At 64.7% G+C, this 56150-nt stretch carries 51 protein-coding genes, 2 tRNA genes and 3 rRNA genes (2 of these 56 only partly in view); 29 read left to right on the forward strand and 27 right to left on the reverse strand.

Annotated elements, in window-relative coordinates:
• Positions 1 to 1469 carry the 5' portion of a glutamate-cysteine ligase family protein gene (locus NMP98_RS12980; protein WP_254858198.1) on the reverse strand. It extends 34 nt beyond the left edge of the window, so 1469 of the gene's 1503 nt are visible here — the first part of the coding sequence; the start codon lies at positions 1467 to 1469; its stop codon lies off the left edge, out of view.
• Positions 1470 to 1565: 96 nt separating this feature from the next.
• On the opposite strand from NMP98_RS12980, the gene NMP98_RS12985 reads away from it, so the two are divergent.
• From NMP98_RS12985 to NMP98_RS12995, 3 genes are read left to right on the forward strand one after another with little or no spacing between them, the layout of a single operon-like run.
• The gene (locus NMP98_RS12985) at positions 1566 to 2546 is read left to right on the forward strand and encodes a hypothetical protein (protein ID WP_254858199.1); all 981 of its coding nucleotides are present in this window, start codon (positions 1566 to 1568) and stop codon (positions 2544 to 2546) included.
• Complete coding sequence (locus NMP98_RS12990; protein WP_254858200.1) at positions 2543 to 3397, forward strand: mechanosensitive ion channel family protein; 855 nt, start codon at positions 2543 to 2545, stop codon at positions 3395 to 3397. Before NMP98_RS12985 ends, NMP98_RS12990 begins: the two co-directional genes overlap by 4 nt.
• A 44-nt stretch (positions 3398 to 3441) precedes the next feature.
• Complete coding sequence (locus NMP98_RS12995) at positions 3442 to 4785, forward strand: PQQ-dependent sugar dehydrogenase (RefSeq protein WP_254858202.1); 1344 nt, start codon at positions 3442 to 3444, stop codon at positions 4783 to 4785.
• 15 nt (positions 4786 to 4800) lie between these two features.
• Here NMP98_RS12995 and NMP98_RS13000 read toward each other — a convergent pair whose 3' ends face one another.
• Genes NMP98_RS13000 through NMP98_RS13010 form a run of 3 tightly spaced genes read right to left on the reverse strand, consistent with a single transcriptional unit; the run spans position 4801 to position 8031 of the window.
• A complete protein-coding gene (locus NMP98_RS13000; protein ID WP_254858204.1) occupies positions 4801 to 7227 on the reverse strand; it encodes a hypothetical protein in 2427 nt (808 codons plus the stop codon).
• Positions 7224 to 7853 carry a hypothetical protein gene (locus tag NMP98_RS13005; RefSeq protein WP_254858206.1) on the reverse strand — a complete coding sequence of 210 codons (630 nt, stop codon included), beginning with the start codon at positions 7851 to 7853 and terminating at the stop codon, positions 7224 to 7226. Before NMP98_RS13005 ends, NMP98_RS13000 begins: the two co-directional genes overlap by 4 nt.
• Positions 7854 to 7863: 10 nt before the next feature.
• Entirely contained in the window at positions 7864 to 8031 is a 168-nt protein-coding gene (locus NMP98_RS13010; protein ID WP_254858207.1) for a DUF7331 family protein, read from the reverse strand.
• A 342-nt stretch (positions 8032 to 8373) separates the two neighbouring features.
• Here NMP98_RS13010 and NMP98_RS13015 point away from each other — a divergent pair, with 342 nt between their 5' ends.
• Entirely contained in the window at positions 8374 to 9417 is a 1044-nt protein-coding gene (locus NMP98_RS13015) for a helix-turn-helix transcriptional regulator (RefSeq protein ID WP_254858209.1), read from the forward strand.
• A gap of 91 nt (positions 9418 to 9508) precedes the next feature.
• Entirely contained in the window at positions 9509 to 10447 is a 939-nt protein-coding gene (locus NMP98_RS13020; RefSeq protein ID WP_254858211.1) for a hypothetical protein, read from the forward strand.
• Between the two features lie 93 nt (positions 10448 to 10540).
• Here NMP98_RS13020 and NMP98_RS13025 read toward each other — a convergent pair.
• Positions 10541 to 10613: transfer RNA gene (locus NMP98_RS13025), tRNA-Gln, on the reverse strand.
• Positions 10614 to 10743: 130 nt separating this feature from the next.
• Between NMP98_RS13025 and NMP98_RS13030 the strand changes: the two genes are divergently transcribed.
• Positions 10744 to 11322 (forward strand): IMP cyclohydrolase, encoded by a 579-nt coding sequence (locus NMP98_RS13030; protein ID WP_254858213.1) that lies wholly within the window; start codon positions 10744 to 10746, stop codon positions 11320 to 11322.
• 12 nt (positions 11323 to 11334) lie between these two features.
• On the opposite strand, the gene NMP98_RS13035 is transcribed toward NMP98_RS13030, so the two are convergent.
• Positions 11335 to 12417, reverse strand: a complete 1083-nt coding sequence (locus NMP98_RS13035) for an ATP-binding protein (RefSeq protein ID WP_254858215.1) — start codon at positions 12415 to 12417, stop codon at positions 11335 to 11337.
• Between the two features lie 169 nt (positions 12418 to 12586).
• On the opposite strand from NMP98_RS13035, the gene NMP98_RS13040 reads away from it, so the two are divergent.
• Positions 12587 to 13246, forward strand: coding sequence for a metallophosphoesterase family protein (locus NMP98_RS13040; protein WP_254858217.1), 660 nt, complete (start codon positions 12587 to 12589; stop codon positions 13244 to 13246).
• Positions 13247 to 13259: 13 nt separating this feature from the next.
• Here NMP98_RS13040 and NMP98_RS13045 read toward each other — a convergent pair whose 3' ends face one another.
• Positions 13260 to 14444, reverse strand: coding sequence for an aspartate kinase (locus NMP98_RS13045; protein WP_254858219.1), 1185 nt, complete (start codon positions 14442 to 14444; stop codon positions 13260 to 13262).
• A gap of 184 nt (positions 14445 to 14628) precedes the next feature.
• Between NMP98_RS13045 and NMP98_RS13050 the strand changes: the two genes are divergently transcribed.
• The gene (locus NMP98_RS13050; protein WP_254858221.1) at positions 14629 to 15015 is read left to right on the forward strand and encodes a GNAT family N-acetyltransferase; all 387 of its coding nucleotides are present in this window, start codon (positions 14629 to 14631) and stop codon (positions 15013 to 15015) included.
• Here the strand turns inward: NMP98_RS13050 and NMP98_RS13055 are convergent.
• Positions 15012 to 15599 (reverse strand): DUF7474 family protein, encoded by a 588-nt coding sequence (locus tag NMP98_RS13055; protein ID WP_254858223.1) that lies wholly within the window; start codon positions 15597 to 15599, stop codon positions 15012 to 15014. The two genes, NMP98_RS13050 and NMP98_RS13055, sit on opposite strands and share 4 nt — an antisense overlap.
• A 571-nt stretch (positions 15600 to 16170) precedes the next feature.
• On the opposite strand from NMP98_RS13055, the gene priL reads away from it, so the two are divergent.
• A complete protein-coding gene (gene priL, locus NMP98_RS13060; protein ID WP_254858224.1) occupies positions 16171 to 17235 on the forward strand; it encodes a DNA primase regulatory subunit PriL in 1065 nt (354 codons plus the stop codon).
• Here the strand turns inward: priL and NMP98_RS13065 are convergent.
• Positions 17229 to 17531, reverse strand: coding sequence for a DUF7472 family protein (locus NMP98_RS13065; RefSeq protein ID WP_254858227.1), 303 nt, complete (start codon positions 17529 to 17531; stop codon positions 17229 to 17231). The genes priL and NMP98_RS13065 overlap by 7 nt on opposite strands.
• 112 nt (positions 17532 to 17643) lie before the next feature.
• Here NMP98_RS13065 and NMP98_RS13070 point away from each other — a divergent pair, with 112 nt between their 5' ends.
• Positions 17644 to 18291, forward strand: coding sequence for an SWIM zinc finger family protein (locus NMP98_RS13070; RefSeq protein WP_411911610.1), 648 nt, complete (start codon positions 17644 to 17646; stop codon positions 18289 to 18291).
• Between the two features lies 1 nt (position 18292).
• On the opposite strand, the gene NMP98_RS13075 is transcribed toward NMP98_RS13070, so the two are convergent.
• The 12 genes from NMP98_RS13075 to NMP98_RS13130 all read right to left on the reverse strand — a co-directional run bounded on the left by NMP98_RS13075 (position 18293) and on the right by NMP98_RS13130 (position 30054).
• Positions 18293 to 18460: a DUF7556 family protein gene (locus NMP98_RS13075; protein ID WP_178915548.1), complete on the reverse strand. Its 168-nt coding sequence runs from the start codon at positions 18458 to 18460 to the stop codon at positions 18293 to 18295.
• Between the two features lie 145 nt (positions 18461 to 18605).
• Entirely contained in the window at positions 18606 to 19121 is a 516-nt protein-coding gene (hjc, locus tag NMP98_RS13080; protein ID WP_254858231.1) for a Holliday junction resolvase Hjc, read from the reverse strand.
• 58 nt (positions 19122 to 19179) lie between these two features.
• The gene (locus NMP98_RS13085; protein ID WP_254858234.1) at positions 19180 to 20457 is read right to left on the reverse strand and encodes a D-arabinono-1,4-lactone oxidase; all 1278 of its coding nucleotides are present in this window, start codon (positions 20455 to 20457) and stop codon (positions 19180 to 19182) included.
• Positions 20445 to 21623 carry an alanine racemase gene (locus NMP98_RS13090; protein WP_254858236.1) on the reverse strand — a complete coding sequence of 393 codons (1179 nt, stop codon included), beginning with the start codon at positions 21621 to 21623 and terminating at the stop codon, positions 20445 to 20447. Before NMP98_RS13090 ends, NMP98_RS13085 begins: the two co-directional genes overlap by 13 nt.
• Before the next feature lie 292 nt (positions 21624 to 21915).
• A complete protein-coding gene (locus NMP98_RS13095; protein WP_254858237.1) occupies positions 21916 to 22149 on the reverse strand; it encodes a hypothetical protein in 234 nt (77 codons plus the stop codon).
• Position 22150: 1 nt separating this feature from the next.
• Complete coding sequence (locus tag NMP98_RS13100; protein ID WP_254858239.1) at positions 22151 to 23287, reverse strand: XdhC family protein; 1137 nt, start codon at positions 23285 to 23287, stop codon at positions 22151 to 22153.
• Positions 23284 to 24579 (reverse strand): VWA domain-containing protein, encoded by a 1296-nt coding sequence (locus NMP98_RS13105; RefSeq protein WP_254858241.1) that lies wholly within the window; start codon positions 24577 to 24579, stop codon positions 23284 to 23286. Before NMP98_RS13105 ends, NMP98_RS13100 begins: the two co-directional genes overlap by 4 nt.
• Entirely contained in the window at positions 24576 to 25496 is a 921-nt protein-coding gene (locus NMP98_RS13110; protein WP_254858242.1) for an AAA family ATPase, read from the reverse strand. Before NMP98_RS13110 ends, NMP98_RS13105 begins: the two co-directional genes overlap by 4 nt.
• 73 nt (positions 25497 to 25569) lie before the next feature.
• Positions 25570 to 26460: an FAD binding domain-containing protein gene (locus NMP98_RS13115; protein WP_254858244.1), complete on the reverse strand. Its 891-nt coding sequence runs from the start codon at positions 26458 to 26460 to the stop codon at positions 25570 to 25572.
• Positions 26460 to 28895, reverse strand: coding sequence for a xanthine dehydrogenase family protein molybdopterin-binding subunit (locus tag NMP98_RS13120; protein ID WP_254858246.1), 2436 nt, complete (start codon positions 28893 to 28895; stop codon positions 26460 to 26462). Before NMP98_RS13120 ends, NMP98_RS13115 begins: the two co-directional genes overlap by 1 nt.
• Positions 28892 to 29413, reverse strand: coding sequence for a (2Fe-2S)-binding protein (locus NMP98_RS13125; RefSeq protein WP_254858248.1), 522 nt, complete (start codon positions 29411 to 29413; stop codon positions 28892 to 28894). Before NMP98_RS13125 ends, NMP98_RS13120 begins: the two co-directional genes overlap by 4 nt.
• Positions 29410 to 30054: an SRPBCC family protein gene (locus tag NMP98_RS13130; RefSeq protein ID WP_254858250.1), complete on the reverse strand. Its 645-nt coding sequence runs from the start codon at positions 30052 to 30054 to the stop codon at positions 29410 to 29412. The genes NMP98_RS13125 and NMP98_RS13130 overlap by 4 nt, the downstream gene beginning before the upstream one ends.
• 189 nt (positions 30055 to 30243) lie before the next feature.
• Here NMP98_RS13130 and NMP98_RS13135 point away from each other — a divergent pair, with 189 nt between their 5' ends.
• The 4 genes from NMP98_RS13135 (at position 30244) to endA (ending at position 34032) form a co-directional block, all read left to right on the forward strand.
• Positions 30244 to 31437, forward strand: coding sequence for a molybdopterin molybdotransferase MoeA (locus tag NMP98_RS13135; RefSeq protein ID WP_254858252.1), 1194 nt, complete (start codon positions 30244 to 30246; stop codon positions 31435 to 31437).
• Entirely contained in the window at positions 31434 to 32066 is a 633-nt protein-coding gene (locus NMP98_RS13140; RefSeq protein ID WP_254858253.1) for a nucleotidyltransferase family protein, read from the forward strand. The genes NMP98_RS13135 and NMP98_RS13140 overlap by 4 nt, the downstream gene beginning before the upstream one ends.
• Positions 32067 to 32247: 181 nt before the next feature.
• The gene (locus NMP98_RS13145; RefSeq protein ID WP_254858255.1) at positions 32248 to 32964 is read left to right on the forward strand and encodes an endonuclease NucS domain-containing protein; all 717 of its coding nucleotides are present in this window, start codon (positions 32248 to 32250) and stop codon (positions 32962 to 32964) included.
• A gap of 60 nt (positions 32965 to 33024) precedes the next feature.
• Entirely contained in the window at positions 33025 to 34032 is a 1008-nt protein-coding gene (endA, locus tag NMP98_RS13150) for a tRNA-intron lyase (protein WP_254858257.1), read from the forward strand.
• 3 nt (positions 34033 to 34035) lie between these two features.
• Here the strand turns inward: endA and NMP98_RS13155 are convergent, their stop codons facing one another.
• Entirely contained in the window at positions 34036 to 34980 is a 945-nt protein-coding gene (locus tag NMP98_RS13155) for a methyltransferase domain-containing protein (RefSeq protein ID WP_367997272.1), read from the reverse strand.
• A gap of 124 nt (positions 34981 to 35104) precedes the next feature.
• Between NMP98_RS13155 and NMP98_RS13160 the strand changes: the two genes are divergently transcribed.
• Entirely contained in the window at positions 35105 to 35668 is a 564-nt protein-coding gene (locus tag NMP98_RS13160; protein ID WP_178915536.1) for a TATA-box-binding protein, read from the forward strand.
• 43 nt (positions 35669 to 35711) lie between these two features.
• On the forward strand, positions 35712 to 36062 hold the full coding sequence (locus NMP98_RS13165; protein ID WP_254858261.1) for a DUF7473 family protein: 351 nt from the start codon (positions 35712 to 35714) through the stop codon (positions 36060 to 36062).
• Between the two features lie 38 nt (positions 36063 to 36100).
• On the opposite strand, the gene NMP98_RS13170 is transcribed toward NMP98_RS13165, so the two are convergent.
• The 3 genes from NMP98_RS13170 to NMP98_RS13180 form a co-directional block, all read right to left on the reverse strand.
• Positions 36101 to 36964, reverse strand: a complete 864-nt coding sequence (locus tag NMP98_RS13170; protein WP_254858262.1) for a hypothetical protein — start codon at positions 36962 to 36964, stop codon at positions 36101 to 36103.
• Between the two features lie 70 nt (positions 36965 to 37034).
• The gene (gene hisG, locus NMP98_RS13175; RefSeq protein WP_254858264.1) at positions 37035 to 37880 is read right to left on the reverse strand and encodes an ATP phosphoribosyltransferase; all 846 of its coding nucleotides are present in this window, start codon (positions 37878 to 37880) and stop codon (positions 37035 to 37037) included.
• 30 nt (positions 37881 to 37910) lie between these two features.
• Positions 37911 to 38285 (reverse strand): hypothetical protein, encoded by a 375-nt coding sequence (locus NMP98_RS13180; RefSeq protein ID WP_254858267.1) that lies wholly within the window; start codon positions 38283 to 38285, stop codon positions 37911 to 37913.
• Positions 38286 to 38398: 113 nt separating this feature from the next.
• Here NMP98_RS13180 and NMP98_RS13185 point away from each other — a divergent pair, with 113 nt between their 5' ends.
• The 7 genes from NMP98_RS13185 to NMP98_RS13215 all read left to right on the forward strand — a co-directional run bounded on the left by NMP98_RS13185 (position 38399) and on the right by NMP98_RS13215 (position 47401).
• Positions 38399 to 39685, forward strand: coding sequence for an amidohydrolase (locus NMP98_RS13185; protein ID WP_254858269.1), 1287 nt, complete (start codon positions 38399 to 38401; stop codon positions 39683 to 39685).
• A 139-nt stretch (positions 39686 to 39824) separates the two neighbouring features.
• On the forward strand, positions 39825 to 40589 hold the full coding sequence (locus NMP98_RS13190) for a hypothetical protein (protein ID WP_254858271.1): 765 nt from the start codon (positions 39825 to 39827) through the stop codon (positions 40587 to 40589).
• A gap of 56 nt (positions 40590 to 40645) precedes the next feature.
• Entirely contained in the window at positions 40646 to 41926 is a 1281-nt protein-coding gene (locus NMP98_RS13195; protein ID WP_254858273.1) for an adenosylhomocysteinase, read from the forward strand.
• A gap of 56 nt (positions 41927 to 41982) precedes the next feature.
• Positions 41983 to 43029, forward strand: a complete 1047-nt coding sequence (locus tag NMP98_RS13200; RefSeq protein ID WP_254858274.1) for a DUF8054 domain-containing protein — start codon at positions 41983 to 41985, stop codon at positions 43027 to 43029.
• A 240-nt stretch (positions 43030 to 43269) separates the two neighbouring features.
• A complete protein-coding gene (gene pheS, locus NMP98_RS13205) occupies positions 43270 to 44790 on the forward strand; it encodes a phenylalanine--tRNA ligase subunit alpha (RefSeq protein WP_254858275.1) in 1521 nt (506 codons plus the stop codon).
• A complete protein-coding gene (locus NMP98_RS13210; RefSeq protein WP_254858277.1) occupies positions 44790 to 46604 on the forward strand; it encodes a tRNA ligase subunit PheS family protein in 1815 nt (604 codons plus the stop codon). Before pheS ends, NMP98_RS13210 begins: the two co-directional genes overlap by 1 nt.
• 44 nt (positions 46605 to 46648) lie before the next feature.
• On the forward strand, positions 46649 to 47401 hold the full coding sequence (locus NMP98_RS13215; RefSeq protein ID WP_254858279.1) for an SDR family NAD(P)-dependent oxidoreductase: 753 nt from the start codon (positions 46649 to 46651) through the stop codon (positions 47399 to 47401).
• A gap of 6 nt (positions 47402 to 47407) precedes the next feature.
• On the opposite strand, the gene NMP98_RS13220 is transcribed toward NMP98_RS13215, so the two are convergent.
• Together NMP98_RS13220 and NMP98_RS13225 are read right to left on the reverse strand one after the other, a co-directional pair.
• Positions 47408 to 48460 carry a quinone-dependent dihydroorotate dehydrogenase gene (locus tag NMP98_RS13220; protein WP_254858280.1) on the reverse strand — a complete coding sequence of 351 codons (1053 nt, stop codon included), beginning with the start codon at positions 48458 to 48460 and terminating at the stop codon, positions 47408 to 47410.
• Between the two features lie 63 nt (positions 48461 to 48523).
• Complete coding sequence (locus NMP98_RS13225; RefSeq protein WP_156707900.1) at positions 48524 to 48721, reverse strand: hypothetical protein; 198 nt, start codon at positions 48719 to 48721, stop codon at positions 48524 to 48526.
• Between the two features lie 235 nt (positions 48722 to 48956).
• Here NMP98_RS13225 and NMP98_RS13230 point away from each other — a divergent pair, with 235 nt between their 5' ends.
• The 6 genes from NMP98_RS13230 to NMP98_RS13255 form a co-directional block, all read left to right on the forward strand.
• A complete protein-coding gene (locus NMP98_RS13230) occupies positions 48957 to 49271 on the forward strand; it encodes a non-histone chromosomal MC1 family protein (RefSeq protein ID WP_156707899.1) in 315 nt (104 codons plus the stop codon).
• Positions 49272 to 50202: 931 nt separating this feature from the next.
• Positions 50203 to 51668: ribosomal RNA gene (locus tag NMP98_RS13235) — 16S ribosomal RNA — on the forward strand.
• 103 nt (positions 51669 to 51771) lie between these two features.
• Positions 51772 to 51843 (forward strand) — tRNA-Ala (locus NMP98_RS13240).
• A 205-nt stretch (positions 51844 to 52048) separates the two neighbouring features.
• Positions 52049 to 54968 (forward strand): 23S ribosomal RNA (locus tag NMP98_RS13245).
• 111 nt (positions 54969 to 55079) lie between these two features.
• A 5S ribosomal RNA gene (gene rrf, locus NMP98_RS13250) occupies positions 55080 to 55201 on the forward strand.
• Together the 16S, 23S and 5S rRNA genes with 1 tRNA gene alongside form the textbook arrangement of a ribosomal RNA operon.
• Positions 55202 to 55350: 149 nt before the next feature.
• Positions 55351 to 56150 carry the 5' portion of an acyl-CoA dehydrogenase family protein gene (locus NMP98_RS13255; protein WP_254858281.1) on the forward strand. It continues 394 nt past the right edge of the window, so 800 of the gene's 1194 nt are visible here — the first part of the coding sequence; its start codon is at positions 55351 to 55353; its stop codon lies beyond the right edge, outside the window.

The raw sequence follows: 56150 nt of genomic DNA on the forward strand, positions 1-56150 counted from the left end.
GTCTCGGTCTGTTTGTCGATGTATTCGGCCTGCATCCCCCAGACGGCTTGAGCGAACGGTTCGCCGCGACCGACGGCTTCGGCGACGCGTTCGTGTTTCCAACTGGCGGGCGTCACGCGGCGGTCGACGCGCTCTCTGAGCGGTTGGATGTAGCGGTTTGCCTCTTCTGCGTCCAACCCGCGCAGTTCGAGACCGTCGCGAGCGAGTTCGAACAGTTCGGCGTACAACTCTTCGGTGTCCGTCGTCTCGGTGCCGTCGGCGGTTATCCAGCGCAACTCGGCGTCAAGCCCGTCACGGACGGCGGCATAGAAGTTCTCGCGGGCGTCGGCCCACGGTTGGTTGTAAATCGGGTGTTCGCGGCGCGGGAGGCTCTCTAGTAGTCCGGCGAACACCGCCTGCAGCGCGATGGTGTCCCGAACCGTGGGCTGACACGGCAGCGGCCGGAATTCGATACGGGCGTTGGCGCTCTGTTTCGTCGGGCCGTCGAACACCGGTCGAACCCACCGCCAGAAACTGCCGTGTTTGTGTCGGAAGTGCTCGAAGCGGTCGTCGAAGCGGTCACCGCGGTCCAGAAGCGTCGGGACGACCGTCTCGTCGTCGGCGATACGCTGGAGGGCCTCGCCGATGCTGTCGATGTCCTCGGGAAACGTCACCTTCGGGTCGCCGTCGGGGTTGAGGACGGACTCGAACACCGGCACCCGGTTTTCCATCCAGCCCTCCGAGAGGATGGCTTCTGGGTCGGCGTCGTAGAGGTCCGGCGGGAAGAACGGCGAGTTGACGGCCATCGCGAGCAGCGGCCCGGTGACCCGCAGCGCATACCGGAAGTTCTCCGGGAGGTCGTGGGCGTGGGCCACCTGATAGTGGGGCTGAATCGAGGTGATGAGGCTCTCCGGCATCACCGTGTCGGCGTCGAGACTGACGTGTGGCGCATCGAGTTGTAACTCGGCGGCGTAGTCGGTGTTGGCCATCGCATGGTACCGAACCGACGCCGACATGTTCGTCGCCATCCGGATGCCGTCTTCCTCGATGCTGTCGGTGAGGTACTGCGTGGCCGTCTCGCCGACCGGCGGCACCGTCCAGAGGCCGTCGCTGACGAGGGCCATCCCCTCGCGGGTCACTTCGTTTTCGGCGGCGTCGAGTTTCGCTTGGACCTCCGCTTCCTGTGCGCGAAGCCCGTACTTCGACAGCGGCTGTGGCGCCGTCGACAACTCGGCGTTGTGTAACCCGAGTTCCTTCTCGAAGCCGATGTACTCGAGTAGACGCCGGGGCACGCGCATCAGCGCGTCCGTCTCGGCGTTGACCGCGTAGAACTCGTATTCGAGTCCCACGATGGCCTGTGGGTTGTCGAAGGTGCCGTCGTCGATTTCCGCACGGAGCGCCTCGACTTCCTCGTCGACTCGCGACGCGAACTCCTCGCCGTCGACTTCGAGTGCCTCCCTGACCTGCGCCGCGAGTTCTGAGGCGGACATGGGTGGCTCTGTGAGGGCAAACGGTTTGAAAGGTACGGCTCCCGCGATGCCCCGAGGTATAACTGCGATGGCTGTGAACGAGTATCAGAGAACTGGATGACGACGACCCAACTCGACGCTGGGAGTGTCGGCCTTTCGGTGCTGCTCGGTGACGACGAGGAGACCTTCGGCCGGGCCGTCGATGGCCCAACGACTGGCCCACTCGCGGTCATCGGCAGCCCCTTCGGCGGGCGAGAGACGGTGCTAGCGCGTGCCGCCGACCGCCTTGACGCCCGCCACGTCCGATTCGACGCCGACACCAACGCGGACGACGCCGTCGACGCCCTCGCCGGCGGACCGGTCGTCGTCGAGGGGTGTCACCACCTCTTCACCCGCACAGTCGGTGGCTTCCGACCGCTGTCGCGGTTCCTCGATGCGCTCGCCGAAACCGAGACGACGGCCGTCACCGGGTGGAACCGCTTCGCGTGGTCGTATCTCGACGCGGTTCGTGGCATCGAGACCGTCTTCCCGACTCACATCGAGGTCGGAACGCTCTCCGGCGAGGACATCACGGAAGTCGTCGAGGCGAACACGACCGAGCGGCCGACGTTCCTGCGGGACGAAACCGATGAGAGTCCGCTCACCGTTCGGCGGCGTGAGGTGACTGTGGCCAATCGCACGGTGTCGGTTCCCGTTCCGGCCCTCGACCGCAAAGCCATCGTGGCCCGCCGGACCGAGGACCTCGACCCCAAGACGGCGACGTTCGAGCGACTCGCGGCCGTCTCCGATGGAAACCCCGGCGCGGCGCTCGCCATCTGGGAGCGCTGTGTCGACGACGAAGTCCGCCCGACGGGCATCGAGGCACCGGACCTCGACGCGGACCTCGACCGGGAGGCAGCGTTCTGTCTCCGCATCGTCCTCTCGACGGAGCGGGTCGACCGGGGGACGCTGACCGACCGAATCGGCCCGCGGACCCCGCGACTTCTCGGGCAGTTCGCCCGGGCGGGCATCGTCACGAGCGAAGACGGGACGGTTCGGCTCCAACCGGCGGGCGTTCCGTCCGCCGTCGCCATGACCGAACGGAGGGGTGTACTGTGATTTCGCTCCAATCGGATGGTGTGGCCGCCGCGCCGGAGGAACTCGCCAACGCCATCGAACTTTCTGCCATCTCCGATGCGCTGTTGGTGTTCGTCGCCGCCTACGTCTTCGCGCGCGTGCTGACGTTCCTGCTGTCGGCGACCGCCGAACGCAGTCCGAGCCGACGTATCACCATCAAGATGTTCATCCCAGTGGTGAGACTCTTCGTCTACGCTGTCGCCGTCTACGTCGTCACCGTTCCCCTGTTGGAACTGAACTCGACGCAACTGGTCGCGGCGTCGGGGCTGTTCGGCGCCGCACTCGGGTTCGGTCTCCGTGACATCGTCGCGGGGCTGTTCGGCGGCCTGTTCATCGTCTTCGAGAAACCGTTTCAGGTCGGCGACAAGGTGTCTATCGGCGACGACTATGGCGAGGTGATTCGCATCGGCCTGCGGTCGACCACGCTGCGGACGCCCGACGACACCGCCGTCGTCGTCCCGAACGACCGGCTGTTCACCGCCAACGTCGGCAACGCCAACGCCGGCAGTCCACACATGATGGTCGTCACCGAACTGAGCGTCGCACCCAGCGCCGACATCGACCGGACGAAAGCCGTCGTCGAGGAGGCCATCGTCACCTCGGCGTACGTCCACGTCGACGACGACCACCCAGTCACCGTGTTGGTCGACGACGAGACCTACTATCGACGGATCCGCGGCAAAGCCTACGTCGACGACCTCAGAGACGAGTTCCCCTTCGCCTCCGACGTGACCGAACGGAGCCTCGAAGCATTCGCGGAGCAAGGCATCGAGACACCCGAGTTGCCGCCCCCGGACTACCGGCTGGAGACGACCACGACCACGAGCGGCTGACCCAGCGCCGAACGATTCATACCTCGGTGGCCGACACTGTGGGTATGACTCACGGCCCGACACGACGACGCTTCCTCGGCGCTGCAGCGACCGCCCTCGGCGTGAGCGTCGCCGGCTGTAATGTCTTCGACGGCAACGGAACGCCCCCCGACGGTCGCACGGACGCGCCAGGGTCGGACGCTGGAACGTCCGACGCCGCCCTCCCCGAGTCGGTCGCCCTCGAAACGCTCGTTTCGGGACTCGATGCCCCGCTCGATATCCGGTTTTCGCCCGATGCCGACCGCCGCTACGTCGCCGAACAGCAGGGGCTCGTCCACGTCCACGAGAGTGGGGGACTCCGAGCGGAACCGCTCCTCGACCTCCGGGAAACCGTCGACTTCGGCGGCGAAAAGGGATTGCTCGGCATCGAACTCCACCCCGACTTCGCCGAGACCCGCCGGTTGTTCGTCCGCTACAGTTCCCCGCGGCGGGAGGGAACGCCGTCGAACTACAGCCACACCTTCGTCCTCGCCGAGTTCGAGGTGCGCGAGGACGGCCGCCGCGTCCGTGCCGACTCCGAACGGACCGTCCTCGAAATCCCCCAACCGCAGGGCAACCACAACGCCGGCGACCTCGCATTCGGACCCGACGGCTACCTCTACGTCGCCGTCGGCGACGGCGGTGCCGGCGGCGACCAGGGGCGGGGCCACGTCGACGATTGGTACGACGGCGTCGCCGGCGGCAACGGACAGGACGTGACGGAGAACCTGCTCGGTAGCATCCTCCGACTCGACGTCGACGCCGGCGGACGCGGGGACTACGAGGTTCCCGACGACAACCCGCTCGTCGGCCGCGAGGGACTCGACGAACAGTTCGCGTGGGGATTGCGCAACCCCTATCGGATGTCCTTCGACGGTGCGGAGTTGTTCGTCGGCGACGTGGGGCAGAGTCGCTACGAGGAAATCAACCTCGTCACGGCGGGCGGCAACTACGGCTGGAACGTCCGCGAGGGCGCCCACTGCTATGAAGCCGACGAGTGCCCGACCGAGACGCCACCAGATGTTCGCGGTAGCGAGGCGCTCGTCGACCCCATCGTGGAGTATCCACACTCGGATGCCGCAGTCGGCGGTATCTCCGTCATCGGCGGGTACGTCTACCGCGGGTCGGCCGTCGAGGGACTCGGCGGCGCTTACGTCTTCGGCGACCTGCAGGCCAACGGTCGGCTGTTCGTCGCCACCCGTCCCGACGAGGGACGCACGTGGCCGACGCGAGCGGTTTCACTCGCCAGTGACGCGGATGAGCGACTCCAGCGAGTCCTCTCGTTCGGCCGGGACGGCGACGGCGAGGTGTACGTTCTCGGGCTGGGGTCGGAGGGTGGTGCGGTCCACCGGCTCGTGGCCGCGGAGTGAAAAAGAGTAAGTCCCTCAGCCAACCCGGTGTTCGACGCAGTCCTCGTCGGCTGGACGCTGTGGCGTCGATAGTTCGACGCAGTTCTGAGCGGTGTCGTCCTCGCCGGGCCAGGAGTCAGCGCCGGTGACTTCAACCGAAACACGGAGCACGGGGAGACAGTCGCCTGCTTCGAGTCCGACCGCGTCGTAACGGGCACGGAACCGACTGCCACCGGAAGCGGGGTCGACCGTCCAGCCGTCTCCCTCGGCGGCAGCGAACGTCATCCCATCGGGAAGTTCGTCGGTCAACTCGACGAACTCCTCATCGCAGCCGCCCTCGCCGACGTTGCACACCTCGAAGGCGTACGTTCCCGTTTCCCCGTACTCGAAGCGACTTGCAACCCGCTTTTCGACGGCGAGTTCACACTCCCCTTCGTGGCCGACGACCGGGTGTCGGACGCAGTCGTCGTCTATGGCCTCCCCATCGTGCTCCAGACGGACGCAGTTCTCGGCGACGTCACCATCGGGCCACTTCTCTGGGTCGGGGAGTTCGACGTCGAGGGTCAGAGCGGACAGACAGTCGCTTGGTGGGAGTCCGCCCGCGTTGTCGTGTCGGCAGACGACCGACCCGCCCTGCTGCTGACAGTCCCACCCGACCCCGGCGTCTCCAGCCAAGTTCATCCCCTCTGGGAGGTCGTCGGTCACCTCGATTGGCCCCTCACAGCGCCCCCCTCCGTCGTTGCACACCTCGATTCGATACTGACCCGTCTCCCCGAGATGGAACTCGCCCTCGGCTGTTTTCCTCACGGAGAGGTCGCACTCACCGGCCGGGTCGCCACCGTCGCCGGCACAGCAGTACCGAACCCTGAGGGTCGCGAAGTCGACGGCTGTGTCGTCTTGGACGTGGATGTCCAGCCGGCCGTGGTTGTTCAACACCGGTAGCAGGTCCGTCGTCGAGCCGTCGGCCTCCGGCAGTTCAGAGAGGTCAAGCGTGAGGCAACGCTCGCCGGTGTCGTCGGCGTCCCACTGGGTATCGAAGACGCCCGGCGAGCCGTCGTGGTTGCCAAGATAGCGGCTCCAGCGGCCCAACTCCGAGCCGTCGTCGTCCCAGACGCCGAGATTGATTCGGTCGTTGGTGTCGAGACTGCTTCCCTCCGGCCGGAGACAGAGTTCGAGTTCAGCGTCACAGATATCGCCGACCTCACGGGAGGGTCGAAGTTCGTCGAACGTGTGGCCGAAGTGGGTGTTGATACCCGATTCGTCGAACCCGTCGAACGGCCCGGGCCACCGCGCCTGAATGCCTTGACTCGGCGCGGCGGGTTCGGCGTTCCCCGTATCGAAGTCGTCGTCGACGCCGGCCTCGAAGGTGCGTTCGCCTTCGACGCAGGGACGCGTGCAGTCGCGGTCGTTGTGCGGTTCCGCCCCGCCAGTTAGCAACTCGGCGCAGTTCGAGACGCCGTTTTCGGCCGGGAAATCACCGAACGGGGCTACCGAAACGTCGATTCGGAGCGATGGCAGACACTCCCCGGGAGCGAGTCCGTTCGGGTTGGGGTGGGTCGCCTCGACGCGTCCTCCAGTAACACCGACGTTCCACCCCGGCCCGGACGCGGCCTGGAAGTCGACACCGGCAGGCAACTCGTCTTCGAGCTCGATGGCCTGCTCGCAGTCGCCGTCACCCGCGTTGCACACTTCGAGACGGTATGTACCCGTCTCGTCGAACTCGAAGGGCCCTTCGTGTGTCTTCTCGACGGTGAGGTCACACGACCCACGACAGCACTCGCCGTTGCTCGCTGTCACTGTCCCGATGAGGTTCAGCCCCGTTACGACGGCGGCGGTGTCCCGAACGACGACTGTCAGGAAGTTTTCACCGGACTGAAAGAACCGCCGGTATCGCTGGCCGTATCGTTCCTCGATAGGCGGTCCCGAGAAGCTCCCAGTACCGCTGAACGGCAGGGAGTTGCCGTTCAGTTGGATGTCCTCGACGGCGTCGTCGGCCCGCAGCCGCAACTCCAGCTCCGGCTCGCTGAACCCCTCGCTCAGACAGAAGCAGTAAGTGTACTCGAAGGTCTCGGTGTCATGGCTGAGACCACCACCGCCGCCGCAGGCGACTGAAACCCACTGACTGTCCGGAAATGGCCCGGCCCACGCTGGGTCGGGGTTGATGACATCTGCTGGGCGTGAAGTGGGGCCGTGGATGACATCCTCGTGGGTAATCTCCCAGTCGTCGTCGGCACTACACGGACCGATGGTCGAATCCGAGGACTGGTCGTAGCCCGTGTTGAGGACGTACTCGGCGTCCGGACAGGGCCGGTCGTCGCTGGGGGTCTCCGTCGGCGTCACCGTCGGCCTGTCGGTTGGCGTAGCGGTCGGGTCACCGCCGTTACAGCCGGCCAGTGCCGCCGCGCCACCGACACCGACGGCCTGTAGGATTCGCCGTCGCGACAACGTCGGTTCGTCGCTCATGGCCGCAGCCTCGCTGCGCTCTTGTCGTGTTTCTTCCCCTCGGTGGTGGCGCGTTGCGTGTGTTTATCCTTCTTTTTCGCCCGTTTCGTTGCGGCCGCATTGGCGTCGTCTCCGTCACCGTGCAGCATCTTCTCGCCCTGCTTCGCGCCACGGGTCATAGTGAGGTCGTCGAACTCCGGTCGGGCGGCACTCTCCCCCATCAGTTCGCCGTTGCCGTCGAAACGCAGGTTCAGCGCGCGGTCGTTGGGCTCGCCATCGCCGCCGTCGGCCGCGCCGTCGTCATCGTCCCACAAAACGATGGTAATGACGATGGTTCCGTTGGGATACACCGTTACATCGATGGACGGTCCCGCCATCGCCACCGTGTCGTTGCTCCCGTCGCCGCCGTTGACGTTCACGGTCCTCCGATTCGCTTTCGTTCGTTCGGCCTCGGAGTCGTCAGTCGCGTTCGCGGCCGTGTTCGGAGTGGTGTGTCGGTCGTCTTCGGTCGTCCCGTGTCGGTCGTCTTCGGTCGTCCCGTGTCGGTCGTCTTCGGTCGCTCCCACCGCGACGGGAGCGACAAGTAGGCCGCTGACGAGCAGTGCTGCGAGCAGTACCGCGAGTCGTCGGTTGTTGATGTGGCTCATCGTGGTCACCTCAGTCCATTTCCTCCAGTCGGACCGCCGCGTCGGACTGAATCCAGCGGTCGTCGTTCTCCCGGTCGTACACGAGCAGCCCGTCGTCATCGACGAGGCTGCCGTAGCGACCGAACATCGGTTCGTTGGCGCTGTGCGTCGAGTCGTCCACGTTTTCTGGTATGCTCATTGTTTGTCCTCCGTCGTGGGCGTCCCCCGGACCCCTCCCGCAACCGCCGAGGGGTCGGCGGGACATCGCTAGTCTCTGGATACCGTTCGTCGCATCGCAATCGCTCATACCTGCCATACTATCGTATAAAGGGGCGATTCTGTGGGTGGATTTGAGCCACTCCAACCGAATCCAGCCGAATTTATCGAGCCGCAGTACTGTGGTTCCCCGTAACGCTCCGATACCGGTCTGTTGAACGGTAGAAAAATTAATATACTAGTATTCTATCCGGAAGAGATGGTCTCGCGGTTTCGGCCGAAGGTTTACGGTACAGGCCGTAAATCGGTCGAATCGATGCACGGTATGTCGGGGGCCACCGTGTTGGTGGTCGCGGTCGTGGTTCTCGCTGTCGGGGGCGCCGCCGCTCCTGCGAGCGCCGCGTCGGGCGCGGACGCGTGGTCGTCACTGCAAAACGGGACGGACCTCGACCCCGACCGAGTCGTCACCGAGGTCGAGGTTCGACCCGACGGCTCGGCCCACTGGAGTGTAAACTACCGCGTTCGACTCGACAACGAGAGTGTGACCGACGCCTTCGAGGCGATTCGTGCGGATATCGCGGCCAACCGCCTCGAACGCGCGGGTCGGTTCAAACTCCGCACCGAATCGGTCCTTGCTGCTGCGGCCAACGAGACGGGCCGAGAGATGGAACTTCAGGAGGTGACCGTCCGGACGGACCGGCGACAACCGCCGGGTACCTCAGAGGAGTACGGCGTCGTCACCTACGAGTTCGTGTGGACGAACTTCGCGACGACGACGGACGACGGACTCACCGTCGGCGGCGCACTACCGGGGTTCTTCCTCACCGAGGACACGACGATGCTCCTCACGTGGCCCGAGGAATACCGACTGGTGGACGCTACGCCCGCCTCCGACGAGACCAGAGACGGCACGGTCGTCTGGAACGGTCCAAAGGAGTTCAGCACCGACGGTCCCCGCGTAGCCATCGAACCGACCGGCGGTTCGACGGGAATCCCCGGTCCGGGAATCCCGGTGGTGGTGGCGGCTATTGTAGTTCTGACGGTCGTTTTGGGCGTGGGTTGGTATCGACGCGAGGAGGAGACAGACAGCGACCCGGAGACGACGGCTGCCACGGAGCCAGTGGAAACGGCACCGTCGTCGGGTTCGGGGACGCCCTCTGAGGACCTGTTGAGCGACGAGGAGCAACTCCTTCGGCTGATTGAGGAACGCGGAGGGCGGATGAAACAACAGGACGCTGTCGAGGAACTGGAGTGGTCCGAGACCAAGACCAGTCAGGTCGTCACGGAACTGTACGAGGCCGAAAAAATCGAACGGTACCGACTCGGACGGGAGAACGTACTGGCGCTTCCGGGGGAGATGGACGTATGACCCACGAAACGCTCGACAATCAGCGTAAATTCGGCGGGATTCGGCCGGAGCGTGATACGGTATGATACGGTTCGCTGACGGACGGTCAGATATGATTCGGCGTGCTGTGGTGGTCGCAGTGATCCTGTTTGTGGTGTCGGTGTCCATCGTTGGAGGCTTTGGCACGGCAACGAGCGGTGTCGACCAACAGAGCCGGCCGGCCGACAACGAAACGGCAGCCGGCGAGCGGCTGGCTGGCACCATCGCGGTTGAGGATACAGCGGTTTCGGGGGCGGTCGAACGCGCTCGATTCCGGCGGGCGCTCCGGACAGCCGATACGGAGACTGCGCGAGCCGAGGTCATTGCGACCTACCTGAACCGCAGTCGAGACCACCTCGATAGGCTCGAAACACGCGAAGACGCCCTCGATGAATCCCTCAAAAACGGTTCAATGACTGCCGGCGAACACGAGGCACGAACGGCACGCCTCGGTGCCCACGGAGACGCTCTCGGAGAGTTGACCGCCGCGTTGGCGACCGCCTCGGAGAACCTCTCAGCCGAACGGCGAGAGGAGTACGGTATCGAACCGGTGACGATTCGGCAGGTCCGAGACCGCGCCGACGCCCTCGCCGAGCGAACGCTCGAGGAGCGATACCGCACTGACACCGCGGTCTTCGGCGATATCGCTCGGATGACCGATGCGTATAACGCCCACGTCGACGGCGACTCGGGTATCCTCCGTAACCGAATCCAGGGCGAACGAGTGAACCTCCATGTCGAGTCATCAAACGGCCCGGACGCAGTCGTCTCCTTCCGCATCGACAGCGACGGCCGGTTCACTGAGGTCCGGGCCGGACCGCGTGGCGACGCCACCCTGCAAGCGGTGACCGATGGCCGAACCGTCCAACGAATCGGAACTGCCGGCGACGCCGCCGACGCCTTCTATCGCGCCGTCGACGAAAACGAGATTCGACTCGAAGGAGTCGGTATCGTCGGTGGCCTCGAGTGGCGACTCATCGAGTTGGCTGACTCCCTCCGGGGACGGACGTGAACGTCGCCGTACAGACTGTCCTTCGCCTGCAGTAGAGGGACGCAGAATCCCTCATCGTGGGCGGAACTATCGGCTTCGAAACGCCCGAAGTAATAGTCCATCCTGGATTCGAACCAGGGTCGAAGCCCCCAGAAGGCTTCAGGATTGGCCACTACCCCAATGGACTGTGCGCATTGGAATGCAAGCCGTGGGTCTATTTATGATTGTCGTGTTCGGCCGACAGTTGGTCGCTCGTCGAGCGTCCGTCACGACGCCGAACCGACACCGACATACTGCCGCCGGGGGCAGAGACGGGTATGTACGTCGGTCGCTTCATCGTCGTCGCACCGGACCGGGCCGCCTACCGCGTCTCCTCGCGGTCGTTCCCGAACCGCCGCGTCATCGAACGCGAGGGCGCGCTCACCGTCGCTCCGACGCCAGACGCCCCGGAGACGGACAACCCCTACATCTCGTATAACTGCCTGCGAACCACCGAGGACGGCGAGGCCGCCGTCATCGGCAACGGGACCCAGGTCGACCCAATCGTCGAGAAACTCCAGTTGGGCTACCCCGCTCGCGACGCCCTCGTGGAGTCGCTGCTCGCCTTGGACTACGAGAAGGACGACTACGACACCCCGCGAATCGCCGGCGTCGTCGGCGAGGAGAGTTACGTTGGTATCGTCCGACGGGACGCCGTCCTCGTCGAGGCTGTCGAGGAACCGACGCTGGTCGCCACCTACGAGAAGGACCGCCCGGAGGCCGTCGACTTCGAACCGACCGACGCCGGCGCGATGGCGGAGGAACTCTACGAGTTCGACTTCGAACATCCGGTGTGTGCCGCCGCAGTCGCACGAACCGACGACGGCTTTGAGACGGGCTACTACAACGGCGAGTAGCGCTCGCCCGTCTCAGGTCTGCTGGAGGCGAATCCGGACGCGGTTGCCGCCGAGGTCGCTCTCCTCGAAGGCGAGTTCGCCGCCGGAGCGGTCGACAATCCACTTGACGAGCCACAGCCCGAGGCCGCTGCCGTGGTGTTTCGGCGTGATGTCGGCGCTGCCGGTGACGACGTTTCGCTCCATCGGCGGGATGAGCGGTGCGTCGTCCTCGACGAGGATGTCGACCCAGCGGCCGCCGTCGACGCTGTCGATGCTGACGTGGACGCGGGGGTCGTCGCTGGGGTTGTGCTCGATGGCGTTCTCGACGACGTTCTCGACGGCGAGTTGAAGCCGTCCGGTCGCCGAGACGGGTCTCGAGTCGGGTACGTCGACGGTAATCGCTGCGCTCGGGGCGGACGTTCGGACCCCCTCGACTGCGGCACGAACGACCGGCACACAGTCCAGCGTTGCCGTCTCCGACTGCGGGGACTGCAACACGTCGTTGATTCGTGCGGCGTCGCTGGCCAGTCCGAGCAACCGCTCGGCGCGGTCGTTGATTATCGTCGCCGTCCGAACGGCTTCCTCCTCGTCGGCGTCGAGGATTTCCAACAGCCGTTCGGCGTTTCCGTCGATGATGTTCGCCTCGGTTCGTAAGTTGTGTCGGAGGACGCGGCTCAACACCTGTAGCTGCCGCTCTTTCCGGTTGATGTCGGTGAGGTCGGTGTAGACGGCGAAGCCGTCGATTCGGGTCGTCCCGTCGCTGTAGGGGATGCCACGGTAGAGGAACTCCCGGAGTCCATCGTCCGTCTGTCGCTGGACGCGCTGGTAGTTGATTTCCCCCGAGGCGGTCCGCTCGTCGAGCGTCGCGGCCTCCTCGGCGCGCCACTCGGGGACGATGTGTTCGTTGAGCGGGGCGTCGAGGACGGTGTCGCGGTCGTAGCCGAACAACTCGAGGAACGACGCGTTGACGCTCCGGATAATCGGTTCCTCCTCGATGAGTTCGAACGCTACGACGGCGTCCTGAATGTGGCCCAGGAGGTGTCGCAATCCGTCCGATTCCTTGATGTCGAAGGACTCCTCGTCAGTTTCGTGGCCGTCTTGTTGTGCTTCGTTCATCTGATTCTGAATCTGGTGTCTGTATGTCTATCTATACTGCCCAAAGTTAAAAACTACCGTATATATTAGACAAAAGACACAAAGAATGTAACGATATTCCGTGTCGAACTGGCCTGTCGGGCAACGCTGACCGACAGGTCTTACGGGCCCGCGGTCCCACACCGAACTGATGCGAGTGGGGGTACTCTCCGACATCCACGCCAACCGGGTTGCACTACGGGCCGTACTCGATGATATGCCTCCGGTCGACGCCGTCGTCTGTGCCGGCGACGTGGTCGGCTACAACCCCTGGCCCGCCGACTGTATCGACGCGCTTCGCGAGCGGAGCGTGCCGACGATTATGGGAAACCACGACCGCGCCGTCGCCACGGGAACCGGTTTCGGGGGCAACGGCATGGCGGATGCCGGCGCTCACTACGCCCGCGTGGAACTGGACGAGAGCCAACTGGAGTGGCTCCGGGACCTGCCGGCCGAGCGCCGTTGCTTCGAGGGGCGCCTGAAACTCGTCCACGGCCACCCGGAGGACCCGAACCGCTACACCTATCCGGCGTTGTTCTCCCCTGCGTTGCTCGACGAGGAGGACGTACTCGTGATGGGTCACACTCACGTCCAGGCCCACGAATCCTACGACGAAGGCGTCGTGATGAACCCCGGAAGCGTCGGCCAACCGCGGGACGGCGACCCTCGTGCCGCCTACGCCGTCGTCGACCTCGATTCGCTGACCGTCGACCAGCGGCGCGTCGAGTACGATATCGAACGCGTCGTCGAGGCCGTCGCGGAGGCAGGACTGCCCGAGGGAACCGGAACCAGACTGCGAAAAGGGCGATAACGTCGTTCGTGCGTTAGACTGCTTCTTGGATGATTTCGAGTGCTTCCTCGCGGTCGTCCCAGTCGACGAAGACGGCGACGGAGGTGGCGCTGGTGATGAGGTCGTGGATGGTTATGTGTTCCTCCGACAGCGGGTCGATAATGCCTCTGAGGATGCCCGATTGGTTGGGCAATTCGCCGCCGGTGACGCGGATGACGGCGACGTTGTCGTCGACGGTGACGCTGGAGAGCGGTTCGGCATCGATAACCGCCTGATGGAGGACGTTCTCGGCGCGCTCGGCGATTTCCTCGTCGATGTAGAACGTCACCGAGTCCATCCCGCTGGCGACGGCGTCGACGTTGATATCCGACTCCGACAGCGCCACCGACAGCTCCGAGAGGATGCCGGGAGTGTTGCGGATGGCCCGGCCGGCGACGGTGAGACACGCAAGCGGCGTCTCCCGGAGGTCGATGAGATTCTGGAACTGCCCCTCGATGGTCGTCCCGCCCTCCAGTAAGTCGCCGTGTTGGTAGTGGGCGACCCGGACCGTCATGTCGTTAGTCTTGTACGACAGCGCGGAGGGGGCGACGACTTCGGCACCGCGGAAGGAGAGATTGCGGAGTTCGTCGACGGTGATTTCGCCGACGTTGCGTGCGCCCTCGACGACGCGGGGGTCGCCGGTCATGACGCCTTCGACGTCGGTGATGATGACCACCTCGTCGGCGTTCATGTAGTTGCCCATCATGACGGCGGTGGTGTCGGAACCGCCGCGGCCCAGCGTCGTCACGTTGCCGGCGTGGTCCTGTGCGAGAAAGCCCGTAATGACGGGGACGTACCCCTTCGAAGTCATGTCGGCGGCCAACTGTTTGGCCCGGCGTTGGGTTTCCTCGACGTCGACTTCGCCGTGTTCGTCGGTGATGACCGGCCAACTGTCGGTGCCGGGTTCGAGGAACTCCGCGTCGATGCCGCGGGCGCCGAGGGCGGCCTTCAGCATCCGGACGGAGGTGCGTTCGCCCATCGAGACGATTTCTGCCTCGTCTGCCTCGTCGGCCTCGAACTCGATGGCGTCGAGCAGGAAGTCGGTGGTCGACCCCATCGCACTCGCGACGATGGCGACCTCGTGGCCTTTTTCGACGGCGGCAGCGATGGAGTCGGCGGCACGGTTGACCCGGTCGCCGTTGCCGAGACTCGTTCCGCCGAACTTGGCGACTACGCGCATACAATCACCTGCTGTACGGTGTGATGGCTCATACCCGCCGGTAGCCAGTCACGGGAGATAATCCTGTTCATGTTCCGTGGGCTTGACACAGGGGCGGCTTACGGCGATTATTGCGTCACCGGTGCGGTCACTCCCCGCTCCGGCGCGGGGGAAGTTTATTTCCCGCGAGTGTCTTATCGGGTGTATGGACATCCGGGACGCCGTCGAGGCCGACGCCGAACGGCTGGCGACGCTGACCGGCGCGCCGACGGACGTGATGCGGAACCTCGTCCACGACCGAACGGTTCGGGTCGCCGACGCCGACGACGGCGTGGTTGGGTTCGTCAGCTACGACGCACAGGGGACGACAGTCCACGTCACGCAACTGGAAGGCGACGCCGACCTCTGTGAGCGACTGCTCGAAGAGCCGACCCGGTTCGCCGAACGGGAGGGTATGTCCGTCGAGTTGCTCGTTCCCGACGGCGACGAGGCAGCCCACAAAGCCGTCGAACGCGCCGCCTTCGAGGAACACGGCCCCGGTCCGCGCTTCGACGGCACGACGACGACGCGGTATCGGTGGTCGCCCGACTAGAGGTGGCGGTCGATGACCGCCTTCGCCGCTTGGGCCTTCTCCTTCCAGCCGTAGCCCTGTTCGTAGACGTGTTTCTTCGAGTCGACCAACTCAGCGGGTGAGGCTTCCTCGAAGCCGCCGCGGTTCCACGTTCCCGAGGTTTCCAGCCAGCCGATGGTGTTCTCGCGGGTCTCCTCCCACGAGAGGCCCACCATCTCGTAGAACGCTATCATGGCGAAGACGCTGTTGTCGTGGGCACCGGGAACGCTGCCCTTCTCGTAGATGGTCTTCAGCGGCTCGAACGTGGGTTGAGAGACCCGCTCTTTGTACTCCTCGGGCGTCAGCAGTCGGAGTTCGTCCTCTTCATCGACGACCCGTTGGTCGCCTCGGAGCCGACTCAAAACGGCGGCGTGGAGGCCGCTCCACCGCTCCGGAAGCGCCTCGCGGAGTGCGTCCTCGTCGTCGTAGGTCCGGGCCGACAGCGGCGCCAAAAGGTCCGTGTAGGCCTTCTCGATGTGTCGGCGGTCGGTCCCCTCGAACTCACACTCGGGGTCGTGGAGGTTGCTCGTCGTCCGACAGCCGGGACAGCGATACCTGAGACGCACGGGTTGTTCCTCGGGTCGGGGTGGGCGAGTATAGGCGTGTCGACTCTCTGGAGACGATTGCTTGGACGGACCGACCACGCACTTCTCGTATCACGTATTCAGTACTGCCTCCGAAGCCCTCGGCTGGCTCGACTCCCGCGGACCGCTCTGTGCTCACCTTCGATTCCGCCAAGGACAGCACAGCACCGCAACCACGCTCCTCCCCAACCGACTCACTCGACGCTTCGCGTCTCGTTCGCCCCTCGCGCGTTTCTCGCGCGCCGGATGAAAGATGCTCGGCCGGGAGCGCATGTCGGCCTTTGCCGACCGCGCAATCCGGGGAAGGGCAGGGCTACAGCGGGTCGAACAGCGACATCCTCGGCGGACTGAAAGGGCGAGGCGCGGTGGCGCCGAAGGAGTGTCGCTGCTCGGGCACTACCCGAACGAAGTGAGGGTATCCCGAGCAGCGGCCGCCACCGCGCCGAGGGCTTTCGAGGTAGTGCTATCCTCGTTCCCACGCCCGACTCCCAAAACGAATAATCCTGCAGTCGGGGTCGGTGCGTTTATCGGCCCCGCAACGATACCCGAGAGCATGCAGCGGCTCCACGCTCGGTATCCGTTCCTCGACGCCTCCCGCGAGGCCGTCGAGGCCGCGGAGGTCGACCTCGCAGCCCTCGTCGTCGAGGGAGGGCCAGCCGTCGACCGCGGCCGCGAGCGCGTCCAGCGCGCGCTGTTGGAGGGGACCACCGAAGCCGAAGAGCCGCGAGCCTGGAGCGACCGGGCGGAACTACTCTCCTATCCGGTCGCCCGCGTGCTCGTTTCGCTTCTGGACGTGCCGGGTGCCGTCGAGAAGTACGCCGCCGCCGAGGCCGCGACGGCCCGCGAGCGGTTTGTCGAGGATTTCGAGGCCGATTTGGAGTTGAAGAGCGCCGGTGGCGAGCGGCTCACGCTCGACCGCCTGCTCGCGGACTTCGGGCTGTCGGGACGTATCGAACCCACCGGTGACGGGGAGTTCAGCGTCGCCGTCACGGCGTATCTCGAACTCGCGGCGGCGCTGTCGGGCGAGCGGTGGCGTCTCGTCGGCCGACCGCTCGACTCGGGGCGCGTCCCCGTCTCGCGGCCGGAGTTGTACACCTTGCTTCGGGAGGCCGTCGGCCGGCGCGTCGAGGAGGGGCTTCCGCTGTCGGTGCCCGAGGCCATCGGGGACCCGCTCGATTCGGAGTTGTCGGCGATTCGCCGCAGCGTCGCGGACCTCGACCCGCCGACGGCGTTCGACGCGGTGGTCCCCGGACTGTTCCCGCCGTGTATGCGTGCGCTGTTGACTCGCGCTCGGGAGGGGGAGGCGCTTTCGGACCGCTCGCGGTTCTCGCTCGTCGCTTTCCTCGTGAGTGCGGGACTGGACCGCGATGAGGTCGTCGAGTTGTGCGCGGTCTCGGGGGAGGCCGCCGAGTCGATTCGCCAGCAGGTCGACCGACTCCGCGAGGAAGGCGGCGAGGGGTCGGTCGCGGCGCCGCCGTCGTGTGCGGTCATGGACGACTACGGCGACTGTGCCGACAAAGACGAGTTGTGTGAGTCCATCGAGCACCCGCTGTCGTACTACGAGCAACGGCTGGAGTCGGCCCCCGGAGAACAACTCGCTGACTGGCGCGCTCAGTAGCGCCGGGAGAGGCCGACGCCGATGACGGACATGAAGACGATGAAGAAGGCGATAGCGCCGACCAGGGCGACGCCGCCATCGCCCGAAAGCCCGCCGTCGTTGTACGTGTTGCCGATGTAGAGGATGATGGCGACAAGTGTGGCAACGCCGACGAACGCGACGATGGCTTCGACGACGGCATCACGGTCCATGGTCGGGATTCCGACGGTGTAGGCCAAAAGCGCTTCGAAGGCGAGACGCCCCGAAGGCGAAGCACCAACGGAGTCGTCGACGGCCAAGGGTAGCGAGCGGTGCACCGGGACACTCGAAATCGGGGGTAATCGCGCAGAATTAGGGCGGAAACGGCGTGAACGGTCGTGAAACGTCGAGTGACTCATTAGCCTTCGACGCCTACGTTTCGACTGGAACATGACGCATCCAGAACGCACACCTGCGTCATCGGACTCCTCGCGTCGGCGGCCCTTAGCGCCCGATACGCGCCGGCTGGACGACCGCTCGGCGCGGGCGTGGACGGAGCCGATGGCGGTCAGACCGCTCGGTAGCGGCCGCTACGCCGTCGACAGCAGTTCCGGCGCCACCTACGTCGTCGACCTCCCCCGTGGCGACTGCAGTTGTCCGGATCACGAAATCCGCGGCGAGCGCTGCAAACACCTCCGCCGGGTGGCACTGGAAGTTACAGAGCGACGCGTCCCGCCGCCGGGTAAGCGGCGGGCCGACTGTGAACTCTGTGGCCACGAGTCGTTCGTCCCCGAGTCGGGGCCGGCGGTTTGTGGCGATTGCTGGCTCGAACGCGGCGACATCGCGACGGACCGCGAGACGGGCGATACGGTCGTCGTCTACCGACTGACCGACGAGCGCGCAGACGAGCGCTACATCGACGCCGCTGGGTGTACGGTCGCGAAGTACCCGAAAAACGAGGGGTATCCGCCCGAAGACCCGGTCGTGGAGGTCGTCTATCCGTTTTCGGGCGACGCCGACTCGGCCCTCGACGAGCGGCCGCGTTACGCCTTCCCGTACGCGCGGCTTGCGGTCCACGAAGAGATGCTCATCGAGTGACCTACCGCCACTCGGAGAGGTCCGTTTCCTGCCCGGCGGGAACCGACAGCCACGCGTCGTCGGTCGTGACGTCCGCGATGATGAACGCGGGCTCGCCGTTCCGGTAGTCGTACGACGACTGTACACCGTTCTCTGAACCAGACGCCCGAACGTTCTCCGAACTACTCATTTCAGTTTACGATTATCAATCAAGAACATGAATGTTTCGAAGATAATCCGATAATACTCTGTCGAGATATTCGTTCGGGTGGCTGTGTCGGGTGATACTGTACTCGCGTTCACTCAATTCAGTAAAAACGGGACAAATCGTATTTCTACAACATCTCGGCGGCATCGTCGACCGAGAGGTCCCCGCGTGCCAGGGCTTTCAGTACGTCGCGGTCGGGGGCGTCGTCGGAGTCGACGGCGACCTCATCGAGCGTGACCTTCTCGGTGTCGCCGACGAACTCCGCGAAGTCGGTGCCCTCCGCGATGGCGGTTTCCTTCTTCACTCGGTAGTTGCCGCCGTCGGTCGTATAGAGGTCACCGGGGTGAAAGAAGTACCAGTCCTCGCGGTCGAAGCGGGCGGCGACCCGTGGCTTCGCGCCGAAGTTCCGCGAGAAGTACACGAGCGCCTCGATTTCCTCGCCGGTCAAATAAATCGGGTCGCCGCTCGAGGACTTCGCCTCGATGGCGTAGAACATCTCGCCGTCGCCCGCGAGCACGTCCGGCAGTTCCCGCTCGGTCGCGCTGCCGGAGGCCGGCGCTCGCATCACCGCAAAGCCCGCCCCGTCGAGTTCGTTGACGAGTTCGCGTTCCCGGCGGTCGCCCTTCGCGTTCGAGTTCGGCATCTACCGAGTGTCGGTGTCGAACGGTATTAAATCGGCCGACGTGGTGGCCCTTGAGGGGTCAAACGCCGAAGATTTCGTGGAGGTGGTCGTTCAGGAACAACCCCTCTCGGTCCAACTCCGCACGCACGTCGAGGAACGACTCCCACTCGGGGTACAGCGACGTGAGGTCGGCGGCCGTCTTGGTGTGGTGTTTCCCCCAGTGGGGGCGGCCCTCGAAGCGGTCGAAGACGGATTCGGCGTCGGCGACGAGCGATTCGTAGGGCCGGCGATGGTAGGCGTGGACCGCGATGAACGTCGAATCGCGGCCGGTCGCCGGCGACAGCGGTATCGAATCGCTGGCCACGTCGCGGAACTCGACCGGAAACAGCACGTCGTGAGACTCGACGACATCGCGGAGTTCCCGGAGGACTTCGGCGGCGTCCTCACGGGGAACGCCGTACTCGGTCTCGTTGAACCGCACGTCGCGGGTCGTCGGGTAGATGTCTTTGGCCGGGCCGACCCGCTCGGAGTCGGCGAACGTCCCCGTAGTGATGCGGTTCAGAGATGGTGCGGCCCGTGGTAGCCGTCTTCCGACGCGGTTGATGCCTTCCCACGCGAGGTTCTCGATGCGCTCCTCGATGGCGTCGAGACGGCCGGGTTCGCCCGTCTCGTCGGTCTCTTCGAGCGTCTTCACCAGCGCCGTGTCGGTGTGGGGGAACCACCAGAACTCGAAGTTGCGGAACTCGCGGTAGTCCTCGAGGTTCGCGAGTACGTCCTCGATGTCGACCGGTCGTTTCCGCTCGCGGAGGCGGTAGCCGTCGACCACGTCGAGGGTGACGGTACTGAGGACCCCAAGTGCGCCGAGTGACACCTGTGCGTGGGGGAAGCGGTCGTCGCCGCGTCCGAGGTCGAGGACGCTTCCGTCGGCGGTAATCAACCGTAGTCCGGCGGCCTGCGTCGCCATCACGCCGAAGTCGGTGCCTGTGCCGTGGGTGCCCGTCGACAGCGCGCCGGCTATCGATTGGGCGTCGATGTCGCCCATGTTCTCCAGCATGAGGCCGTACTCCGACAGCGCCTCGGTCAACTGCCACAGCGGCGTCCCCGCGCGGACGGTTACCTGCCGGGCCTCGGGGTCGGCGTCGACGAGGCCAGTGTAGCGCTCAAGTGAGACGAACGTCGCCTCGGATTTCGCGACCGGCGGGAAGGAGTGACCCGCACCGGCGACCCGAAGTGTCTCCCCGGCGTTTTCGACGACAGTTCGGAGTTCACTCTCGGTTTCGGGGTAGTGGACGTGTGTCGGGCGTGCGCTGACGCTTCCCGACCAATTCTCCCAGACGCCATCTGTCAGATGTAACATCGGCCATCACCTCGGTACGTACTCCAGGTGTCGACGACTTCCTCGCCGTCGACGACCGCCAACTCCTCGAAGAACCGGCACAACTCGCCCGCCTTCCCGTGTCGCATCACGATCGGGTCGCCGAGCGCGAGGTCCCCGTCGTAGCGGACCGGCGTCTGGACCTCGCCGGCACCCTCGTTGTCCAGCAGTTCGGCCCCCTCGGGGAGCCACGGGACGGGAGCCTTGTCGGGACCGACCGGGCCGGAGGCGACGTAGCCGCCGCCGCGGCACGTGTAGATGCCGTCGGTCGGTTTGCGGGTCACCTCGACGGCGTAGCCGGCGGCCGGTTCGTAGTCGAGGTGGTCGTACCAATCGAACTGTCGCGGCGCGAAGAAGCCCGACCCGACGGTCACCTCCGTCACGTGTGGGTCCTCGCGGGTGAACTCGACGCTTCCCGTCCCACCACCGTTGACGAAATCGAGACCGTATTCGCCGTCCAGCGACGCGGCGATGGACTGTCGACGCTCGCGGACGACGGGCTTCGAGCGCTCCTTGAGCAGGCGCATCGCGGCGTTTTCGATGGCCCCGTTGGCGGGATTTCGGTCCGGTAGGCCGGCGATTTGGGCCTCATAGCCCATCAGTCCCGTGAGATGGACGCCCGGGGCTTCGGTGACGGTTTCGGCGACGGTGCGGGCATCCTCGACCGTCCGAATCGGTGACCGGCGGACGCCGAAGTACACGCCGAAATGTTCCGTCGAGCAATCGAGGTCGAGACACACCGGTACGTCGGCACCCGCTTTCTGGGCGGCGTTCGCGATTCGTTCGACGTGTTCCGGCGAATCGACCATCAGCGTGATGTCGGCGCCGTCGGCGATGCGTTCGGCGACTGTCCGGAGTTCGGCATCGTCGACAACGGGGTAGGCGACGAGCAAATCGTCGAATCCCGCGTCCGCGAGGTCGACCGCCTCGCGGCCGGTGTAACACATCACGCCTTCGAAGCCGTCCTCGGAGAGGATCCGCTCCAGTGCCGCCCGACACCGCACGGACTTCGAGGCGACGCGAACCGGGAGACCGTCCGCTCGGTCGACCGTCAGCGCGATGTTCGCAGCCAGCGCCGCGCGGTCGACGAAGGCCGTCGGCAGCTCCCGCCCCTCGAAGGCGGCCCGGTAGGCGCCGTACTCGTTCATACGTTCGGATTCGCCTCTCGACACCTGAGGTTTCCGGCGTCGATGTGCGGTCAGTTTAATCGCCCGAGCCTTCAAGTGGGATGCCGGGACCACCGCCCGTATGCCGACGACCACCATCGCCGGAGACTGCAACGTCTACGTCGACGGCCGCCGAGAGACCCGACAGCGCGGTCACGTTCTCGTCGTTGTCAAGCCCGACTAAGATAGAGAACCACTAGTAACCACGGCGCTGACGAACTGTCCTAAAACGACGGCTGAATAGAGCCGAACTTCATCGTCACCGGCTCGTCATTCAACGTCGTACCGTCGCCGACTCGCTTGCCGAGAGCAGTTTTTCGTCGCCGTCCGGTCCGTACAGAACGAGCGTTCCGTCGGCCCGTCTCTCCCCTCGAAACATCGGCGCAGTCGGGATGTCGTAATCCGCCGGACTCCGGTAGTTCGCCGCGATGACCCACGTGCGTGCGAGCATCCGTCCCGCCCCGTCCGGCGTCGAATCGCCACTTCCGGGGTCGTCACTTCGGGCCATACTACTCCGTTGGTGTCTCCGGCCGGTCGTGTATCGGCCCCGATTGGCGGTTGAGGTGCTGTGGCGTCCGGTCGTTCGAGACGGCGAGCAACTCCGAGACGATGCTGAACGCTATCTGATAGGGCGTATCGCCGCCTAAATTCAATCCGATTGGGGTGAAGATGCGCTTACGGTCGGCCTCCGAAACCGTGGTTCCCTCCTCGTCGCACGCCTCGAGTATCTCCTCGAACCGTTCGTCCGGTCCCATCAAACCGATATAGGGGATGGGCGTGTCGAGCAGTTCGGCCAGCGTGAGTCGGTCGTCGACGAAGTTGTGTGTCATCACGACAGCGTAGCTGTCGTCGTCCCACTCCCGGAGGTTCTCCACGTCCCTCGGCGACGCCGAGACGACGCTGTCGGCCCGTTCGAACCGGTCGTCGTCCGCTTGGCCGCCCCGGAACGCGACGACGGTCACCCGGAAGTCGACGCGTTTCGCCAACTCGACCACCGGGCGAACGTCGTGGCCGGAGCCGAAGACGACGAGTTCCGGCGGGGCACGGACGGCGTCGACGAACACCTCGACGGCGCCGTCCGCGTACTCGATACGGAGGGTGTCGCTCGTCCCCTCCGCGAGGAACTGCTCGACGGTGCCGTCAAGTGCCGCCCGAAGCGATTCAGGAAGCGACTCCCCCGTGAACCCCGAATCCGAACGGTACACGCCACGCGTTCCGAGTGGGAGATCCCCATCGAGAACCGTGACGACACCCACGTTCTCGCCGCTCTCGCGGGCCGCCACGACCGGCCGAAAGCTCTCTCCAAGGGGTTCGAGGAGGACCGTGATGACTCCGTTACAGCCGACGCCCATCCCCCAAACGTCGTCGTCGCCGGTGAGGTCCCACGTTTCGATGCGCGGTTCGCCGGCCGCGAGTACGTCCGCGGCGAGCGTTCGAACCTCGTCTTCCAGACAGCCGGCGGTGATACTGCCAGCGCCGCCGCCCTCGGGGTCGAGCAGCATCTTCGCCCCCGGCCGGCGGTAGGCGCTCCCCTCGATGTCGACAACGGTCGCCAACACGGCGTCCTCCCCCGCTTCGAGGGTGTCTCGTATCCGCGCGAACAGTTCGGTCTCCGGAACGCTCCACTCGTTGGATGTCGTGCTCATTGGTAACTCGTCCCCCGTCTGGGGTCGTACTCGTAGCCGATGCGTCCGCCGGGGCCGTGTCGTCGGAGTTGTCGGCCCATCTCTTCGAGGTCGTCGGGACCGCTGAACGCGAACAACCCGTCGACGAACGGGTGCGCCGTGGCCATCCCCGCCGCCGTCGGTTCGTACTCCGGCGACGACGCCAACGGATTGAGCCACAGCACGCTCGCCGCGTTGCGTGACAGCCACGCCATCTCGCGTTCGAGGCGGTCGACATCGCCCATCTCCAAGCCGTCGCTGACGACGAAGACGAACGTCCGTCCGTCGACCGCATCGGGGTCGTCTTCCCGGAGTCCGGCGAGTGACGCGCCGATTCGTGTTCCACCGCCCCACTCCGTTTCGGCTGCCGTGAGCGCCTCGAGCGCCGCGGCCGCGGTCGGTCGGTCGAACGCCGCCGACACTTCGCGGTGTGCCTCGTCGAAGAACACCACGCGGCTGTCGCGCCACTCGACGCGCCCACAGCGGAGGACGCCGAGCAGGAACGAGCGATCGACGGTGTCGAGGACCGACCGGCTCACGTCGACCAGCCACAGCGCTCGATACGCCGTCTCAGGGCGGCTCCGTCGCGGCACCGAGACGACGGTGCCGCCGGTGGCGAAACTCGACCGGAGGGCCTTGCGAGCGTCGGCCCGTTCGTCGCCCTCGGAGCGCCAGCGCCGACCCTTCAGCGTCGCCAGCGCGTCGCCGAAGGCGTCGAACGCCGCCGACAGCGACGGCTCACCGACCGGCGTAGATGCGACGCTCGATGCCGCACCCGCCGGACTGTACCACGCCGCCTCTATCGCCGTCCGCTCTTCATCGTCGTCGCTCGTCGCCGCGACAACGGCTCCGAGCGGCGTCGTCACGTCGGCGGCATCGCCGCCATCGTCGGCATCGCTGTCCGTCTCCGCGTCCCCGTCCCCGCCCGGCGAGTCCTCCGCCGTGTCGTCGGCCAGGGGAGCGAGCGTCCCCTCCGGTGTGTCGTCCCGTCGCGGCGCCGGTTCGCCGTCGATACCCGCCCTGAGCCGCCGCCAGAACTCGGGGAACTGCCGGTCGAAGGTCGCGATGTCGTCGGCGTCGGACACCACGGTCGCACGGAGCGCGGCGCGGGCCTCCGCCTCGTCGTCGAATCCCACCTCGACGAGCGCCCGCGCCGCGGAGGGAGCAGCGTTCGCCGGAACCGAGACTCCCGCCCCGCGCAAGGCCCGAAGGAACCTGACCAGTTCGTCTCTGACGTGGTCCCGCGCCGTGACGAAGTCGGGCACGTTGCTCACGACTCGGCCTCCTCGCCGGCGTTTCCGGCGGCGTCGAGTAGTACTTTGAGGAACTCGTCGTCGACACGCTCGATGTCCTCGACCTCCTTCAGCAGACAGCCGAGCGTCGTCCGGAGTTCCGACGCGGACAACGGTTCCTCGCCGTTTCCGCCGTCGCTTCGAAGCGCCGCGACCGCCCGTGCCCAGTCGATGGTCTCGGCGGCGCCGGGCGGCTTCCGGAGTGGTTCCTCGCGCAGTCGCTGGGTGACGCGACACAGTTCCGCGGCGACCGCACCGTCGAGTTCCGGCACCCGCCGTTCGAGGATTGCCCGCTCTTTTTGGGCCGAGGGCGGGCTGACGTGGAGGTACAGACAGCGTCGCTTCAGCGCATCGCTGAGCGCCCGCGTCCGGTTCGAGGTGACGATCACGACCGGCGGTGTCTCCGCCCGAACGCTGCCGAATTCCGGTATCGTCACCTGGAACTCGCTGAGCAGCTCCAACAGCAGCGCCTCGAACTCCTCGTCGGCGCGGTCGACCTCGTCCACGAGGAGCACCTTCGAGGGGCCGCCGCCACGGAGCGCTCTCAACAGCGGCCGCTCGAGGAGGTACTCCTCGGAGAACACCGATCCTTCGTCGCCGGACTGGACCGCGAGCAGCTGTTTCGTGTAGTTCCACTCGTAGAGGGCGTTCTCGGCGGTCAACCCCTCGTAACACTGGAGCCGGACCAACTCCGTCCCGAAGCCCGATGCCAGCACCTTCGCCAGTTCGGTCTTGCCGGCGCCGGGTTCGCCCTCGACCAGCAGGGGCTTTCCCAGCCGAAACGCCAACAGGACGGTCGTCACGATGTCGTCGTCGGCCACGTACGCCTGTTCGTCGAACACCTCGCGCAGTCGCTCGGCGGAGACGTCGGCGAACGTCGTCGGCCGTCTCTCAGTCATTGGGTGTCATTGATGTGGTGAAGATGACCCCCGGCCCGCCGATGCCCACGGCTGCGGACCGGGGTCTGCCATCTCAGTCGGCGGCGGCGAGCGTGCCGACTCGCTCGCTCGTCTTCTCGAGTGCGCGCTTCGTGTACACCTCCAGCAGATGCTCGCGGAACTCGGCCGACGCCTGAAGGTCGTCCATCAGAAGGTCGGTGTCCAGTCCCTCGCTCGCTCGCGCCGCGGCCGCCTCGATGCGTTCGTCGTCGAGGGTCACGCCGTCTAGTTCGTCCTCGACGCCCTCCAGTCGGACGCCGTGGTCGAGCACACCATTGGCCCCGATTCGGGCCGACCGGACGGTGCCGCCGTCGGTGTCGAGGAGTGCCGAGACACCAACCACCGCATACCCCGACGACGGGGATGCCTTCTTTGCGTAGGCGCCGACCGAATCGGCCGCCGACGGCACCTCGATGCGGACGAGCAACTCGTCGGGGTCCAGCGCCGTCGCGTACATCCCGAAGAAGAACTCGTCGACCGGAATCTTCCGCTCGCCGTTCGGTCCGGCAGCGACGAGCGTGGCGTCGGAGGCGAGCGCCGCCCCCGGCAGGTCCGACGCAGGGTCGGCGTGAGCGAGGTTCCCGCCGACGGTGCCGCGGTTGCGAACCTGCGTGTCGCCGACGTGGGAAACCGCCTCGGTCAACGCGGGGGCGTGTTCGTGGGCGGCATCGGCGTCGAGTAGGTCGCTGTACCGGGTCATCGCACCGATAGACAGCGTCTCTCCCTCGACGCTGACGCCGTGCATCGGATCGATCTCGCCGATGTCGATGAGTACGTCCGGACTGGAGAGGCCGCTTTTCATCGCCGGCAGCAGGCTGTGGCCGCCGGCGAGCAGTTCGGTCTCGGCCATCGCGTGTTCCTCGAGGAGTTCGAGCGCCTCCTCGACCGTCGAGGCCTCGTAGTAGTCGAGGTCGTCCGGGAACATCACGCATCACCTCCGTGGTCCGCGGTCCCGCCATCCGCGGCCGTGCTCTCCTCGACGGCTTCCCAGACGCGTTCGGCCGTCATGGGCATCTCGACGCCGTCGACGCCGAACGGTTCCAGCGCGTCGGCAACCGCGTTGACGACGGCCTGAGGTGCGGCGATGGTTCCCGCTTCGCCGACACCCTTCACGCCGAGTGGATTGTGGGGACTCGGCGTTACCGTCGAATCGGTCTCCATGTCGGGGATGTGTTCGGCCTTCGGCACGGTGTAGTCCTGCATCGACCCGGTCACGAGCGTGCCGTTGTCGTCGTATTCCGCCCCCTCGTACAGCGCTTGCCCGATGCCTTGGGCGACGCCGCCGTGGACCTGTCCCTCGACGATCTTCGGGTTGATCTGGTTGCCGACGTCGTCGACGGCGACGTACTTCTCGAACTCGATCTCGCCCGACTCGGGGTCGACCTCGACGATCGCGACGTGCGTCCCGAACGGGAACACGAAGTTATCGGGGTCGTAGAACGAGGTTGCCTCCAGCCCCGGCTCCATGTCGTCGGGGATGTCGTGGGCGAGATACGCCTGTTGGGAGGCCTCCTGGATACCGATAGCGCGGTCCGGCGCGCCCGCGACGTGGAACTCGCCGTCCTCAAAGGCGATGTCGTCGGGGTCGGCTTCGAGTTGGTGGGCCGCTATCTTCTTGGCCTTCTCGACGACCTTCTCGGAGCTCTTGACGAGGGAACTCCCGCCGACCGCCGCCGAGCGGGAGCCGTAGGTGCCCATTCCCTGTGGAATCTCGTCGGTGTCGCCCTCGACGACCTCGACGTCGTCGTAGGGGACGCCGAGTTCGTTGGCGACGATCTGTGCGTACGTCGTCGCGTGGCCCTGTCCGTGGCCCGAGGTCCCACAGAAGGCGGTCACGGTGCCGGAGGGGTGGACGCGGACGAGACTCGACTCCCAGAGGCCGGCTTGAGCGCCGAGTTGGCCGGCGAGTTCCGAGGGCGCGAGCCCGCAGGCCTCGATGTAACACGAGAAGCCGATACCGAGGTACTTCCCCTTCGCGCGGGCCTGTTCTTGGCGCTCGCGGAACGACTCGTAGTCGACCAACTCGAGGGCTTTGTCCAGCGGTTTCTCGTAGTCGCCGCTGTCGTAGACGACGGCGACCTGAGTCTCGTAGGGGAAGGCGTCGTCCGGGACGAAGTTACGTCTGCGGAACTCCGCTGGGTCCATCCCCATCTCCTTGGCCCCCAAGTGGACGAGTCGCTCGACGAGGAACGACGCCTCGGGACGGCCCGCACCGCGGTAGGCGTCGACCGGCGGTACGTTCGTGTACGCGCCCGTGACATGGCCGTAGATGGCCGGGATGTCGTACTGTCCCGACAGCAGCGTCCCATAGAGGTACGTCGGCACCGCGGGAGCGAACGTCGAGAGGTACGCCCCGAGGTTCGCCTCGGTGTCGACGCGCAGGCCGACGATGGTGCCGTCGTCGTCCATCGCCAGTTCCGCGGTGGTTTCGTGGCCCCGTCCCGGCGCGTCGGTGAGGTACGTCTCCGAGCGCGTGGCGGTCCACTTGACCGGGCGTTCGAGCAGCTTCGAACACCACGCGACGAGCGCCTCGTCCGCGTAGTGGTGGATCTTCGAGCCGAAGCCGCCGCCCACGTCGGGAGCCTTGATTCGGAGTTTGTGCTCCGGATGTCCGATGACACCCGCCATGAGCAGCCGGTGGAGGTGGGGGTTCTGGCTGGTCATGAACACGTCCAACTCCTCGGAGCCGGGGTTGTAGGTGGCGACGGCCGCCCGCGGTTCCATCGCGTTCGGGATCAACAGCTGATTGGACAGCTCTGTACGCACGGTGTGACTCGCCGACTCGAAGGCCTCGGCCGTCTTCTCCTCGTCGCCGATCTCCCAGTCGAGGGCGACGTTCCCCTCGGCATCGTCGCCGTGCAGCGAGGGGGCGTCCTCGCCCAGCGCCTCACTCGGGTTCGTCGTCGCGTCGAGTCGCTCGTAGTCGACCTCGACCGCACCGGCGGCGTCGTGTGCCTGATAGCGGTTCTCCGCGACGACGACCGCGATGCCGTCGCCCTGATACCGCACCTTGTCCTTCGCGAGGACGGGGTGAGAGACGTTGTTGAGACTCGGCAGCAGCCAGCCGACCGGGAGTTCGAACGACCCACCGCCCGGTGTGTCCTCCCGATGGAGGTCGTCGTGGGTGTAGACGCCGATGACGCCCGGCATCTCCTCGGCGTCGCTCGTGTCGACGCCGTCGATTTGCGCGTGGCCGTAGCGACTCCGGACGACGGCGAGGTGTGCCGTGTTCGGGAGTTGGATGTCGTCGGTGTACTCGGCGTTGCCCGTGAGGAGTGCGGGGTCCTCCCGGCGCTCGATGGCCGAGCCGAGGATGTCGGCCGCGGAAACCTCGTCGGGATCTATCGACTCGATGCTCATTCGGCGTCACCTCCGTCTTCGATCTCCCCGCCATCGGCGACCGCGCCGCCCGACATCTCCTCGGCGGCGTGTTCGACGGCGTTGACGATGTTCTGATACCCCGTACATCGACAGAGGTTCCCCTCTAACCCTTCTCGAATCTCCTCGCGGGTCGGGTTCGGGTTGTCCTCCAGAAGGTCGTTGGCGGTCAGCATCATGCCGGGCGTACAGTAGCCACACTGGAGACCGTGCTCCTCCTGGAACCCCTCTTGGATGGGGTGGAACTCGCCGTCCTCGCCCAACCCTTCGACCGTCTCGATGTCCGCGCCGTCGGCCTGTACCGCCAGTGCCGTACAGGACTTCACGGCGTCCCCATCCAGACGGACCGTACAGGCCCCACAGAGGCTGGATTCACAGCCGATGTTCGTTCCCGTATAGCCCAACTCGTCACGCAGGGCGTGGACGAGTAGGGTTCGAGCCTCGACCGTGAGGTCGTGCTCCGTGCCGTTCACCGTCAGTGTGATGTCGTGTGTTGTCATTTTGAATCGGATGTGTTCGACCCCGACCGACCGAGCAGTCGGTCGACGATCCCGGTGTCTTCCGTTTCTTCTCCCGCCGGTTTCCCGTCCATCTCCGCGAGCGTCAGTTCGTGCAGCGTGGTCTGTACCGACGAGAAGAACCGCTTGACCAGTCGGTTCGCGACGGGGTTGATGACCCGCTGGCCGACGCCCGCGACCTTGCCGAAGACGTCCGCCTCGGTCTCCCACTGCACCTCGACGCCGCCGTCCGTCTCGGTGAGCTCCATCCCCGAGGACATCTCGAAGGAGCTGTCCCCGGAGTTACCCTCACCCTCGGCGCGCATCCGTGGTTGGTCCCGCTCTACGATGGTGACCACCGTCTCGAAGGTCGGGTTCACCGGACCGACGCTGACCTGCATCAACGCGGCGTACTGTTGGCCCTCTCGGAACGCCCGCTCCGCGATGGTTTCGGGGTCCCCCGAGAGCTCCTGATCCCGCGTCTCCGCCTCTTCGCCGAGTTCGTCGAAATCGACGTCGCCGTCGACCGCCAGCAGGTACTGACAACCCGGCAGCGAGTCGGCGATCAAGACGGGGTCCGAGAGTGCCAGCCACACTTCCTCGACCGTCGTGTCCTCGAGTTCGAACGTCCCACTGAATTCCATAAGTTCGTGCCCCTCGTGTTAGTGTATCCCACACTACATGCTACCAAACGACTACGTGAACAAAAACATTTGCAATAATCGCCTAAATCAGAAATAAGTAATGGGAAATAGTTATTTCAGATGTCGGTGAAACCGGATTCGGAACACGGGCGACCGAAAGCATAAGCCGATTCTCCGGCGTGATACGGTATGGCATCCGACGACACTGTGGCCCGTGTGACGGCGAGTGCACGCCTCCGCGACCGACACGATATTCGGGCCACAGAAGCCGTTTCGGTGGAGCGAAGCGCCATCGCCGGACGAACGGTCGCGTCGGCCGTCACCGCACCCGCCGACGTACCGCCAGCGGACTTCGCGACGATGGACGGGTTCGCCTTCCGGAGCGGCGACGACTACCCCCTAGACATCGTCGACAGCGTTGCCCCGGCCGACGACGCACCGGCGATAGAGGGGGGCGAGGCCGTTCGCATCGCGACGGGCGCGCCGCTGCCGGGCCGTGCCGACGCCGTCCTCCCTCGGGAGGACGCGACGGTAACCGAGGGTCGCCTCTCGGGGCCATCCCTGGAGTCGGGGGCGAACCGGTTTCTGGCCGGCGCTACGGCGACTGCGGGCGAGGAACTCTTCGCTCCCGGGGCGCGACTCGCACCACGGCACGCCGCCCTCCTCGCGGATGTCGGTGTCGAGCGCGTGACGGTGTTTCGCCCCCTCTCGGTGGGGGTGCTCGCGACGGGAACGGAGATACACACCGGCGAACAGCCGGATAGGGACTCCGAGATGTTGATGAACCTCGTCCGACAGTGGGGCCACGACCCGACCCGTCTGGAATCGGTCCCCGACGACCTCGAGCGGGTGCGAACCGCCATCGAGGCGGCCGCCGCCGACCACGACGCCGTGTTCACGTCCGGCGGCACGAGCGTCGGCGCCGGCGATTACGTCGGTCGGACGCTCGCCGACCACGACCCGCTGTTTTCGGGTGTCGAACTCCGCCCCGGGCGGCCGCTGACCGTCGCGGTGGTCGAAGACACGCTCGTCTGTGCGTTTCCCGGCAAACCGCTGGCGGCTCACACTGCCGCGACGCTCGTGGTCCGGCCGGCGTTCACCGGCAGCGGTGGCCCGCTCCCGACGGTTCGGGCCGACCCGACTCGGCGGGTCGAACTTCCCGATGCCCCGTTCGAATACGCGATTCCAGTGACGCTCGAAGACGGGCGAGCGAAGCCGCTCGGCGGGCCCGCTTCGCCGAAGGCAGTGTACGGGGTACGGTTCGCCCCCGGTCGGGTCGCCTCGAGCACGCGGCTGACGCTGGCCGACGGCGTCGCGGTCACGACCGATCCGCTCGTTCCCGGCCGTCCGGTCGACGTGGTGCCACACGAGGTGGTCGAATGACCGACGGGGTACCGGTCGTCGACCCGCCGGCGGGAACCGACGCCGACCCCTCCGGCGTCGTCGGCGTCGTACTCGCGGCCGGCACGAGTTCCCGGTTCGGAGACGCGAACAAACTCCTCGCGACCGTCGAGGGCGTCCCGCTCGTCCGGCGTGCCGCGCGGACCCTCCTCGACGCCGGGATGGACGTGGTCGTCGTTCTCGGCCACGACGCCCCCGCGGTTCGGGAGGCCCTCGATGGCTTGGACGTCTCGTTTGCGACGAACGAGGACTACGAGGCCGGCCAGTCGACCTCAGTCGTTCGTGGCGTCGAGGCCGCGACTGCCTGCGATGCCGACGCCGTCCTCTTCCTCCCGGGTGATATGCCGTTCGTCTCCCCGGGGACGGTCGAGGCGTTGCTCGCGGCCTACCGGGCCGGCGCGGGGGAGGCCCTCGCCGCCGCCTCCGACGGGACTCGGGGGAATCCGGTGTTGTTCGACCGGGCGTGCTTCGATGCCCTGAGAGCCATCGAGGGCGATGTCGGGGGACGGTCGGTGCTACTCAACTACGACGACGCGGCGCTCGTCGCCGTCGATGACCCGGGGGTTCGGACGGACATCGATACGCGCGACGCCCTCGACGCTCATCGATGAGCGGTGTGTGCCCGAGCGAGCGGTCGGTCAGAACCCCGGTTCGATCGTGCCGACCGATCACTACACAGGCTGATGGACACGTACCCGGTGTGCCGGAGATACGATGTCCCACCGTCCAGCCCCGCCGGTGGTGGTGTACTCCTACACAACATTGAAATACCGAAACGTGACCACCGCCGGTATGCCGACGACGACGATCATCGGTGACTGCAACGTCTACGTCGATGGATCACGAGAGAGTCACCAGCGCGGACGCATGCTAACTGTCGTCAAGCCCGACGACACCGTCCTCGTCCACGACGCCGACGGCTACCAGCCCATCGCGTGGCTCACCCGCCCCGCGGATCTCTCGCTGACCAGGGAGCCGTTGTGGCTGGTCGCCACCGACGGTCAGGAGACGCTTCGCATCGAGGCTGCCGGCGAGGTGGCCGTGACCGAACACGAGGTGAGCGAAGCCGGTACGCCGGTCGGTACGTGTCGCTGCGGCGGCCAACTGATTCGTTCCGGTGGGGCCGTTCTCTGCCTCGACTGTGCCGAGCGTTACTCGCTTCCCTCGGGCGCGTCGACGCTCGATTCGGCCTGCGACTGCGGACTCCCCTTGTTTCGAGTCCAACGCGGCGCCGACTTCGAGTTGTGTCTGGACTACGAGTGTGGGTCGCTGCTCGACGCCGTGGTCGAGCGCTTCGACCGGGAGTGGACCTGCCCGAACTGCGATGGTGACCTCCGTGTTCTCAGACGTGGCGGACTCATCGCCGGCTGTGAGAACTACCCCGACTGCGACACCGGGTTCTCGATACCCGACGGAACGGTCGCCGGAAGGTGTGACTGCGGACTTCCACGGTTCGAGACGGCCGGCGGAGAGCGGTGTCTCGACTCCGGATGCGGCGCTCCGCCCTGATACTCGAATCGCCCGGGCGACCGTAGCGGCTATACGCCCACACCCGCCAACCCTCACACGATGGAAGGACACCTCACCGACGGCGTCGTCGAAGTCGGCGCCAACGGCCGCGAGCGCTACTACGACTCTCGCGGCTACGGCCGCCCCCGGGGAGAGGGAGTGGCTCTCTCCCGCGTCGAGGCTGCCCACCTCCTCTATCGCGGGGACCTCGATTCGGTCGACGGCGAGGCCTTCGCCGGCTTCCTCACCGAACACGACGACATCGTCGTCGACTTCCTCGTCTACCGGGACCTTCGGGACCGGGGGTTCTATCTCTCGGTCGCCCGCGAGGAGTGGGTCGACGCCGACGAGGCGGTGGACTTCGTCGTTCACCCACGCGGGGACGGGCCGTGGGACGGCTCTGTCGAACACCGGGTTCGCGTCGTCGGCGAGCGGGCGTCCGTCGAACTCACGGCGCTCGGCGATGTCGTCTTGGCGGTCGTCGACGAGGAAAGCGAAATCACGTATCTCGAAACCGACGCTCCCGATGTCACGGGCTCCAGCGACCTCGCTCTCGACGACACTGTCGAGGGGGTCCTACTCGATGACCGAGTGCTCTGTTGGGACCCACCCGAACCGCTCTACGAGCACGGCTTCTACGGCCAGCGGATGGGTCGCGACGACGACACGCTCCAGTTGTCGCTTCTGGAGGCCGCCCATCTGGTCGAGACGGACGTTCTCTCGATTGCTGGCGGCACCGAGGCGGTCACCGAGCGCGGCCGGGCCGTCGAAGGCGAGCGGTTCGACCGTCGTCTGACGGTGTATCGGGAACTCCGACGGCGGGGCGTCGTCCCGAAAACCGGCTTCAAGTTCGGTGCGGATTTCCGAACCTACGCCGACGTGGAGTCGGTTGATGACCTCGGTCACTCTGAGTTGCTCGTTCGCGTGTTACCGGCGGATACCGAACTGTCGCCGCGGGATTTAGCGCTCGACGTTCGGTTGGCTCACGGCGTCCGGAAACGGATGGTGTTCGCGCTCGTCAAAGACGGAACGGTGACGTGGCGGTCGGCCGCACGGCTGACGCCCTGAGGCTCAGACGAGGACGTGGACGTACCGCGTCAACGACCGGTGGACGCGGCGGTCGAACCGCGATTCGACGGTCCAGTCGGCGGCTTCGGCGGCGTCGTCCCACGGACGGTCACCGACGACGACGGCGCGGTCGGCGACCCGGCGGACTTCCTTGAGGGCGTCGCCGACGAGCGATTCCAGTGAGACGCCCTCGATTTTCGACTGGCGACCGTAAGGAGCGTCGAAGACGGCGCCGTCGAACCCCCCGTCGGCAAACGGCAGACGCGTCGCATCGCCGCGGACGACGGCGAAGGAGTCGAGGTAGTGAGCGAGGTTCTCCCGTGCGCCCTCGACCATCTTCCGTTGGGCGTCGACACCGACGACGTCTGCGCCGGCGAGGCCGGCCTCGACGAGGATGCCGCCGGTGCCGCACATCGGGTCGAGCAAGCGGGCATCGGGACCGGCGCCGGCGATGTTGGCGAGCGCGCGGGCGTCCATCGGGTCCATGCTCCCCGGTTGGAAGAACGGCTTGTCGGTCGGCTGTCGGGCCGTGAAATCCCGGGGTGTCTCGGTTTCGAGCCACCCGAGGGCGGCCGTCTCGGAGAACAACGCGACGAGCGTATGGTCGGGGTCGTCGAGGTCGACCTCGAATCCACGGTCGACGAGTACGGACCCGAGGCGTCGTTCGACGGCCTGGGTGTCGACGCCGGTCAGGCCGCGTACGTCGCGGGCGCGAACGGCGACGGTGCCGGTTCGGTCGGTGCTCGCGGCGTCGAGCAGGGCGACGGCGTCGTCGACGGTGGGGTCACACGTACCGAGGAGTCGACACATTCGTCTGGTGTAGGCCAGCGTTTCGGGTCGAACGCCGCCCCGTGCGGTAGCGAGACCGGGAGCCAGCAGTTCTACTGCCGAACAGCGGCTTTCGGCCTCCCGAACCGCGAAGCCGTCGTCGTCGCCGGCCAACTCCAGGAGGTACACGTCTGCAGGTGGCTACCGACGGAAAATAAACGGCCCGGTCGGGTGTCGCTCGTGCGGTGCGTGAGGAACGACCACCCACATTTATAAACCTTAAATACGTGTTTTAAGTCGAGTTATGCAGGACCCCAAGGAGACTATCAATATCGAGAACGTCGTTGCCTCGACGGGGATTGGCCAGGAGCTCGACCTCCAGAGCGTCGCCATGGACCTCGAAGGCGCCGATTACGACCCCGAGCAGTTCCCCGGTCTCGTCTACCGGACACAGGAGCCGAAGTCCGCGGCACTCATCTTCCGTTCCGGGAAAATCGTCTGTACGGGCGCGAAATCGACCGACGACGTCCACGAGTCACTCCGTATCGTCTTCGACAAACTCCGCGAACTGGAGATTCAGGTCGACGAGGACCCCGAAATCGTCGTCCAGAACATCGTCACAAGTGCGGACCTCGGCCGCAATCTCAATCTCAACGCCATCGCCATCGGTCTCGGTCTGGAGAACATCGAGTACGAACCCGAGCAGTTCCCCGGTCTCGTCTACCGTCTCGACGACCCCGACGTGGTCGCGCTGCTGTTCGGCTCCGGCAAACTCGTCATCACCGGCGGCAAGAAGCCCGACGACGCCCGCGAGGCAGTCGACAAAATCGTCTCCCGGCTCGAAGAGCTCGGTCTGCTCGACGGCTAACGGAGAGCGGCAACTACTCCCGTGACGGCTCCCTAATTCCGGTATGCTTCCGCTGCAGGTGGAGTTCGTCGGCGGCGGCCCGCTCGCGCTCGCCGTCGCGTTCCTCGTCGGGACGCTGTTTTCGGCCGTAACGCTACATCTCGCCGCGCTGTGGGTTCTCGGCGACGAACCGCACCAGCGCGCCGTGAAAGCCGCCCCCGCCCCCGTCGTCGTCGCGATGCTGTTCAGCCAGTACAACGGTGCCGTGATGGTCGCGCTGTCGTTTCTCACCGCAGTCGCCGTCGTTCGGTACGTCTACGAACTGAACGTCCGCGGAGCGGTGCTCCTGTCGGTGTTTTACTTCTCCATCACCACGATATTCGCCTTCGCGTTCGGGAATATCTTCCTGACGTAGGCCGCCCGTGTGTTCGGCGTCGAAGACGGCGCTGGCCGTCATCCGGATTCGATATCGACTGTCCGGACCGGCGAACCGCCACGCCAAACGAGGTGCAGTTCCATCGACGCCGGGTTCTCCATCTCGGCGAGTTCTGAACTGTCGAGGCTGTGGGTGAACTCCCAGTCGGCGGTTTCGCCCGCGGGAACGTCCAGTCGCACCTCGGCTTCCGGTGCGTAGGCGATTCGCGGACCGACCCGGTTTATGGCACCGACGAACGTCCCGTCGACATCGGCGGTATTCTCGACGGTCACCGTCGCCGTCACCGTCTCGCCGACCGTCGCCGTGTCGGGCGCCTCGAAAGTCACGTCGAACGCAGCAGGTGGCCGGTTCAGCCGTTCGAGGACGGCATCGCCGACGGCATGTTCGCCGCCGTCCCACGTCAGCGTCGCCGAGTCGGCATCAAGCGGTTTCGGGACGTACGCCGCAATCCACCCCGAAGACGGCCTGGCTTCATCGTCCTCGCTGGCGCTGGCACTCGCTGTCGGGGAACTCCCGGAGTTCGGTTCGTAGGGTTCGTCGAACGTTTCGAGTTCGAATCCGCCGTAGATGTCCGTCGTGGCCTCATATTGCTTTCCTCCCGCCTCGACGGAAAACGACGAGACCGGATGGCTGCCGGGCGATTCGACCGAGATATCCGCGATAATCAGTTGTTCGTTTCGGTCACCGTAGGTCCCATACGAATCCGGGGAGTTCAGCGTCACGACGGCTGGCGTCGCGGTGACCTCCTCTACGCTCACGCCGCTGTCGCCGCCGTTGCCGTCTTCGTTCGTCGGTTCGTCATCGGAAAGACAGCCGGCGAGTGCCGTCCCCGCGACGGCGGCACCGAACGCTCGAAGCGCTCGTCTACGTGTCGGGTTCATACGTGATGGTCGGGCCCTTTCAGGGGAGGGCTTTGTGTAAGCTAAAACGGCGGTTTCAGTAACGGGGGGTTCAGGGGACCAGCCGCTCGATTTCGGTGACGAGGATGTCGCTGGCGCCGGCGTCCTTCAGGTCCGGGATGACCTCGAACACCTTCCGCTCGTCGACGACGACGTGGACGGCGAGGGCGTCGCTGCCGGCCACGTCCATCACCGTCGGTCCTCCCATTCCCGGAATCACGTCCTCGACGTCTTCGAGGGAGTCCTCGGGGACGTTCATCATCAGATAGCGCTTGTCGTTGGCGTCGAGGACGGATTTGAACGCCGTCTTGACCTGCTGGACCTTCGGGTCGTCGGCAACGTCGGGGTTGGCGAACAGCCGAACCGACGACGACAGCACCTCGTCGATGACTTCGAGTCGGTTCATCCGCAGCGTCGTTCCCGTCGAGGTAATGTCGACGATGGCGTCGGCGATGTCGACGTGTGGCGTCAACTCCGTCGCACCCGTCACCTCCACGATGTCGGGCGAGATGCCCAACTCTTCGAAGTACGCCTCGGTGATGTTGGGGAACTCGGTGGCGACGGTGCCGCCGGTCAACTCCTCGGGCGAGGAGACGCCGCCCTCCTCCGGCGAGGCGAGGACGAGTCGACAGCGACCGAACTCCAAATCCAGCAAATCGACCAACTCGACGTTCGATTCCCGCGTCTGGTCGAGACCAGTGATACCGAGGGCGGCGGCGCCGTCGGCGACGTACTCGGGGATGTCGGCGGCGCGGGCGAAAAGCACCGACACGTCGGGGTCGACGGTGTCGGCGTACAGCTTCCTGTCGGCACCGTTCTGGACGTGTAACCCGGCGCGTTCGAGCAGTTTCAGCGCCGGGTCGTGGAGACGGCCCTTGTTGGGCACGGCAATGCGCATACACCCGGTTGCAGGCGACGGGCCTTTGCCCTATCGGACGCCGAGGCGCCGTCGGATGGCGTCGGTGGCGTACCCCACGCCGGCGACACAGAACGTCGATAGCGACAGCGCGAACAGACCGACTGCGACCGTCTCGAACGGCACCGCATCGAGCGCCGGTCCCGTCGCGGTACCGGCGGTACTCCCGGCAAGGAGGTACAGGACGGAGACGAGCAGGAAGCCGCCGAAGGTGACTGCACCTGCCGAGACGCCGTATCGGAGCATCCTGACGCCAGTTGCGTCGTCGGGAAACAGCGATTCGGCGTGGAGTCGGACGGCGTGGCGATACCAGAGATACCCACCGAGGAAGAACAACCCCGCGAGGGCCGCAAGCAGCACAGCGACGGGCAGGAGGAGGGCGTTCATCGTTCGGGGTTCCGAGTCGGCCAGTAAAAACCCACGCACCGATTCACCGGCGAGAACCGACCGTCGCCCGATGGATTCGGCAGTTTCAACGCCCGGCGTCGACAACGCCGGGTATGAGCACGCTCCAGATTACCGGCGGGCGCGTTCTCCGCCCCAACCTGGCCGTCGAACGGGCCGACGTACTGGCCGACCGGGAGACAGGCCGCATCGTCGAGGTGGGCGACACCGCCGTCGGCGAGGAGACGCTGGACGCCGAGGGCTGTCTGGTCGTTCCGGGACTCGTCAACACCCACTGTCACGTCGCCATGACGCTGCTCCGCGGGTACGCCGACGACAAACCGCTCGACGCGTGGCTCCAGGAGGACATCTGGCCGACCGAGGCCGCCTTCGACGCCGAGGACGTTCGAGCGGGCGCGCGACTCGGACTCGTCGAGATGCTGAAAAACGGCGTCACGACGTTCGCGGACATGTACTTCCACGTCCCGGAGGTGGCCGCGGCCGTCGAGGAGGCCGGTCTCCGTGCCCGTCTCGGCCACGGCGTCGTCACCGTCGGGAAGGACGACGCCGACGCTCGCGCGGACTTCGAGGAGGGATTGGCCGTCGCCCGCGAACTCGACGGGGCCGCCGACGGTCGGATTCGAACGGCGCTGATGCCGCACTCGCTGACGACGGTCGACGCCGACCTCTTGGAGACCTACGTCGCCCGCGCACGCGAGGCGGGTGTCCCGGTCCACTACCACGCAAACGAGACCGAAGACGAGGTCGACCCCATCGTTTCCGAACGCGGCGTCCGGCCGCTGGAGTTCGCCGACGACCTCGGAATGCTGGAGTCCGGCGACTTCATCGCCCACGCTGTCCACGTCGATGAGACCGAAATCGAGTTGCTGGCCGACCGAGAGGTCGGCGTCGCCCACTGTCCGGCCTCGAACATGAAACTCGCCAGCGGCATCGCCCCCGTCCAGGAGTTGCTCGATGCGGGCGTCACGGTGGGTATCGGAACCGACGGCCCGGCCTCCAACAACGACCTCGACGTCTTCGACGAACTGCGGGACGCGGCGATGGTCGGCAAACTCGCAGCCGAGGACGCAAGCGCCGTCCCGGCGGAGGCGGTGGTCCGGTCTGCGACCGAACGCGGCGCCGAACTGCTCGGCTTCGACGCCGGGCGCATCCAGACGGGTGCGCTGGCCGACCTCGCTGTCGTCGACCTTGAGGCGCCGCATCTCACGCCCGAACACGACCTCGTGAGCCATCTCGCCTACGCGGTCCGCGGGTCGGACGTGCGACACACCGTCGTCGGCGGGGAGGTACTCGTCCGTGACCGTGAGGTGCTGTCGCTTGAGGAAGGTGCCGTTCGACGGGAGGCCCAGCGACACGTCGACGCTATTATTCAGGAAGAATAACTTCGTTGTTGAACGACGAGATGCCTCGATGAACCGTATAGCTGTCTCTAAACTATTCTCAGCCAACCGACAACCAATCCTGAACGAACTGAACAGGATACTCCATTTATGAGACTTTCCGGTGTTGGTGGGGATACAGATGAGCTCCAAGAAACGAATCGTCGCGGTTGCACTGTCGCTCGTCCTCGTCCTGTCGGTGATGGGACCGGGGCTAGCGATGGCACAGGACGGTACGGAAACATCGACGCCGGACAATACGGAAACACCGACGCCGACGCCGGATGAGAACGAGACGGACGAGAATGAGACGGACGACGACGACCTGAACGAGACGGACGACGACGACCTGAATGAAACAGACGACGCGGACGAGAACGAAACGGATGACGACGACCTGAACGAGACGGACGACGACCTGAACACAACGGACGAGAACGCGTCCAACGCGACGGACGATGCGTTCGGTCAGCAGGTCTCGGCGTTCGTTCACAGCCTGCTCAACGGCTCGAACGATGAGAACATGACCATCGGTCAGCAGGTCGCGAACTTCGTCGTCGAGAACAACCCGGGTAACGCACCGGCGAACGCCGGTCCGCCGGCTCACGCAGGTCCGGGTAACGACACCGAGCGTGGTCCGCCCGAAGACGTCGGCCCGAACAACGACACCGAGCGCGGTCCGCCTGAAGACGCCGGTCCGAACGACGACACCGAACGCGGCCCGCCCGAGGACGCCGGCCCGAACGGTGACGACACTGACGACGCCGAAACGGACGACACCGAAACCGAGGACACGGAGTCTTCGACCACGGATGACGAGGAGACCGACGACTCGGATGATGACTCCGACGACTCCGACGACGACCAAAGCGGTGGCGGCCCGCCGAGCGACCGCGGTAACAACTGACGACTGCGGACTTTTCCTTCGGTAGCGTTTTCCGCCCCTCGCCCGTTTCGAGGGGTATGAGTCACCCGACGATAACCGAACAGCTCTCGGACCCCGAGAGCGCTCGGGAATCGGGCCGCAAGAAAATCGAGTGGGCCCGACAGCACATGCCCATCATGACCGCCGTCGCCGAGGAGTTCGGCACCGAGACGCCCCTCGAGGGCGAGGTTGTGGCGATGGCGATGCACGTCGAAGCCAAGACGGCCGTCCTGACCGAGGTACTCGCCGAGGCGGGCGCGGAAGTGGCCATCACCGGCTGTAACCCGCTTTCGACCCACGACGACGTGAGCGCCGCACTCGATGCCGTCGACGGCGTCACCTCCTACGCCAAACGCGAGGTCGACGACGAGGAGTACTACGCCGCTATCGAGGCGACCATCGACCACGCCCCGACGGTCACCGTCGACGACGGCGGCGACCTCGTGATGGCCATCCACGAGAACTACCCCGAACTCATCGACTCCATCGTCGGCGGCTGTGAGGAGACGACGACGGGCGTCCACCGCCTGCGCGCGATGGACGACGACGGTGAACTCCACTACCCGATGTTCGCGGTCAACGACACGCCGATGAAGCGACTGTTCGACAACGTCCACGGGACGGGCGAAGCGTCACTGTCGAACATCGCCATGACGACGAACCTCTCGTTTGCGGGCAAGAACGTCGTCGTCGCCGGCTACGGCTACTGCGGGAAGGGCGTCGCGATGAAGGCGTCCGGACAGAACGCCCACGTCATCGTCACCGAAGTCGAACCACGCCGAGCCTTGGAGGCACACATGGAGGGCTACGAGGTCGCCTCGATGGCCGAGGCGGCCGAGAAAGGCGACATCTTCGTGACGACGACGGGCAACCGCGATGTCATCGTCGAAGAGCACTTCGAGGCCATGCAGGACGGCGTCGTCCTCGCGAACGCCGGTCACTTCAACGTCGAAATCGACCTCGACGGCCTCGACGAGATGGCGGTCGGCCGCCGAGAGGTGCGGGACGGCGTCGAGGAGTTCGAACTGCCCGACGGCCGACGCATCAACGTCCTCGCAGACGGGCGGTTGGTCAACCTCGCCTCGCCGGTCGCGATGGGCCATCCCGTCGAAGTGATGGACCAGAGCTTCGGGGTGCAGGCGGTCTGTGTCCGCGAGATGGTCGAGAACAGCGACGCCTACGACGCGGGCGTCCACGAGGTGCCCGACGACCTCGACCGCGAGGTCGCCGAAATCAAACTCGAAGCCGAAGGCATCGAGATAGACGAACTGACCGCCGAACAGACCGAGTACATGGACAGCTGGCAGCACGGGACCTGACGGCCACAGCCCCACGGTGGGTATCGCTTTTAGGGCTTGCCGTCCAAGCGGGGTCCATGTCGAGTGACCTCGTTGAGCGACTCGAACAACCGGAGTACACCGGCGAGAATCGGTGTACGCCCTGTACGCTTCTCAATCTCCTCATCGCGGCGGGCGTCTCGGCGCTCGTCGGCCGCCGGAACCGTGCGCTGGGACTGTTGACGTTCGTCGGGAGCGTGGCACTCGTCTCACTCCGGGGGTATCTCGTTCCCGGGACGCCCGAGTTGACGAAGCGGTATCTCCCGCAGTCGGTGCTTGCGGCCTTCGACAAGGCCGACCCGCCGGGCGAGGACCTGCCCGTCGAACTCGCCGAGCAGGCGGCCGCTCGTGCCGACGAGACCGCCGACTCGGAGGAGAGCGACGACTCCGTGGCGAACGGTTCCTCCACGACGGAATCCGTCAGGGCCGTCGACGAAAGCGCCGACGCCGACGAATCGGGAGACGCGGAGTCGGGGGTTCTCCCGGAACGGGAGGCCGTCGAGGAACTGATGGGCCAACCGATGGAGGAGGTGCTCTCGGCGTTCGGGGTCGTCCGACCGACCGTAGACGGCGAGGACCTCGAACTCGTCGATTCCTTCCGCGAGGAGTGGGAGGGTGCCATCGAGACGCTGGCGGATGAGGGCGACCGCGTCGAGACGCTCGCGGACCTGTTCCAAGAGGACGAGGCTGCGGTCGAAATCGAGACCCGAGAGGACGGTCGCTACTACGGTCTCGTCGAGGGGAAGGCCCAGTACAACTGGATTACGGAGGCGGCGATGATTTCGGACCTCGCGGCCCACCGGGCGGTCGCCAGCGAGGACCGACGCTGGAGCGTCCTACTGCCGGAGGAACGGCTCTCGGTTCTCAAGGGGTTCCGCGTCTTCCTCGAGACGTGCCCGGAGTGTGGCGGCCCCATCGCCCCCACCGACGAGAGTGTTGAATCCTGCTGTCAGAGTTGGGAGGTCATCGCCGTCGAGTGTGCCGACTGCGGCGCTCGGGTGCTGGAGTTGCCCGCTCCCGACGGCCGCAACCCCAACGAGGGCGGTGCCGGCGCGGCGGGTGTCCCCGGCGGATTCACGAGATAGTCGAACGCGCCGGCGACGATTCGACGGTAACGCTTTTGTCGACGCCTGCCAAGGCGTCGCGTATGGCGCCCGAACCCACTGCTGCCATCGGTGTCGCGTCCGACCAGTCCGCAGTCTCTGGGTTCGGTTTCTTTTTCGCTCGGTAGACGGCGTGGACCCGGAGGCGACGCTGTCGCGCCTCCGGCGAAACGCCGTCTTCGAGTCGGAACCGCTAACAGAGAGCCACGCACACACTCGTCAATGAGATTGCCCGAAACGCAGGTCGCGCTGCTGGAAGCCGCCAGCGCGACCGAAACGAAAACGGTTGCACAGCTCGCCGAGGAACTCGGCGAAGACGCCACGGCCGTCACACGGGCCGCCTTCGAACTCGAAGACGCCGGCCTGCTCGCGGTCGACGAACACGTCGCCGAGGACGTCCACCTCACCGACGAAGGTGAGATGTACCGCGAGGACGGCCTGCCCGAACTCCGCCTGTACGAGGCCGCCATCGACGCCGGTGCCGACGACGACCCCGTTCCGATGGGCGAACTCATCGGGGCGGCCGGCCTCGAGGGCCCCGAAGTCGACATCGCGCTGTCGAACTTCGCCCGGAAGGGACTGGGCCGAATCGACAGCGGTGAGGTAATCGTCGATACCACAGAGGGGCCGGACGTCGACCCCGACGCCGACCCCGAGACGGAGGCGCTGGAGGCTATCGCCGCGGGCAACGCCGGATACACCGACCCCGGAATCCTCGACCGACTGGAGACCCGCGGCCTCATCGAGCGCACGGAGACGACCGTCCGGAGCGTCACGCTGACCGACGAGGGCGTTACCGCGATGATGGAGGGCGTCGAGGTCGCCGAGACGGTCAGCGCAGTCACGCCCGAACTGCTGACCTCCGGGGAGTGGGAAGAGGTAGAGTTCACCGAGTACAACGTCGAAGCCGACGCCGAAACGGTCCACGGCGGGAAGGAACACATCCTGCGTCAGACCGCAAACCGCGTGAAGGACGTACTGGTCGGGATGGGCTTTCAGGAGATGGAGGGCCCTCACGCCGACGCGGAGTTCTGGATTAACGACTGTCTGTTCATGCCCCAGGACCATCCCGCCCGCACCCACTGGGACCAGTTCGGCCTCGACGTGCCGCCGATGGAAGGCCTCCCCGAGGACCTCCTGGAAGCAGTCGAGTCGGCCCACCGCGACGGCGTCGGGGAGGACGGCGACGGCTATCACTCGCCGTGGGCGACCGACGTGGCCCGACAGGTCGACCTTCGGGGACACACCACCTCGCTGTCGATGCGGTATCTCTCCGGCGAACAGGTCGGCGACCTCGAACCGCCACAGCGGTACTTCAGCGTCGAGAAGGTGTATCGCAACGACACCCTCGACCCGACGCACCTGCTTGAGTTCTTCCAAATCGAGGGATGGGTGATGGCCGAGGACCTCTCGGTGCGGGATTTGATGGGGACGTTCACGGAGTTCTACGAGCAGTTCGGCATCACCGACATCGAGTTCAAACCTCACTACAACCCCTACACGGAGCCGTCCTTCGAGTTGTTCGGCAAACACCCCGAGACGGGCGAACTCATCGAAATCGGCAACTCCGGTATCTTCCGCGAGGAGGTGCTGTCGCCGCTCGGCGTCGAGTGTGACGTGATGGCGTGGGGACTCGCGTTAGAGCGACTGCTCATGTTGATGTACGGCTTCGAGGACATTCGCGACGTCCACGGGACGCTGTGTGACCTCGAGCTGTTGCGGAACGTGGAGGTGGTTCACTGATGCCCGTCGTCGATGTCGACCCCGAGGAACTGCGGCAACTGACGGGCCACGACGAGAAGAGCGACGAGGAACTGAAAGACGACCTCTTCGCGCTCGGCCTCGAGTACGAGGGTGAAACCGAGGACGGCGAGTTCCAACTGGAGTTCGCGCCGGACCGACTCGACCGCCTCTCGGTGGAGGGCGTCGCCCGATCGCTGCGGTACCAGTACGGCGACGACCGCGGCGTCTACGTCCCGAAAACCAACGACACGGAGTGGACCATCGAAGTCGACGAGAGTGTCCCCGAGGAACGGCCCTACGTCACCGGTGCCGTCGTCCGCGGGGTCGACCTCGACGCCGACGAACTCGACTCGCTCATTCAACTGCAGGAGAAACTCCACGCGACGATGGGCCGCAAGCGGGCGAAAGGCGCCATCGGCGTCCACGACCTGACGATGCTGAAGGGGCATCCCGGAGACGACCCCGGCGAGAAATCCATCGTCTACCGTGGGGTCGAACCGGACGGCGACACGTTCGTCCCGCTGGACGACGACGAAGAGCGGACGCCCGCTGAGGTGCTCGTCGAACACGACACCGGCGAGCAGTACGCGCCGCTCGTGGAAGGATTGGAGCGGTATCCGGCCATCTACGACGACATCGGGCTGTTCTCGTTCCCGCCGGTCATCAACGGCAAGCGGACGGAAGTCGAGGAGGGGTCTCGGGACCTCTTCATCGAGATGACCGGCACCGACCAGTGGACCATCGACAAGATGTGTGCCATCGTCTGCTACGCGCTGGACGCCCGCGGCGGGCGAATCGAGGAGGTGACCGTCGAGTACCCCGACCGCGAACTCACTCGTCCCGACCTCTCGACGACTTCGAAGACCGTCTCCCACGAGCGCATCGAGACGACGCTCGGCATCGACATCGCCGGCGAGGACGTCGTCGACCTACTCGAACGGGCCGGGTTGGACGCCGAAACGTCGGACGAGGAAGATTCCGACGACGATGCGGTCGAACTGGAGGACGTACCGACCCAACGGCTGGAATCGAGGTCCGAACCCGATGTCACGGACTCGTCGGGCGTAGACTCCTCCGGTGAACTGGTCTACGAGGTCGAGATACCGCCGTACCGCGTCGACGTGCTCCATCCGATGGACATCGTCGACGACGTGGGACGAGCGTACGGATTCAACGACCTCGAACCGCGGTATCCTGACGTGTCGACGGTAGGTGGCCGCCACGAAACATCCAGACTTGAGGACGCCGCACGCGACGCGCTGGTCGGGTTGGGCTTCGAGGACCTGCTCAACTTCCATATGACCAACGAGGCGGAGTTGTTCGAGCGGATGTCGCTGTCACCCGACGACGAGGCGCTCGGCGCTCGGGACCCGGCGACCATCACCGAACCGTACAGCGAGGACTACACCGTCGTCCGGACATGGGCGCTGCCGTCGCTTCTGATGGTGCTGGAGAACAACACCCACCGGGCCTACCCGCAGGACCTCGCCGAAATCGGCCTCGTCGCCGGCGCTGACACCGCGGAACCGACGAACGTCGCCGAAGGCCGCTCCGTCGCGGGCGTCGTCGCCCGCACCGACGCCTCCTACGAGGACGCCAAGGCGCGTCTGCAGGCCATCGCGCGGGCGTTCGACGCCGAGTTGGAGACGCCGCCGACGGAGCATCCCTCCTTCATTTCCGGACGCACCGCCGAAGTCGTCCTCGATGGCGAGTCGGTCGGCGTCATCGGCGAAGTCCACCCTGTCGTGTTGGTCGAACACGACCTCGAAGTGCCGGTTGCCGGCTTCGAGTTCGATTTGAACGGACTGCGCTGAGCGGAAGGGAAACGCCTGTTTCCCCCGACCGTCTACACGGCGTCATGACCGAACGTGCTGCACTCGTTACTGGTGCAGGCGGCGGAATCGGACGGGGTATCGCACTGGAACTCGCCGACGACTACGCCATCGCCGTCAACGACATCGACGAGGAGTCGGCCCGCGAGACGGCCGCGGAAATCCGAGACGACGGCGGTAAAGCGGTTGCCGTTCCCGGCGATGTGGCCGACAGCGAGGCAGTCAAGGCCATCGTCGCCGAGACGGCTTCGGAACTCGGCCCCATCGAGGTGCTCGTGAACAACGCCGGTATCGAGACGGTGTACCCGTTCGTGGAGTTGCCCGAGGACGACTGGGACCGCGTTCTCGACGTGAACCTGAAGGGGCAGTTCCTCCTGAGTCAAGCCGTCGTCAAGCAGATGGTCGCCGACGGTATCGAGGGTGCCGTCGTCAACGTCTCCAGTTACCACGACACCATCCCGCGGACCGAAAAGATGCACTACGACGTCTCGAAGGCGGGCGTGAAGATGCTCACGAAGGATATGGCCTTGGAGTTGGCCGAGTACGGCATCAACGTCAACTGTGTCGCCCCGGGCGTCATCGAGTCGCCGATGAACGCCGAGATACTGGCCTCCGAAGAACGGACCGAGACGATGCACGAACGCGTTCCGTGGGGGCGGATGGGAACGCCCGAGGACGTGGCTAACGTCGTGGCATTTCTGGTTTCCGATGCCGCGTCGTATCTCACTGGCGTCCGGATTCCAGTTGACGGCGGCTTGCGGTTGGACCCCTGTTACTGACGCGGTTCAGAGGTCGGCGCCGACGGCGTCTTCGACGGAGTCGAAGCTGTCCCGTTCGAGCAACTCGAGGAGCCCGCGGTTGATGTCGCGTGCGATGGCGGGTCCCTCGTAGATGAGGCCGGTGTACAACTGGACGACGCTGGCGCCGTTGCGTATCTTCCGGTAGGCGCCCTCTGCATCGGTGACGCCGCCGACGCCGACGACGGGTTTGTCGGTGCGCTCGGCGACGAACCGGACCATGCTCGTCGCTTTCTCCTCGATCGGCTTTCCGGAGAGGCCGCCCTCTTCGTCGGCGGCTTCGCCCCTGAGCGAGGCGGGGCGGTCCGTGGAGGTGTTGGTCGCGATGACGCCGTCCAAATCGAGGTCGTCGACAACGGCCAGGGCGTCCTCCGTGGCGGCGTCGGTGAGGTTCGGCGAGAGTTTCACCAACAGCGGCGAGGCGCCGGCGTCCTGTAGCGTCCCGAGGATGGATTCGAGGCGGTCGCGCTGTTGGAGTTCGCGGAGTCCGGGGGTGTTCGGCGAGGAGACGTTGACGACGAAGTAGTCGCCGCCCTCGCGGACGCGCTCGAAGGTGTAGCGGTAGTCGGCTTCGGCCTCGTCGTTCGGGGCCGATTTCGACTTGCCGATGTTGACGCCCACGGGTACCTTGCAGTCGGTGGCTTCGAGGCGTTCGCCGACGATGTCGGCGCCGTCGTTGTTGAATCCCATGCGGTTGATGAGGGCTTGGTCCTCCGGGAGTCGGAACATCCGAGGCCGTGGATTGCCCGCCTGCGGCTCGGCGGTGACGCCGCCCACCTCGACGTGACCGAAGCCGAGTGCCGCGAGCGTGCGGGGTATCTCGGCGTTCTTGTCGAAGCCGGCGGCGACACCGACCGGGTTGTTGAAGCGCTGGCCGAAGGCCTCGATGGAGAGTCGGGAGTCGACGACGGTGTAATGGTCGGCAAGCAACCGCTCGACGGCCGTTCCCTCGATGGCGCCGAGGAGTTCGTGGACGCTTCGGTGGGCGGTTTCGGCGTCTAGCTGAAACAGAATCGGTTTCGCCAGGTCGTAGAGACGCATTACCGAGAGAGGCCGCCGAAATCGCTTAAATACGGCGGTCTCGGGGCTTGGTGACTCCCGATTTCAGAACTCGTGTTCGAGTTCGTCCGGGTCCGCCTTCTGGATGATTATTTTCCCGTCTCGGACGCGGACGAACACTTCGTCCCCGATCTCCATGCCAGCGACGGCGAGTTCGTCCTCGTGGAGATTGACGTGTACGTTGTGGTACTCGCCGTCCTCGTCTTTGGCGCCACTCGGGCTGAGCTTCTTCTTTCGCACCATCGGGCTGTATTGTGCCCGTCACCGTACGAGATACATAAGTGTACCGTGCGCGCGGTGTGGCCCTCCGGCGCGCGCGAGTGCTGAGGGACGAAAACTACACCGGTTTGACGGGTTTCATCCCCCATTTTCGCCCGACGCCGCGGCCCTGTTTATAAATTTAGTGGCCGGAATTACCTCGTTCGGGGGATATATTTATATCAACGTGTGTGCAGAACTCACACGGAGGAGAGAAACCATGGCACGTGACGACGATGGCAAGCGAAACTTCGCGCTTCGAGACCAGACAGGTAACGAGACGAGTGTGTTCTCCGGTCGGACGCCTCGGCAGGCGGCACTGAAGGCGGCACGCCGACTTGACCCGGCGGACAGCGAGCAACACGCCGAGCACAAAGAGCTTCGACTCCGGGAGAAGGGGACGAAGAAGGTCCACATCTACGACGGGTGGGCGTGGGAAGAGGAGTCCCCGAGTGACAGTCCGGACTGGATGCCTGAGGAGATAACCGAGGCCAACGTCTCAAAGCAGGGCATCGAACACCTCGAAGAAATCTAAGCTCCTACGTTTTTCCGAACGGCTATGGGTCACCCGCCGTTAGCGACAGGTGCGCGGCAACTCACCCGTGCCCGACCACGCGTGTGTGCGTACGGAATGAGGGCTACGACTTCCGACCGCGCGACATTTCATATCTGAACACGGACACGTTTCTCGCTCTTGGTCGTCGACTGCGCGCGCCAACATTGGTGACTCACGGGCTCGAGGAGTGAGCTGTCGGCCCGGTGTGTCGTGAGTCCGCTTGCCAAGGCCTGAGAGCCATGAAAACGCGTGACGTAGCGGGTTCACTTCGACGGGCTTAAGGTGAACACTCCCATCTGAACGAATGCGAACAACACGGGGCGTGATGCCCCGGCCGGGACGGCCCTCCGGGTCGTCTCGTCTCGACATCTCGACTGTGGAGGAAGTCGGATTGGAACACACCGCTCGGTCGAACATCACGTTCGACCCGAGCGGGATTCCGACGCCCTTAAGTGTAATAGGGTGTTGGTGTTGAAGTACGATGGGCGACGTGGAATCGCATTCCGGCGTCGTCCTGAATCCGGTGCCCTTAAGTGTAATAGGGCACTCGGATTGAAGTACGAGGGTCGCACCGAAGTGGTTCGGTGCGACGCCCCAATCCGACGCCCTTATCAGTACGAGGGTGTTCGGGAATAACACGACGTGGTTGAGTTCGGTTCGAACCCGAACTCACTCACGGGCCAACGTGTTCCGGTGGGTTTATGACCCATCGCGGAATACGATTAGGTCCGAAGGAAATGAGGATTTCACCCCTGCGGTCCGCCGTATAGATGAAATCTGATGTTAGCCTTGGCAGTTCGGTGACACTCGGTCGGTCCGATGTCGCCGAACGTCGATAGCATAGGAAACACACCATCTTGGTGTGTTCCCGCCAACCCTCCCCGAGCCGGGAATCAGGCACGGGGAATACATTCCGGTTGATCCTGCCGGAGGCCATTGCTATCGGTGTCCGATTTAGCCATGCGAGTTGTACGTATAACGTAGCAAACTGCTCAGTAACACGTGGCCAAACTGCCCTATGGACCAAGATAACCTCGGGAAACTGAGGCTAATCTTGGATAGTACATCCAGCCTGGAACTGGCGGATGTATCAAATGCTCCGGCGCCATAGGATGTGGCTGCGGCCGATTAGGTAGACGGTGGGGTAACGGCCCACCGTGCCGATAATCGGTACGGGTCATGAGAGTGAGAGCCCGGAGACGGACTCTGAGACACGAGTCCGGGCCCTACGGGGCGCAGCAGGCGCGAAACCTTTACACTGCACGCCAGTGCGATAGGGGGACACCGAGTGCGAGGGCATAGAGCCCTCGCTTTTCTGTACCGTAAGGTGGTACAGGAACAAGGGCTGGGCAAGACCGGTGCCAGCCGCCGCGGTAACACCGGCAGCCCAAGTGATGGCCGATATTATTGGGCCTAAAGCGTCCGTAGCTGGCCGAGCAAGTTCGTCGGGAAATCCACTCGCTTAACGAGTGGGCGTCCGGCGAAAACTGTTCGGCTTGGGACCGGAAGACCTGAAGGGTACGTCTGGGGTAGGAGTGAAATCCCGTAATCTTGGACGGACCACCGATGGCGAAAGCACTTCAGGAGGACGGATCCGACAGTGAGGGACGAAAGCTAGGGTCTCGAACCGGATTAGATACCCGGGTAGTCCTAGCCGTAAACGATGCTCGCTAGGTGTGGCACAGGCTACGAGCCTGTGCTGTGCCGTAGGGAAGCCGTGAAGCGAGCCGCCTGGGAAGTACGTCTGCAAGGATGAAACTTAAAGGAATTGGCGGGGGAGCACTACAACCGGAGGAGCCTGCGGTTTAATTGGACTCAACGCCGGACATCTCACCAGCTCCGACAGCAGTGATGACGATCAGGTTGATGATCTTATTCGAGCTGCTGAGAGGAGGTGCATGGCCGCCGTCAGCTCGTACCGTGAGGCGTCCTGTTAAGTCAGGCAACGAGCGAGACCCGCACCTCTAGTTGCCAGCAGCATCTCGCGATGGCTGGGTACACTAGGGGGACTGCCGTCGCCAAGACGGAGGAAGGAACGGGCAACGGTAGGTCAGTATGCCCCGAATGAGCTGGGCTACACGCGGGCTACAATGGCCAAGACAGTGGGACGCGACACCGAGAGGTGGAGCTAATCTCCTAAACTTGGTCGTAGTTCGGATTGTGGGCTGAAACTCGCCCACATGAAGCTGGATTCGGTAGTAATCGCGTGTCACAAGCGCGCGGTGAATACGTCCCTGCTCCTTGCACACACCGCCCGTCAAAGCACCCGAGTGGGGTCCGGATGAGGCCGAGTTCCTCGGTCGAATCTGGGCTCCGCAAGGGGGCTTAAGTCGTAACAAGGTAGCCGTAGGGGAATCTGCGGCTGGATCACCTCCTACTGATCGGGATCGGGGCGTTGTCCCCGACCCACCTTTGGCGTCTATCGACGTTCGTCGACGGTGACCGACCGAGCACCTTTGAACTGCCAAGGCTAATGGTAGGGCCCATAGCTCAGTGGTAGAGTGCCTCCTTTGCAAGGAGGATGCCCTGGGTTCGAATCCCAGTGGGTCCATCTCACGTACCCGACTTCGAACCGTGTCCCTTAAGTGGGAAACGGTGATTCGTCTGGGTACGAAGAACCGATGCACCACTCCGTGCAAACGTGAGTGGGAAGGGTGGATGCTCCCTGTTGTCAGCAGGGTGCGTATGAGACCGTGTGTACGTGCGATCCAGACGCTCACTGGACCCGTTTCATCGGGTTTATGAGCGATCTATCATTACCGTGGCTACTGTGCCACCTGGTGAATAGCTCGGCTCAGGCGCCGAGGAAGGACGTGTCAAGCTGCGATAAGCCGTAGGGAGCCGCACGAAGGCTAAGAACTACGGATCTCCTAATAGGAATCCTCTAAGCAATTGCTTTGCGCAATGGGGAACGTCCCGGATTGAAACATCTTAGTAGGGACAGGAAGAGAAAACGAATGTGATGTCGTTAGTAACCGCGAGTGAACGCGACACAGTCCAAACCGAAGCCCTCACGGGCAATGTGGTGTTCGGACTGACTTTCATCGACAGAAGGTTCTCGAGAAGTCTCCTGGAACGGAGCGTGATACAGGGTGATAACCCCGTATCGGGAACTAGTACGTCGTGCGTCAGCTCCAGAGTAGCGGGGATTGGAAATTCCTCGTGAATTCGGCAGGCATCGTCTGTCAAGACTAAATACGTCCTGAGACCGATAGCGAACAAGTAGTGTGAACGAACGCTGAAAAGCACCCCGAGAAGGGAGGTGCAATAGGGCTTGAAATCAGGTGGCGATAGAGCGACGAGGCACAAAAGGTCCGCTGAAGAACGACCGGGGCGCGAGCCTCCAGTAGGACTCATCGGAAGCCGGTGTCCCGTCGTGCGTTTTGAAAAACGAACCAGGGAGTGTACTTATTTGGCGAGTCTAACCCGTTCATCGGGGAAGGCGTAGGGAAACCGACATGGCCGCAGCGCTTTGCGCTAGGGCCGCCGTGTTCAAGCGCGGGGAGTCAAATGGGTACGACCCGAAACCGGGTGATCTAAGCGTGGACAGGACGAAGCGTGGCGAAAGCTACGTGGAGGTCCGTTAGAGTTGGTGTCCTACAATACCCTCTCGTGATCTACGTTTAGGGGTGAAAGGCCCATCGAACCCGGAAACAGCTGGTTCCGACCGAAACATGTCGAAGCATGACCTCTGCTGAGGTAGTTCGTGGGGTAGAGAGACTGATTGGAGGAGTGGACTTCGAGAGAAGTTCACCCTCCTGTCAAACTCCGAACTCACGAACGCCGTCGACGCAGGGAGTCCGCTGTGCGGGGTAAGCCTGTGCAGCGTGAGGGAGACAACCCAGAGCTTGGTTAAGGTCCCAAAGTGTAGACTAAGTGCGATTGAAGGTGGTCCCGAGCCCTAGACAGCCGGGAGGTGAGCTTAGAAGCAGCTACCCTCTAAGAATAGCGTAACAGCTTACCGGCCGAGGTTCGGGGCGCCCAAAATGATCGGGGCTCAAGTCTACCACCGAGACCTAGCGGCACACTTCACCGTGTGCTTCCGTAGGTCGGCACTCCGGTTGGGTGGAAGCTCGGGCGAGAGTTCGAGTGGACCAACCGGTGACGAAAATCCTGGTTACAGTAGCAGCGATAGTCGGGTGTGAATCCCGACGGCCTAATGAGCAAGGGTTCCTCGGCAATGTTTGTCAGCCGAGGGTTAGCCGGTCCTAAGACTCACCGCAATTCGAATGAGTCGAAATGGGAAGCTGGTTAATATTCCAGCGCCGTTATACAATGAACGCTGACGCCCTGGGGTCGACCAAGCTGGGCCTTCGCCCAGTCGAACTGTCCAAATCCGTGGATGCCGTAATGGCACGAAGCGGACGAACGGCAGGATAGCGCAAGTTGGTTCAACCTGGGGCCCGTGAAAAGGCAAGTATAACGTCCGTACCGAGATCCGACACAGGTGCTCATGCCGGCGAAAGGCAAGGCCTGTCGGGAACAACCGACGTTAGGGAATTCGGCAATCTGGCCCCGTAAGTTCGCGATAAGGGGTGCCTGCCTCGGAAAGAGGCAGGTCTCAGTGACTTGGACGCTCCGACTGTCTAGTAACAACATAGGTGACCGCAAATCCGCAAGGACTCGTACGGTCACTGAATCCTGCCCAGTGCGGGTATCTGAACACCCAGTACAATGGGACGAAGGACCCGTCAACGGCGGGGGTAACTATGACCCTCTTAAGGTAGCGTAGTACCTTGCCGCTTCAGTAGCGGCTTGCATGAATGGATTAACGAGAGCGTCGCTGTCCCAACGTTGGGCCCGGTGAACTATACGTTCCAGTGCGGAGTCTGGAGACACCCAGGGGGAAGCGAAGACCCTATGGAGCTTTACTGCAAGCTGTCGCTGGGACATGGTCGCTGATGTGCAGGATAGGTAGGAGACGTTACACAGGTACGTGCGCTAGCACGCCACCGAGTCAACACTGAAATACTACCCGTCAGTGACTGTGACCCTCACTCCGGGAGGAGGACACCGATAGCTGGGCAGTTTGACTGGGGCGGTACGCGCTCGAAAAGATATCGAGCGCGCCCTAAGTCCATCTCAGTCGGGACGGAGACCCGACGGTGAGTGCAAGAGCAAAAGATGGATTGACAGTGATCTTCCCAACGAGGATCGCTGACGCGAAAGCGTGGTCTAGCGAACCGATGAGCCTGCCCGATGCGGGCCATTGATGACAGAAAAGCTACCCTAGGGATAACAGAGTCGTCACTCGCAAGAGCACATATCGACCGAGTGGCTTGCTACCTCGATGTCGGTTCCCTCCATCCTGCCCGTGCAGAAGCGGGCAAGGGTGAGGTTGTTCGCCTATTAAAGGAGGTCGTGAGCTGGGTTTAGACCGTCGTGAGACAGGTCGGCTGCTATCTACTGGGTGTGTCTGATGCTTGACAGGAACGACCGTATAGTACGAGAGGAACTACGGTTGGGTGCCACTGGTTTACCGGTTGTCCGAGAGGGCACTGCCGGGCAGCTACGCACCACGGGGTAAGAGCTGAACGCATCTAAGCTCGAAACCCACCTGGAAAAGAAGCATCGCCGAGGTCTCTCGTAGAAGACGAGTTCGATAGACTTGGGGTGTAAGCACCGAGGCAACGAGGTGTTCAGCCCGCAAGCACTAACTGACCGAAGCCACCAATCATTGCTCCGCCCGATGAAGCGGGTCCGGGCGTAAACTGGATCGCACGTACATACGGAATTCACCACCGACGCACGGTTGCGTTATCGTGGTTCGACTCCACGAGTCGGCGTTAAGGCGGCCATAGCGGCGGGGCGACTCCCGTACCCATCCCGAACACGGAAGATAAGCCCGCCAGCGTTCCAGCGAGTACTGGAGTACGAGAGTCTCTGGGAAATCTGGTTCGCCGCCTACCATTCATTCAACCCTCGACCAGCAGCGCGCTGGTCGGGGGTTTTTTGCATTTATTTCACCGAGAGTGGCAACACGGAGAGTCCTCTCGAATAAACTCTCAAGACGTGGTTAGTTGCATAGTTTAAGTGGTTCCGGTCCCGAGGCGTGTGTATGACGGTATCACAATCCTCACAGCCGGGGTTCGAAGAGACCCAAGAGTTGGAGATGATTCGACAGACGGCCCGCGATATCGCGTCGGATTACGACGACGACTACTGGCTCGAGGTTTCCGAGGGGCGAGAACCGACGGAGTTCTGGAACGACTGTGCCGACGCGGGATTCCTCGGTGCCGCGATTCCCACCGAGTACGGCGGCGAGGGAATGGGTTTCTGGGAGCTGTCCGCCATCGTCGAGGAGCTGTGTGCCAACGGCTGTCTCGGTGCGGAGATGCTGTTCGTCGTCAACGTCTGCTTCGGTGGCATCACCCTCACCGAGAACGGGAGCGAAGAGCAAAAAGAAGAGTGGCTTCCGGGCATCTGTGACGGTTCCGTGAACTTCGCGATGGCGCTGACAGAACCCGACGCCGGTCACAACGCGCCGAACATGACGACGTTCGCAGAGGAAGACGGCGACGAGTACGTCGTCGACGGGACGAAACAGTGGATTTCCGGCGTCGACGTGGCCGACCAGATGCTGCTCGTCGCCCGAACGTCGCCGAAGGACGACTCCGCGAAGATGCAGGGGGTCACCCTGTTCCTCGTCGACCCCGACGACCCGGCTATCGAAGCGCGAGAACTCGACGTGGGTATCCCGACGCCCGAAAAACAGTTCGAACTGTCGTTCGACGGTTACCGCGCCCACGAGGAGGACATCATCGGGACGAAGGGCATGGGTCTGTACCAGTTGTTCGATACGGTCAACCCCGAGCGACTCCTCGGTGCTTCCGGCGCCATCGGTGTCGGCAAGTGCGC

It is taken from the genome of Natronomonas gomsonensis (genome assembly GCF_024300825.1).
Taxonomy (GTDB): Archaea; Halobacteriota; Halobacteria; order Halobacteriales; family Haloarculaceae; genus Natronomonas; species Natronomonas gomsonensis.

What these genes read in the sequence shown, in the direction of transcription:
- NMP98_RS12985 (WP_254858199.1), top strand. Translation starts at nt 1,566, where the DNA reads ATGACGACGACCCAACTCGACGCTGGGAGTGTCGGCCTTTCGGTGCTG.
- NMP98_RS12995 (WP_254858202.1), top strand. Translation starts at nt 3,442, where the DNA reads ATGACTCACGGCCCGACACGACGACGCTTCCTCGGCGCTGCAGCGACC.
- NMP98_RS13000 (WP_254858204.1), bottom strand. Translation starts at nt 7,227, where the DNA reads ATGAGCGACGAACCGACGTTGTCGCGACGGCGAATCCTACAGGCCGTC.
- NMP98_RS13005 (WP_254858206.1), bottom strand. Translation starts at nt 7,853, where the DNA reads ATGAGCCACATCAACAACCGACGACTCGCGGTACTGCTCGCAGCACTG.
- NMP98_RS13010 (WP_254858207.1), bottom strand. Translation starts at nt 8,031, where the DNA reads ATGAGCATACCAGAAAACGTGGACGACTCGACGCACAGCGCCAACGAA.
- NMP98_RS13015 (WP_254858209.1), top strand. Translation starts at nt 8,374, where the DNA reads ATGTCGGGGGCCACCGTGTTGGTGGTCGCGGTCGTGGTTCTCGCTGTC.
- NMP98_RS13020 (WP_254858211.1), top strand. Translation starts at nt 9,509, where the DNA reads ATGATTCGGCGTGCTGTGGTGGTCGCAGTGATCCTGTTTGTGGTGTCG.
- NMP98_RS13030 (WP_254858213.1), top strand. Translation starts at nt 10,744, where the DNA reads ATGTACGTCGGTCGCTTCATCGTCGTCGCACCGGACCGGGCCGCCTAC.
- NMP98_RS13035 (WP_254858215.1), bottom strand. Translation starts at nt 12,417, where the DNA reads ATGAACGAAGCACAACAAGACGGCCACGAAACTGACGAGGAGTCCTTC.
- NMP98_RS13040 (WP_254858217.1), top strand. Translation starts at nt 12,587, where the DNA reads ATGCGAGTGGGGGTACTCTCCGACATCCACGCCAACCGGGTTGCACTA.
- NMP98_RS13045 (WP_254858219.1), bottom strand. Translation starts at nt 14,444, where the DNA reads ATGCGCGTAGTCGCCAAGTTCGGCGGAACGAGTCTCGGCAACGGCGAC.
- NMP98_RS13050 (WP_254858221.1), top strand. Translation starts at nt 14,629, where the DNA reads ATGGACATCCGGGACGCCGTCGAGGCCGACGCCGAACGGCTGGCGACG.
- priL (WP_254858224.1), top strand. Translation starts at nt 16,171, where the DNA reads ATGCAGCGGCTCCACGCTCGGTATCCGTTCCTCGACGCCTCCCGCGAG.
- NMP98_RS13070 (WP_411911610.1), top strand. Translation starts at nt 17,644, where the DNA reads ATGACGCATCCAGAACGCACACCTGCGTCATCGGACTCCTCGCGTCGG.
- NMP98_RS13075 (WP_178915548.1), bottom strand. Translation starts at nt 18,460, where the DNA reads ATGAGTAGTTCGGAGAACGTTCGGGCGTCTGGTTCAGAGAACGGTGTA.
- hjc (WP_254858231.1), bottom strand. Translation starts at nt 19,121, where the DNA reads ATGCCGAACTCGAACGCGAAGGGCGACCGCCGGGAACGCGAACTCGTC.
- NMP98_RS13085 (WP_254858234.1), bottom strand. Translation starts at nt 20,457, where the DNA reads ATGTTACATCTGACAGATGGCGTCTGGGAGAATTGGTCGGGAAGCGTC.
- NMP98_RS13090 (WP_254858236.1), bottom strand. Translation starts at nt 21,623, where the DNA reads ATGAACGAGTACGGCGCCTACCGGGCCGCCTTCGAGGGGCGGGAGCTG.
- NMP98_RS13095 (WP_254858237.1), bottom strand. Translation starts at nt 22,149, where the DNA reads ATGGCCCGAAGTGACGACCCCGGAAGTGGCGATTCGACGCCGGACGGG.
- NMP98_RS13100 (WP_254858239.1), bottom strand. Translation starts at nt 23,287, where the DNA reads ATGAGCACGACATCCAACGAGTGGAGCGTTCCGGAGACCGAACTGTTC.
- NMP98_RS13110 (WP_254858242.1), bottom strand. Translation starts at nt 25,496, where the DNA reads ATGACTGAGAGACGGCCGACGACGTTCGCCGACGTCTCCGCCGAGCGA.
- NMP98_RS13115 (WP_254858244.1), bottom strand. Translation starts at nt 26,460, where the DNA reads ATGTTCCCGGACGACCTCGACTACTACGAGGCCTCGACGGTCGAGGAG.
- NMP98_RS13120 (WP_254858246.1), bottom strand. Translation starts at nt 28,895, where the DNA reads ATGAGCATCGAGTCGATAGATCCCGACGAGGTTTCCGCGGCCGACATC.
- NMP98_RS13125 (WP_254858248.1), bottom strand. Translation starts at nt 29,413, where the DNA reads ATGACAACACACGACATCACACTGACGGTGAACGGCACGGAGCACGAC.
- NMP98_RS13130 (WP_254858250.1), bottom strand. Translation starts at nt 30,054, where the DNA reads ATGGAATTCAGTGGGACGTTCGAACTCGAGGACACGACGGTCGAGGAA.
- NMP98_RS13135 (WP_254858252.1), top strand. Translation starts at nt 30,244, where the DNA reads ATGGCATCCGACGACACTGTGGCCCGTGTGACGGCGAGTGCACGCCTC.
- NMP98_RS13140 (WP_254858253.1), top strand. Translation starts at nt 31,434, where the DNA reads ATGACCGACGGGGTACCGGTCGTCGACCCGCCGGCGGGAACCGACGCC.
- NMP98_RS13145 (WP_254858255.1), top strand. Translation starts at nt 32,248, where the DNA reads ATGCCGACGACGACGATCATCGGTGACTGCAACGTCTACGTCGATGGA.
- endA (WP_254858257.1), top strand. Translation starts at nt 33,025, where the DNA reads ATGGAAGGACACCTCACCGACGGCGTCGTCGAAGTCGGCGCCAACGGC.
- NMP98_RS13160 (WP_178915536.1), top strand. Translation starts at nt 35,105, where the DNA reads ATGCAGGACCCCAAGGAGACTATCAATATCGAGAACGTCGTTGCCTCG.
- NMP98_RS13165 (WP_254858261.1), top strand. Translation starts at nt 35,712, where the DNA reads ATGCTTCCGCTGCAGGTGGAGTTCGTCGGCGGCGGCCCGCTCGCGCTC.
- NMP98_RS13170 (WP_254858262.1), bottom strand. Translation starts at nt 36,964, where the DNA reads ATGAACCCGACACGTAGACGAGCGCTTCGAGCGTTCGGTGCCGCCGTC.
- hisG (WP_254858264.1), bottom strand. Translation starts at nt 37,880, where the DNA reads ATGCGCATTGCCGTGCCCAACAAGGGCCGTCTCCACGACCCGGCGCTG.
- NMP98_RS13180 (WP_254858267.1), bottom strand. Translation starts at nt 38,285, where the DNA reads ATGAACGCCCTCCTCCTGCCCGTCGCTGTGCTGCTTGCGGCCCTCGCG.
- NMP98_RS13185 (WP_254858269.1), top strand. Translation starts at nt 38,399, where the DNA reads ATGAGCACGCTCCAGATTACCGGCGGGCGCGTTCTCCGCCCCAACCTG.
- NMP98_RS13190 (WP_254858271.1), top strand. Translation starts at nt 39,825, where the DNA reads ATGAGCTCCAAGAAACGAATCGTCGCGGTTGCACTGTCGCTCGTCCTC.
- NMP98_RS13195 (WP_254858273.1), top strand. Translation starts at nt 40,646, where the DNA reads ATGAGTCACCCGACGATAACCGAACAGCTCTCGGACCCCGAGAGCGCT.
- NMP98_RS13200 (WP_254858274.1), top strand. Translation starts at nt 41,983, where the DNA reads ATGTCGAGTGACCTCGTTGAGCGACTCGAACAACCGGAGTACACCGGC.
- pheS (WP_254858275.1), top strand. Translation starts at nt 43,270, where the DNA reads ATGAGATTGCCCGAAACGCAGGTCGCGCTGCTGGAAGCCGCCAGCGCG.
- NMP98_RS13210 (WP_254858277.1), top strand. Translation starts at nt 44,790, where the DNA reads ATGCCCGTCGTCGATGTCGACCCCGAGGAACTGCGGCAACTGACGGGC.
- NMP98_RS13215 (WP_254858279.1), top strand. Translation starts at nt 46,649, where the DNA reads ATGACCGAACGTGCTGCACTCGTTACTGGTGCAGGCGGCGGAATCGGA.
- NMP98_RS13220 (WP_254858280.1), bottom strand. Translation starts at nt 48,460, where the DNA reads ATGCGTCTCTACGACCTGGCGAAACCGATTCTGTTTCAGCTAGACGCC.
- NMP98_RS13225 (WP_156707900.1), bottom strand. Translation starts at nt 48,721, where the DNA reads ATGGTGCGAAAGAAGAAGCTCAGCCCGAGTGGCGCCAAAGACGAGGAC.
- NMP98_RS13230 (WP_156707899.1), top strand. Translation starts at nt 48,957, where the DNA reads ATGGCACGTGACGACGATGGCAAGCGAAACTTCGCGCTTCGAGACCAG.